The organism is Christiangramia sp., assembly GCF_029937855.1.
Lineage (GTDB): Bacteria > Bacteroidota > Bacteroidia > Flavobacteriales > Flavobacteriaceae > Christiangramia.
On sequence record NZ_JAPYPC010000007.1, the window covers coordinates 12346 to 70016 of the forward strand.

The 57671-nt window shown below is 37.8% G+C and carries 56 protein-coding genes and 3 tRNA genes; 31 read left to right on the top strand and 28 right to left on the bottom strand.

Annotation, left to right across the window (positions count from 1 at the left end):
- The coding region (locus Q1K34_RS05515; RefSeq protein WP_300435590.1) for a T9SS type A sorting domain-containing protein at window positions 1-1795 on the top strand (1795 nt) is incomplete at its 5' end.
- A 71-nt stretch (window positions 1796-1866) separates the two neighbouring features.
- Here Q1K34_RS05515 and Q1K34_RS05520 read toward each other — a convergent pair.
- Window positions 1867-3009, bottom strand: a complete 1143-nt coding sequence (locus tag Q1K34_RS05520; RefSeq protein WP_300435593.1) for an acyl-CoA dehydrogenase — start codon at window positions 3007-3009, stop codon at window positions 1867-1869.
- Window positions 3010-3101: 92 nt separating this feature from the next.
- Here Q1K34_RS05520 and Q1K34_RS05525 point away from each other — a divergent pair, with 92 nt between their 5' ends.
- From Q1K34_RS05525 to Q1K34_RS05560, 8 genes are all read left to right on the top strand, one after another.
- Entirely contained in the window at window positions 3102-4166 is a 1065-nt protein-coding gene (locus tag Q1K34_RS05525) for an anhydro-N-acetylmuramic acid kinase (protein ID WP_300435595.1), read from the top strand.
- A gap of 65 nt (window positions 4167-4231) precedes the next feature.
- Entirely contained in the window at window positions 4232-5458 is a 1227-nt protein-coding gene (locus tag Q1K34_RS05530) for a Glu/Leu/Phe/Val dehydrogenase dimerization domain-containing protein (RefSeq protein ID WP_300435597.1), read from the top strand.
- Between the two features lie 113 nt (window positions 5459-5571).
- Entirely contained in the window at window positions 5572-6273 is a 702-nt protein-coding gene (locus Q1K34_RS05535) for a MotA/TolQ/ExbB proton channel family protein (RefSeq protein WP_300435599.1), read from the top strand.
- Window position 6274: 1 nt separating this feature from the next.
- Window positions 6275-6667: a biopolymer transporter ExbD gene (locus tag Q1K34_RS05540; protein ID WP_011710754.1), complete on the top strand. Its 393-nt coding sequence runs from the start codon at window positions 6275-6277 to the stop codon at window positions 6665-6667.
- A 1-nt stretch (window position 6668) separates the two neighbouring features.
- Window positions 6669-7493 (top strand): energy transducer TonB, encoded by an 825-nt coding sequence (locus Q1K34_RS05545; protein WP_300435605.1) that lies wholly within the window; start codon window positions 6669-6671, stop codon window positions 7491-7493.
- A 30-nt stretch (window positions 7494-7523) separates the two neighbouring features.
- On the top strand, window positions 7524-8714 hold the full coding sequence (locus Q1K34_RS05550; RefSeq protein ID WP_300435864.1) for a folylpolyglutamate synthase/dihydrofolate synthase family protein: 1191 nt from the start codon (window positions 7524-7526) through the stop codon (window positions 8712-8714).
- Between the two features lie 153 nt (window positions 8715-8867).
- Window positions 8868-8942: transfer RNA gene (locus tag Q1K34_RS05555), tRNA-Val, on the top strand.
- A gap of 93 nt (window positions 8943-9035) precedes the next feature.
- A tRNA-Val gene (locus Q1K34_RS05560) sits at window positions 9036-9110 on the top strand.
- Window positions 9111-9188: 78 nt separating this feature from the next.
- Here the strand turns inward: Q1K34_RS05560 and Q1K34_RS05565 are convergent.
- The 10 genes from Q1K34_RS05565 to ruvC all read right to left on the bottom strand — a co-directional run bounded on the left by Q1K34_RS05565 (window position 9189) and on the right by ruvC (window position 18857).
- A complete protein-coding gene (locus Q1K34_RS05565) occupies window positions 9189-9425 on the bottom strand; it encodes a VF530 family protein (RefSeq protein WP_300435608.1) in 237 nt (78 codons plus the stop codon).
- A gap of 234 nt (window positions 9426-9659) precedes the next feature.
- On the bottom strand, window positions 9660-11369 hold the full coding sequence (locus tag Q1K34_RS05570; RefSeq protein ID WP_300435611.1) for a DUF885 domain-containing protein: 1710 nt from the start codon (window positions 11367-11369) through the stop codon (window positions 9660-9662).
- Between the two features lie 195 nt (window positions 11370-11564).
- On the bottom strand, window positions 11565-12569 hold the full coding sequence (locus tag Q1K34_RS05575; RefSeq protein ID WP_300435613.1) for a metal-dependent hydrolase: 1005 nt from the start codon (window positions 12567-12569) through the stop codon (window positions 11565-11567).
- 249 nt (window positions 12570-12818) lie between these two features.
- Complete coding sequence (locus tag Q1K34_RS05580; RefSeq protein WP_300435615.1) at window positions 12819-14597, bottom strand: DNA mismatch repair protein MutS; 1779 nt, start codon at window positions 14595-14597, stop codon at window positions 12819-12821.
- Window positions 14597-14956: an MmcQ/YjbR family DNA-binding protein gene (locus Q1K34_RS05585; RefSeq protein WP_300435617.1), complete on the bottom strand. Its 360-nt coding sequence runs from the start codon at window positions 14954-14956 to the stop codon at window positions 14597-14599. Before Q1K34_RS05585 ends, Q1K34_RS05580 begins: the two co-directional genes overlap by 1 nt.
- Window positions 14957-15049: 93 nt before the next feature.
- Window positions 15050-15667: a DUF4230 domain-containing protein gene (locus Q1K34_RS05590; RefSeq protein ID WP_300435620.1), complete on the bottom strand. Its 618-nt coding sequence runs from the start codon at window positions 15665-15667 to the stop codon at window positions 15050-15052.
- Between the two features lies 1 nt (window position 15668).
- On the bottom strand, window positions 15669-16019 hold the full coding sequence (locus tag Q1K34_RS05595) for a DUF4260 domain-containing protein (protein WP_300435623.1): 351 nt from the start codon (window positions 16017-16019) through the stop codon (window positions 15669-15671).
- 1 nt (window position 16020) lies between these two features.
- On the bottom strand, window positions 16021-16767 hold the full coding sequence (locus tag Q1K34_RS05600; protein WP_300435625.1) for a cyclase family protein: 747 nt from the start codon (window positions 16765-16767) through the stop codon (window positions 16021-16023).
- 285 nt (window positions 16768-17052) lie between these two features.
- Window positions 17053-18240, bottom strand: a complete 1188-nt coding sequence (hemW, locus tag Q1K34_RS05605) for a radical SAM family heme chaperone HemW (RefSeq protein ID WP_300435627.1) — start codon at window positions 18238-18240, stop codon at window positions 17053-17055.
- Between the two features lie 38 nt (window positions 18241-18278).
- Complete coding sequence (gene ruvC / locus Q1K34_RS05610; protein WP_300435628.1) at window positions 18279-18857, bottom strand: crossover junction endodeoxyribonuclease RuvC; 579 nt, start codon at window positions 18855-18857, stop codon at window positions 18279-18281.
- Between the two features lie 70 nt (window positions 18858-18927).
- Here ruvC and Q1K34_RS05615 point away from each other — a divergent pair, with 70 nt between their 5' ends.
- On the top strand, window positions 18928-20070 hold the full coding sequence (locus tag Q1K34_RS05615; protein ID WP_300435631.1) for a glycosyltransferase: 1143 nt from the start codon (window positions 18928-18930) through the stop codon (window positions 20068-20070).
- A gap of 266 nt (window positions 20071-20336) precedes the next feature.
- Here the strand turns inward: Q1K34_RS05615 and Q1K34_RS05620 are convergent, their stop codons facing one another.
- The 5 genes from Q1K34_RS05620 to Q1K34_RS05640 all read right to left on the bottom strand — a co-directional run bounded on the left by Q1K34_RS05620 (window position 20337) and on the right by Q1K34_RS05640 (window position 24382).
- Entirely contained in the window at window positions 20337-20810 is a 474-nt protein-coding gene (locus Q1K34_RS05620) for a hypothetical protein (RefSeq protein ID WP_300435634.1), read from the bottom strand.
- Window positions 20811-20933: 123 nt separating this feature from the next.
- Complete coding sequence (locus Q1K34_RS05625) at window positions 20934-22079, bottom strand: tetratricopeptide repeat protein (RefSeq protein ID WP_300435637.1); 1146 nt, start codon at window positions 22077-22079, stop codon at window positions 20934-20936.
- Window positions 22080-22097: 18 nt separating this feature from the next.
- On the bottom strand, window positions 22098-22577 hold the full coding sequence (locus tag Q1K34_RS05630) for an energy transducer TonB (protein WP_300435640.1): 480 nt from the start codon (window positions 22575-22577) through the stop codon (window positions 22098-22100).
- Between the two features lie 12 nt (window positions 22578-22589).
- Complete coding sequence (locus Q1K34_RS05635) at window positions 22590-24023, bottom strand: M56 family metallopeptidase (RefSeq protein WP_300435643.1); 1434 nt, start codon at window positions 24021-24023, stop codon at window positions 22590-22592.
- On the bottom strand, window positions 24020-24382 hold the full coding sequence (locus tag Q1K34_RS05640) for a BlaI/MecI/CopY family transcriptional regulator (protein ID WP_300435646.1): 363 nt from the start codon (window positions 24380-24382) through the stop codon (window positions 24020-24022). Before Q1K34_RS05640 ends, Q1K34_RS05635 begins: the two co-directional genes overlap by 4 nt.
- Window positions 24383-24612: 230 nt before the next feature.
- On the opposite strand from Q1K34_RS05640, the gene Q1K34_RS05645 reads away from it, so the two are divergent.
- The 14 genes from Q1K34_RS05645 (at window position 24613) to Q1K34_RS05710 (ending at window position 34920) form a co-directional block, all read left to right on the top strand.
- Window positions 24613-25110 (top strand): DUF456 domain-containing protein, encoded by a 498-nt coding sequence (locus tag Q1K34_RS05645; RefSeq protein WP_300435649.1) that lies wholly within the window; start codon window positions 24613-24615, stop codon window positions 25108-25110.
- Between the two features lie 56 nt (window positions 25111-25166).
- Window positions 25167-26207: an NAD(P)/FAD-dependent oxidoreductase gene (locus tag Q1K34_RS05650; RefSeq protein WP_300435867.1), complete on the top strand. Its 1041-nt coding sequence runs from the start codon at window positions 25167-25169 to the stop codon at window positions 26205-26207.
- 112 nt (window positions 26208-26319) lie between these two features.
- Window positions 26320-26877 (top strand): YceI family protein, encoded by a 558-nt coding sequence (locus Q1K34_RS05655; protein ID WP_300435652.1) that lies wholly within the window; start codon window positions 26320-26322, stop codon window positions 26875-26877.
- Window positions 26874-27779 (top strand): DUF5777 family beta-barrel protein, encoded by a 906-nt coding sequence (locus tag Q1K34_RS05660; protein WP_300435655.1) that lies wholly within the window; start codon window positions 26874-26876, stop codon window positions 27777-27779. The genes Q1K34_RS05655 and Q1K34_RS05660 overlap by 4 nt, the downstream gene beginning before the upstream one ends.
- A gap of 22 nt (window positions 27780-27801) precedes the next feature.
- Entirely contained in the window at window positions 27802-28245 is a 444-nt protein-coding gene (locus Q1K34_RS05665; RefSeq protein WP_300435657.1) for a Rieske (2Fe-2S) protein, read from the top strand.
- 297 nt (window positions 28246-28542) lie between these two features.
- A complete protein-coding gene (locus Q1K34_RS05670; protein ID WP_300435659.1) occupies window positions 28543-29310 on the top strand; it encodes a TatD family hydrolase in 768 nt (255 codons plus the stop codon).
- 50 nt (window positions 29311-29360) lie between these two features.
- Window positions 29361-30497, top strand: a complete 1137-nt coding sequence (locus Q1K34_RS05675) for a 1-acyl-sn-glycerol-3-phosphate acyltransferase (RefSeq protein WP_300435661.1) — start codon at window positions 29361-29363, stop codon at window positions 30495-30497.
- Window positions 30487-31515 (top strand): asparaginase, encoded by a 1029-nt coding sequence (locus Q1K34_RS05680; protein WP_300435664.1) that lies wholly within the window; start codon window positions 30487-30489, stop codon window positions 31513-31515. The genes Q1K34_RS05675 and Q1K34_RS05680 overlap by 11 nt, the downstream gene beginning before the upstream one ends.
- Window positions 31516-31581: 66 nt before the next feature.
- Window positions 31582-31669 (top strand) — tRNA-Ser (locus Q1K34_RS05685).
- A 67-nt stretch (window positions 31670-31736) separates the two neighbouring features.
- The gene (locus Q1K34_RS05690) at window positions 31737-32540 is read left to right on the top strand and encodes a MotA/TolQ/ExbB proton channel family protein (RefSeq protein WP_300435666.1); all 804 of its coding nucleotides are present in this window, start codon (window positions 31737-31739) and stop codon (window positions 32538-32540) included.
- 13 nt (window positions 32541-32553) lie between these two features.
- Window positions 32554-32991, top strand: a complete 438-nt coding sequence (locus Q1K34_RS05695; RefSeq protein ID WP_300435669.1) for a hypothetical protein — start codon at window positions 32554-32556, stop codon at window positions 32989-32991.
- 1 nt (window position 32992) lies between these two features.
- Entirely contained in the window at window positions 32993-33601 is a 609-nt protein-coding gene (locus Q1K34_RS05700; RefSeq protein ID WP_300435672.1) for a biopolymer transporter ExbD, read from the top strand.
- Window positions 33602-33631: 30 nt separating this feature from the next.
- On the top strand, window positions 33632-34114 hold the full coding sequence (locus Q1K34_RS05705) for a biopolymer transporter ExbD (protein ID WP_300435674.1): 483 nt from the start codon (window positions 33632-33634) through the stop codon (window positions 34112-34114).
- An 89-nt stretch (window positions 34115-34203) separates the two neighbouring features.
- A complete protein-coding gene (locus Q1K34_RS05710) occupies window positions 34204-34920 on the top strand; it encodes a porin family protein (RefSeq protein ID WP_300435677.1) in 717 nt (238 codons plus the stop codon).
- A 600-nt stretch (window positions 34921-35520) separates the two neighbouring features.
- Here the strand turns inward: Q1K34_RS05710 and rpoN are convergent.
- The 7 genes from rpoN to pyrH all read right to left on the bottom strand — a co-directional run bounded on the left by rpoN (window position 35521) and on the right by pyrH (window position 45777).
- Window positions 35521-36978, bottom strand: coding sequence for an RNA polymerase factor sigma-54 (rpoN, locus tag Q1K34_RS05715; RefSeq protein WP_300435679.1), 1458 nt, complete (start codon window positions 36976-36978; stop codon window positions 35521-35523).
- Between the two features lie 82 nt (window positions 36979-37060).
- Entirely contained in the window at window positions 37061-37930 is an 870-nt protein-coding gene (locus Q1K34_RS05720) for an RluA family pseudouridine synthase (protein ID WP_300435681.1), read from the bottom strand.
- Between the two features lie 4 nt (window positions 37931-37934).
- A complete protein-coding gene (gene asnS / locus Q1K34_RS05725) occupies window positions 37935-39377 on the bottom strand; it encodes an asparagine--tRNA ligase (protein WP_300435684.1) in 1443 nt (480 codons plus the stop codon).
- Window positions 39378-39452: 75 nt separating this feature from the next.
- Entirely contained in the window at window positions 39453-41867 is a 2415-nt protein-coding gene (locus Q1K34_RS05730; protein WP_300435687.1) for an efflux RND transporter permease subunit, read from the bottom strand.
- Window positions 41868-41943: 76 nt separating this feature from the next.
- Window positions 41944-44400, bottom strand: a complete 2457-nt coding sequence (locus Q1K34_RS05735; protein WP_300435689.1) for a DUF5686 family protein — start codon at window positions 44398-44400, stop codon at window positions 41944-41946.
- Between the two features lie 92 nt (window positions 44401-44492).
- Entirely contained in the window at window positions 44493-45044 is a 552-nt protein-coding gene (frr, locus tag Q1K34_RS05740) for a ribosome recycling factor (RefSeq protein WP_300435692.1), read from the bottom strand.
- A 25-nt stretch (window positions 45045-45069) separates the two neighbouring features.
- The gene (gene pyrH, locus Q1K34_RS05745) at window positions 45070-45777 is read right to left on the bottom strand and encodes a UMP kinase (protein ID WP_300435694.1); all 708 of its coding nucleotides are present in this window, start codon (window positions 45775-45777) and stop codon (window positions 45070-45072) included.
- Window positions 45778-45972: 195 nt separating this feature from the next.
- On the opposite strand from pyrH, the gene Q1K34_RS05750 reads away from it, so the two are divergent.
- Window positions 45973-46665 (top strand): zinc metallopeptidase, encoded by a 693-nt coding sequence (locus Q1K34_RS05750; RefSeq protein WP_300435697.1) that lies wholly within the window; start codon window positions 45973-45975, stop codon window positions 46663-46665.
- Between the two features lie 165 nt (window positions 46666-46830).
- Here the strand turns inward: Q1K34_RS05750 and Q1K34_RS05755 are convergent, their stop codons facing one another.
- Both Q1K34_RS05755 and Q1K34_RS05760 read right to left on the bottom strand, forming a co-directional pair.
- Window positions 46831-47301 carry an Lrp/AsnC ligand binding domain-containing protein gene (locus Q1K34_RS05755; protein WP_300435700.1) on the bottom strand — a complete coding sequence of 157 codons (471 nt, stop codon included), beginning with the start codon at window positions 47299-47301 and terminating at the stop codon, window positions 46831-46833.
- 49 nt (window positions 47302-47350) lie between these two features.
- Window positions 47351-48724, bottom strand: coding sequence for a saccharopine dehydrogenase NADP-binding domain-containing protein (locus Q1K34_RS05760; protein ID WP_300435702.1), 1374 nt, complete (start codon window positions 48722-48724; stop codon window positions 47351-47353).
- Window positions 48725-48790: 66 nt separating this feature from the next.
- Here Q1K34_RS05760 and Q1K34_RS05765 point away from each other — a divergent pair, with 66 nt between their 5' ends.
- Window positions 48791-49180, top strand: coding sequence for a DUF423 domain-containing protein (locus Q1K34_RS05765; RefSeq protein WP_300435705.1), 390 nt, complete (start codon window positions 48791-48793; stop codon window positions 49178-49180).
- A 78-nt stretch (window positions 49181-49258) separates the two neighbouring features.
- Complete coding sequence (pckA, locus tag Q1K34_RS05770) at window positions 49259-50857, top strand: phosphoenolpyruvate carboxykinase (ATP) (protein ID WP_300435708.1); 1599 nt, start codon at window positions 49259-49261, stop codon at window positions 50855-50857.
- 80 nt (window positions 50858-50937) lie between these two features.
- On the opposite strand, the gene Q1K34_RS05775 is transcribed toward pckA, so the two are convergent.
- Window positions 50938-51684: a uroporphyrinogen-III synthase gene (locus Q1K34_RS05775; protein ID WP_300435711.1), complete on the bottom strand. Its 747-nt coding sequence runs from the start codon at window positions 51682-51684 to the stop codon at window positions 50938-50940.
- 23 nt (window positions 51685-51707) lie between these two features.
- On the bottom strand, window positions 51708-52361 hold the full coding sequence (locus Q1K34_RS05780; protein ID WP_300435713.1) for a DUF4271 domain-containing protein: 654 nt from the start codon (window positions 52359-52361) through the stop codon (window positions 51708-51710).
- 104 nt (window positions 52362-52465) lie between these two features.
- Here Q1K34_RS05780 and Q1K34_RS05785 point away from each other — a divergent pair, with 104 nt between their 5' ends.
- From Q1K34_RS05785 to Q1K34_RS05795, 3 genes are read left to right on the top strand one after another with little or no spacing between them, the layout of a single operon-like run.
- A complete protein-coding gene (locus Q1K34_RS05785; RefSeq protein ID WP_300435715.1) occupies window positions 52466-53197 on the top strand; it encodes a polyprenol monophosphomannose synthase in 732 nt (243 codons plus the stop codon).
- Complete coding sequence (locus Q1K34_RS05790) at window positions 53197-54540, top strand: dihydroorotase (RefSeq protein ID WP_300435717.1); 1344 nt, start codon at window positions 53197-53199, stop codon at window positions 54538-54540. The genes Q1K34_RS05785 and Q1K34_RS05790 overlap by 1 nt, the downstream gene beginning before the upstream one ends.
- Window positions 54530-55084, top strand: a complete 555-nt coding sequence (locus Q1K34_RS05795; RefSeq protein WP_300435720.1) for a DUF4296 domain-containing protein — start codon at window positions 54530-54532, stop codon at window positions 55082-55084. The genes Q1K34_RS05790 and Q1K34_RS05795 overlap by 11 nt, the downstream gene beginning before the upstream one ends.
- Here Q1K34_RS05795 and Q1K34_RS05800 read toward each other — a convergent pair.
- Window positions 55081-56094 (bottom strand): NAD-dependent epimerase/dehydratase family protein, encoded by a 1014-nt coding sequence (locus Q1K34_RS05800; protein WP_300435722.1) that lies wholly within the window; start codon window positions 56092-56094, stop codon window positions 55081-55083. The genes Q1K34_RS05795 and Q1K34_RS05800 overlap by 4 nt on opposite strands.
- A gap of 81 nt (window positions 56095-56175) precedes the next feature.
- Between Q1K34_RS05800 and tyrS the strand changes: the two genes are divergently transcribed.
- Window positions 56176-57471: a tyrosine--tRNA ligase gene (gene tyrS, locus Q1K34_RS05805; RefSeq protein ID WP_300435724.1), complete on the top strand. Its 1296-nt coding sequence runs from the start codon at window positions 56176-56178 to the stop codon at window positions 57469-57471.
- Window positions 57472-57671: the final 200 nt, after the last annotated feature.

Sequence of the window (57671 nt, forward strand, 5' to 3'; positions counted from 1 at the left end):
ATATGCCGGAGTAGATGGTAGCGATCGTTTCTGTGAAGGAGACCAGACCAAAAACTCAGTGACCTTATTTTCTTTGTTGACGGATTCTCCTGATGCTGGAGGAAGTTGGACGGAGACCAGTGCGGTGAGCAGTGGCCTGACAGTAGGAACCGGGGAGAATCTTGATTTTACCGGAGTCAGTGTAGGAGTTTATACCTTTAAGTATACGATAAGTCCCGCTGATTCGAATTCGACCTGTCCTGATGATGATGCTACTGTAACCATTACCATAGATAATGATGCGTACGCCGGAGTAGATGGTAGCGATCGTTTCTGTGAAGGAGACCAGACCAAAAACTCAGTGACCTTATTTTCTTTGTTGACGGATTCTCCTGATGCTGGAGGAAGTTGGGCGGAGACCAGTGCGGTGAGCAGTGGTCTGACAGTAGGAACCGGGGAGAACCTTGATTTTACCGGTGTTAGTTCTGGAGTTTATACTTTCAAATATACAGTAGGTCCTGGAGATGATTCATCTACTTGTCCAAGTGATGATTCTATGGTTACCATCACCATTGATACTGTGCCAGCAAAACCAGAAATTGAATTGAAACAAGCAGATTGTTTTGCAGAAACCGGATCCATAAAAATTACTTCTTCAACAGAAGGCCTGGATTTTCTCTTAATTAGGATTGAAGGAGATGCACTTATTATCATAGAAGACTATGAGAATTTGGAGGAAGGTGATTACGAATTAACTGCCGAAAATGAGGCTGGTTGTGTATCTGATGCACTTCAATTCTCAATTGCCGGTCCAAGGGATGTTCCATTGACTCCAATTGCAGATAAAATAGATCCTGATTGTGAAACTTTGCAAGGAACGATTATCATCACTTCAAGAATAATAGGTTTAAGATTTGCTGTGATACCTAGTTCAGAATTTCCAAGTGATATAAGTTTAGTTCCAGATTCAAATTTTATGGAATATGTTGACGGTGGATTTACTGGTTACGGTCCAGGTGATTATACGGTTGCGGCAAAAAGTTTAGATGGTTGCCTTTCCGGAATTACTACCGTCAATTTAATAGAACCAATCTGTGAAGAATTCGAAGGCTGTACTTTAGGTTACTGGAAAAATCATACAGATAGATGGGCTTGTTATTCTACGTGTACCTTATATTCTGATGTTTTTGGAATTGGAGAAGATCATTATGTGCCTGAAGAATTACAAGGGAAAACCTTATTGGAAGTACTCAATTTAGGTGGCGGAGGAGTTTATAATTTAGGTAGACAATCTGTGGCAGCGCTACTAAATATTTGTAACGGGGGAGTTGATTATGAGATTCCAAGTGAAGCAGGTTTAGTATTATACGTACAGGATAATTTTGACAACGCTGGTTCTGCTGGAAGCTACTTAGACGAGCTAAACAATGCCGGTTGTAACTTGAATGGATCTAAAGCCACGTCAGAACCATTCCCTGTTGAAGAATGTGGTGCACCAGTGGAAGCAGATTCAGGGAAAGGAAAGCCAGATAAAACCAGTACAACTGCCGGTAGTTTTAATGCGTCTCCCGTACCATTCAATGATAGGATAACTATCCAATATGACTTTGAGTACAATTCGAACAAAATAGAAATTCAGGTGTATGATTTCAATGGCAGACTCCTTAGAACTTATCACGATAAAAAAGTGGCTAAAGGAGATACTAAAGAGCTGAATATTGATTTCGCTATGAAAGCAAATCAGGTCTATATATTAAGGATTGTTACAGATAGGGAAGTGATTTCCAAAACTGTAATCTCATCTTCCAGGAAATAAGTTTATATTTTAATTTAAAAGAAAGAGCAGCCGTTTGGCTGCTCTTTTACTTTATACAAATTCTAAAAAAATTAATCTTTAAGGATACTTCTTGAAATAACGATTTTCTGAATTTCCGAAGTCCCTTCATAAATTTGAGTGATCTTGGCATCACGCATCAGTCTTTCCACATGGTATTCCTTTACATATCCATTACCTCCATGCACCTGAACGGCTTCAACTGTCACATCCATGGCAGTTTTAGAAGCATATAGCTTCGCCATAGCCCCGGAAAGATCATAATTTTGCCCCTGATCTTTGTCCCAGGCAGCTTTCATAACCATATGTCTCGAAGCTTCAATAGAGGTACGCATATCTGCCAGTTTAAAGGCGATCGCCTGATGATTGCAAATTTCTGTGCCAAAAGCCTTTCGTTGTTTAGAGTAATCTTTAGCAAGTTCGTACGCCCCGGAAGCAATTCCTAAAGCTTGTGCAGCAATTCCAATTCTTCCCCCGGAAAGGGTTTTCATAGCAAATTTGAAACCGAAGCCATCTTCCCCAATTCTATTCTCCTTAGGTACTTTTACATCATTAAAATTCAACGAATGTGTATCGCTTCCTCTAATTCCTAATTTTTGTTCCTTAGGGCCTATTTCAAAACCTTCCCAGTCTTTTTCAATAATAAATGCATTAATTCCTTTATGTTTTTTCTCCTTATCGGTTTGAGCAATAACTAAATAATAGTCAGCAGAGCTACCATTGGTGATCCAGTTTTTAGTTCCGTTAAGTATATAATGGTCTCCTTTGTCTATTGCTGTAGTTCTTTGGGAAGTGGCATCACTTCCGGCCTCTGGTTCAGAAAGACAAAAAGCGCCCAGTTTTTCACCGGTAGTTAGTTTAGAAAGATATTTCTTCTTCTGTTCTTCGTTACCGAAAGTATCCAGACCCCAACATACCAGAGAATTATTCACTGAAACCATTACTGAAGCTGAAGCATCTATTTTGGAAAGTTCCTCCATCGCCAACACATATGAAATCGTATCCATTCCGCCGCCGCCGTATTCAGGTGAAGCCATCATTCCTAAAAACCCGAGTTCCCCCATTTTCTTAACAAGTTCTCTAGGGAATTCCTGCTTTTCATCTCTTTCGATTACGCCCGGTAATAATTCTGTTTTTGCAAAATCACGAGCGGCATCGCGAATCATTATATGTTCTTCGGTAAGTTTAAAATCCATATGAAAAAAAATTTGTAAAAAACTGATTTTTGCAGGCCAAAGATAGCTTTTTGATATCGCTTTTTCAATTGATATTAAGTATTTTTACGAATATGGAAAAAACAGAATATAGATTGATTGGACTAATGTCTGGAACTTCTCTTGACGGAATTGATCTGGTTTTTACTGAGATAAGTTTTAACTCGAAACCTGAATTTTCTATAATCGCTTCTGAAACATTTCCCTATTCCTTAGATTGGAAAAACAGGTTATCTACTGCGGTAAATTTAGATCCCGCACAACTAAATAAACTCGATGAAGAATATACGGCTTACCTGACCAAAGTAATAAACAGGTTTATTCAGAAGAATGAAATAGATCTTCTCGATGCTGTTTGTAGTCATGGTCATACCGTGAAACACAGGCCAAAGCAGGGCGTGACTTTTCAAATTGGGAATATGCCGCAATTGGCTAAATTGATAAATGTTCCTGTAGTTTGTGATTTTCGGGTGCAGGATGTGGAATTAGGCGGCCAGGGAGCACCTCTGGTCCCTATTGGAGATCGCTTGTTTTTTAATAAGTTTAAATACTGCATCAATCTTGGTGGATTTGCAAATATTTCCACGGAAAAGGATTCCCGCCGTATCGCCTACGATATTTGTCCTGTAAATACTGTTCTGAATTATTTTATGCGAAAACTGCATCAGGATTATGACGAAGACGGTAAACTTTCCAAAACCGGAAATCTGGATGCTACTTTATTAGAAAAACTTAATTCGCTGCATTATTATAAAAAGCATCCGCCGAAATCTTTAGGTATAGAATGGGTAAATTCAGAAGTAATTCCCTTAATCGAAAAAAACCAAAAAAATATTCCTTCCATTCTTAAAACTTTCACTGTTCATGCCGCAACTCAAATTGCAAATTCTCTGGATAACGATCCAAACACGAAGGTTTTAATGACGGGAGGAGGAACCTTTAATAAATTTTTGATTGACGAAATTAAATCAAAATCGAAATGTGATTTTGAAATTCCTGATAAGCAATTAATCGACTTTAAAGAAGCTTTGATTTTTGCACTCCTTGGTGTATTAAAATTAAGGGGCGAAGTAAATGTACTGAGTTCCGTAACCGGCGCTAAAATAGATCATTCTTCCGGTCGTATTTATGAACCCTGAAAATTTTGCCAATTTCGGAAGGGAGCCTGCTTTGTTTTTTATATTTGCTGCAAAATATTTCAAAAATGAAAGAATTACTCAAAGTATACGAAAATAAAGAGCCTGAAATTGTTTTTAACTGGAAAGATTCTGAAACCGAAGCCGAAGGCTGGACCGTGATCAATTCACTTCGTGGTGGAGCTGCCGGTGGTGGTACCAGGATGAGAAAAGGACTGGATCAAAACGAAGTTCTTTCCCTCGCAAAGACAATGGAAGTGAAATTTACGGTTTCGGGGCCTCCCATTGGCGGCGCAAAATCTGGAATAAATTTTGACCCAGCAGATCCTCGGAAAAAAGGGGTTTTAGAACGTTGGTATAAAGCAGTTTCACCTCTTTTAAAAAGTTACTACGGGACAGGTGGCGATTTAAATGTTGATGAGATAAACGAGGTGATTCCAATTACTGAAGATTGTGGGGTATGGCATCCGCAGGAAGGTGTTTTTAACGGGCATTTTCAACCCACTGAGGCTGATAAGATCAATAGAATTGGCCAGCTAAGACAGGGCGTTATAAAAGTGTTGGAAAACACTAATTTCTCTCCGGATGTAAGTAGAAAATATACCGTAGCAGATATGATCACCGGGTATGGTGTGGCTGAAGCGGTACACCATTATTATACGATTTATGGAGGAGATATAAAAGGTAAAAGGGCCATTGTGCAGGGATTTGGAAATGTAGGCTCCGCTGCCGCATATTATCTATCCCAAATGGGTGCTAAAATAGTTGGGATCATAGATCGTGCCGGCGGACTTATAAATGAAGAAGGTTTCAGTTTTGAAGAGATCAATCAAATGTTCCTGGATAAAGATGGAAATGCTTTAAAACATAAAGATGTGGTGCCGTTTGAGGAAATCAACGAGAAAGTATGGAAGCTGGATGCTGAAATATTTGCTCCATGTGCCGCATCCCGCTTAATTTCTAAAGATCAAATTACAAATCTTATAGACCGTAAACTGGAAGTGATCTCTTGCGGAGCCAATGTTCCTTTTGCAGATAAGGAAATTTTCTTCGGACCTATTATGGAATATACCGATGAAAGAGTAAGCCTTATTCCAGATTTCATCTCAAATTGCGGGATGGCGCGTGTTTTTGCCTATTTTATGGAAAGAAGAGTTCAAATGACTGATGAAGCCATTTTTAATGATACCTCTATGACCATCAAAAATGCTATTCAGAATACCTTTGATAATAATAGTAGCAAAACCAATATTAGCAAAACCGCTTTTGAAGTTGCTCTAAAACAACTTGTTTAAAAGTTTGTGTAAATATTTTAAAGCTTTGAGTAAATACGCATTGCTGATTAATTAAATTTGGTTTACAATTAAAATCATATTAGCACGTTACATTAAAAAACCCATTTATACATATGCTTAATTTCATTCAGCAGGACGAGGTGGTAGATGCAGCTCAGGCAGCAGACCCGGTCGTAGAAGAGAAGACCTTATCCTTATTCGACCTCATGTTCAGCGGTGGTCTTGGCGGCCAGATCATTATTATTATTCTTTTCGTTTTATTATTTGCAGCGGTTTATATTTATTTTGAGAGGCTTTTTGCTGTAAAAGCAGCCAGTAGGGTAGATAAAAACTTTATGCTCCAGATTAAGGATAGTGTTCAAACAGGGAATATCGAGTCGGCCAAGATAAGATGTGCTCAAAGCGATTCTCCTGTGGCAAGATTAACCGAAAAAGGAATTTCCAGAATTGGTAGTCCTTTGGAAGATATAAATACCGCCATTGAAAATGCAGGTAGGCTTGAAGTTTATAAGCTGGAAAAAAATGTGAGTATCCTTGCAACTATTGCTGGGGCAGCTCCAATGATTGGATTCCTGGGCACTGTAATTGGTATGGTGCTTGCTTTTCATGAACTGGCCACAAGTAGCGGGCAGGCGCAAATGGGAGCTCTGGCTGAAGGTATTTATACCGCGATGACCACTACTGTTGCTGGTTTAATTGTTGGTATTATCGCCTATATAGGTTATAATCACCTGGTGGTTAAAACAGATAAAGTAGTTCACCAGATGGAAGCTACTGCGGTAGATTTCCTAGACCTTTTAAACGAACCTGCTTAATATGAATTTAAGAGGAAGAAATAAAATAAGTCCGGAGTTTAGCATGAGCTCGATGACAGATGTAGTTTTTCTACTGCTCATCTTCTTCATGCTAACCTCTCCGGTAATTACTCCTGAAGCGCTGGATCTAATCCTTCCGAAGGCCAAAGGTAAAACTACTAATAAGCAAACGCTTTCGGTTAGCATAACCAAAGATCTTCAGGTATATATTAACAGTGAAAGGATTAGTAATAGTGCGTTGGAATCTACCTTGAAGAGTAAATTGGCAGGAGAGGAGAATCCAACCATTATCTTAAGAGCCGAGGAAGGAGTGCCTATTGAAAAAGCGGTAAACGTGATGGATATCGCCAATAGGAATAGTTATAAAATAGTTTTAGCGGTAAAACCTGAATAGAATGTCGATGCTGGAAACCAAACATGAGAAGAAATCATTTACCATTACTGTAGTATTACATGTATTGCTAATTCTTCTTTTGATATTTTTCGGCCTTACCTATTTAGATCCACCGCCAGAAAACGGAATAGCAATTAATTTTGGAACTTCTGAAGTAGGTTCAGGAAACGACCAACCTACAGAACCTGTAAAATCAGCACCAAAGCAATCCACAGCACAACCTGTTAAATCTGAACCGGTAATAGAAAAAGAGGTGGTGACCCAAGATATTGAAGAAGCTCCGGTAATAGAAAAAAAGAAAAAAGAGCCCACTCCTGTAAAAAGTAAACAACCGGAACCTCCAAAAGAGGATCCTAAACCTGTAAAAAAACCGGAACCAAAGCCAGATAAATCTACCAATGATGCTTTGAGCAGTATATTAAACGGACCGGAAAGAGACGGTAAGGCCACCGGTGGAGAAGGGAATGATAATGTTGCCGGAGACAAAGGAAGCCCAGATGGGGATCCTAATGCCAGTTCTTATTACGGACAGGGCGCCGGTCTGGATGGAGATGGGAATTACCGACTGGGAGGAAGAAAGGCTTTAAATAAAGAGAAGTTTGTGCAGGATTGTAATGAATCCGGTATCGTGGTGGTAAAAATAGTGGTAGATCAATCAGGCCGGGTAGTGAGTGCGCAGCCTGGAATGAAGGGAACTACGAATAGTGCGACCTGTTTAACCGCTCCTGCGAAAAGAGCTGCATTGGCTACAAGGTTCAACAGTGATTCCAATGCACCCTCCCAACAGGTTGGAACCATTATTTACAATTTTAAACTTACCGAATAGTTGAAAACCTATCATGACACTGTTGAGTGGATGTTTCAGCAGTTACCTATGTTTCAAAGAATAGGAAAACAGGCATTTAAAAAAGATCTTACTAACACACTTAAACTGGCGAAACATCTCGATCATCCGGAAAATAAATTCAGAAGTATTCATGTAGCAGGGACTAATGGAAAGGGTTCGGTAAGCCATATGCTGGCATCGGTTTTTCAATCTGCGGGTTATAAGACGGGTTTATATACTTCGCCGCATTTAAAAGATTTTCGGGAACGTATTCGTATAAACGGAAAGCTGATTTCACAGAAGGCAGTGATTCAGTTTATTGAAGAAAATCAAGAATTCCTGGAGGGAAATAAGCTTAGTTTTTTTGAAATGACGGTAGGTATGGCCTTCGATTATTTCGCTGAACAAAAAGTTGATATTGCCATTATTGAGACCGGAATGGGAGGAAGGCTTGATTCTACAAATATTATCACACCAGAATTAGCAGTGATTACTAATATAGGTTTGGATCACACAGCATTTCTGGGAAATAGTCTGGCTGAAATTGCAGGAGAAAAAGCGGGTATCATAAAAGAAAAGACTCCGGTGGTTATTGGTGAAAAGCATAACGAAACTGAGTCGGTATTTAGAAAAACTGCAGAAAATCTCAGTTCCGGTATTTTCTTTGCTGAAGATTATAAATTTCCGAAATACTACACAGATCTTAAAGGTGACTATCAAAAGAAGAATTTAAAAACCCTATTGACATCCATTAGTATATTAAAGGACAACGGATGGAAAGTTTCAGAAGAAGCTATTACGAATGGCTTAAGTAATGTAAAACTCCATACGGGCCTCCAGGGACGCTGGGATGTGATTGGGGAAAAACCAAGAGTGATCTGTGATACCGCTCATAATGCCGAAGGTCTAAAGCTGGTAATGAAACAACTCCAGAAGGAAAAATTCCAGCAATTGCACTTTGTTCTGGGAGTTGTAAACGATAAAGATCTTACCAAAATATTGCCTTTATTCCCACAGCAGGCTTCCTATTATTTTGCGAAGCCCGAGGTTCCTCGAGGTCTTGATGCCAAAACCCTTAAAGATGAAGCTTTTAAATTTGATTTGGAAGGCCATGTATTTGAATCTGTTTATTTAGCGTTCCTGGCGGCAAAAGAAGCAGCTTTAGATGAAGATATTATCTTTGTTGGTGGCAGTAATTTTACAGTGGCTGAGGTTATTTAGAAGTTCTCATTTTTCACAGGTTTAGAGTAAAAAATTGATCTTTAATAATTTAGTGGTAAGGACAAAAGTCAGCAGAAAAATAATTATATTTTTTTATAAAATTGTTTTGTGTAATTGAAAATGTAGTCTATATTTGCATCCGCAATCACGCAAGGGCGCGTAGCTCAGTTGGTTCAGAGCACTTGGTTTACACCCAAGGGGTCAGGGGTTCGAATCCCTTCGCGCCCACATCACTTGAAAAGGCTTCCAGAAATGGAAGCCTTTTTGTTTATTAGCTATAGATATTATAAAAACTCTTTTTGATATATTAGCAGCCAATTAGGGTGATTAGCTCAGTTGGTTCAGAGCACTACCTTGACAGGGTAGGGGTCACTGGTTCGAATCCAGTATCACTCACTAGAAAAATTACTTTGGTGATTTTTTAAAAAAGCCTTCTAAATCGCTATATGTCAGAAATGACTTTGTGAGATATGATTATTCAAAATCAGTCTTTATATAAAGCTGTTCTACCTTTTCTCTAGCCCAGGGAGTTCTGCGTAAGAATTTAAGACTGGATTTTATAGTTGGATTATTTTTAAAACAATTGATGTTAATCCTTTCGGCCAGACCATCCCAGCCATAATAGGAATGCAGTTTTTCTACTATGGTTGCCAATTTTACTCCGTGTAAAGGATTGTTTGGTTGTTGATTGGAATTATTTTGTTCACTCATTTTATTCGTCTTGTCATCCAAACATAGTGAAGGGATCGCAGTTTTGGATACAATTTGTAAAATTTCAATTTTCTTTGTTACGGAAATTCTTAAAATTATAAGGCTATCCTTTATAATTTACAGGCAGCATTTTAAATATCTTCTAAATTTATTCTATGTTACTGAAAGCTGAATTTGGCGCAAAGATAGTTGAAGGTCTAAGTTGATTCAGCCGGAATCATTAGGAATATTTTTCTAAGATGTTGAATGTATGTAATTCATCACCCTTTGCTCTAGAATCGGCAAAGTGACCACACCTTCTTCTAAAATCACCTCATGGAATTTCCTGATATCGAAATCTGGTCCAAGCGCTTCTTCAGCTTTTTTTCTAAGCTCCCTTATTTTTAATTCCCCGATTTTATAGGAAACTGCCTGTCCCGGCCAGGAAATATATCGGTCTACCTCGGTATTGATCTCATGTATGGAGAGTGCCGTGTTTTTTTTCATAAAATCTACGGCCTGATCTCTGGTCCATCCTTTAGCATGAATTCCGGTATCTACCACCAATCGGCAGGCACGCCATTGCTCATAAGTCAGTTTTCCAAAAATTTCGTAGGGATTGCGATAAATGCCCATTTCTTCTGCTAAAAATTCTGAATATAATCCCCAGCCTTCACCAAATGCAGAGATGTAGAAATTTCTTCTGAATCTTGGAAAATCCTCACCAAGTTCATTGTTTAAAGAAATCTGTAAATGGTGTCCCGGAACTGCTTCGTGTGCAGTAAGGGATGGTAAGACGTATTTAGGCCTGCTTGGCAGGTCATAGGTATTTACCCAGTAATATCCCGGCTGAGTTTCATTAGAGGCGCCAATATATCTTCCGGTGGTATATTTTGGTGCAATAGCGGCAGGAACTTCAGCCACTCCGTAAGGTTTTCTCGGAAGTTTTGTAAAGTAGGCCGGTAACTTAGCGTCGATCCTTTTGGCAATATCCCTGGCGAACATTAATAGTTCTTCCGGTGTTTCTGCATAAAATTGTTCATCTGTTCTAAGAAATTTAAAGAATTCTGAAAATGTACCTTCATAGCCGGTTTGGGCCATTACCTTTTTCATTTCTTTATTGATGCGCTCAACTTCAGATAAACCAATGTTGTGAACTTCATCAGCGCTGAGGTCCAAAGTGGTATAATATTCCAGCAAATAATCATAATGTTCCCTGCCTTTCGGAGTTTCCGAAACTCCCAGGTTTTTTCTGGTCTTTGGAAAATATTCTGTTTCAAAGAATGTCTTGATCCGCTTGAATTCAGGAATTACATTCCGGGTAATTGCATTTTCCGCAGCATTTAAAACCGAATCTTTTTGTTTTTGAGATAAGGTGGAAGGAAGATTTTCAAAGGGTTTATAGAAATAACTTTCCTTGTAATTAGTTACGATCTGACTGTCATAGGTATTTTCATAACCTTCAAAAATAACTAAAGGCTGAGTGATTCCTTTTTTCAGTCCTTTTCTCAATAATTTAAAATGCTGGTCTACATACGCTGGCACGGCATTCAATTTATTGAGATAGGCCTTTACCTGATCATAATCGTTAAGATCTCTTATGTGATAATTCAGACTTAAATGAAAGCCGGCATCAGAAAGCAACGGATTCAAATATTCCTTGAATTCATAGGTTTTCACCGTGTTTCTAAGGTCGTATTTCAGTAATTCTGCTGATATTTTTTGAGTTTCTGAAAGTTTGTTCAGTTCAAGATCCTCTAAATCTTCCAGCAGGTATTTAGCAAAATCAGCCTGCTTTTTATAATGCTCTTCAGAATAAAGTCCAAGGGGATAATCGGAGCGTTTATAAGGTTCATATTCCTGAAATTTCGTGATGATCTTTTCAAGCGCAATAGAGTCTTTTTGGGAATAGACAGTACCAGAAAGAAGTATAAATATTAGAAGAAGGGGCGGGAATAATCTCATACATATAATTTTTGCTAAATATAATAAATGTAAATACCTTGAATCGTGAAAATTGTAAATTCGTCATCCTGAATTTACCTGAACTCCGTCGAATTTTGGATTTAGGATCTCCATTTTAATCGAAAAAAATAGAAAGAAATTCTGAATCAAGTTCAGAATGAAGGGTTTCCTGTTCAATATTATAGAACTGAGTTACTAATTACCGAGAATGCGTGCCCAAAGTCTGGGGAGAAGATTTTTGGCATCGGTCATCTCTTTTTCGGTTTCCGTAGCGGTTAACTCACCATGTTCTTTTGCTAATTTATAGCTGAAAATAAATTCGGAATCCGGATCTTCAATATCCAGATTTCCAAACCTGAGATCATTGAAATACAGCTGATCATTTTCTCCGGAAAAAGTATACCAGCCTTCACTTATCTGAATAAGCCGATTAAGATTAGGATTATTTTTCAAGTCTGCGGCCAGATCATAATTCTTAGGAACTCTATAAAATTCGATTGGCTGGGTATCAAAAATTGAATAGTTGCCAATTAAAAAAGCATCTTCGGTTTCGATATTTGCCGTCCATAAGATGGAATTCAATGGAGTTGGTCTGGTGTCCATTCGTTCATAGGAAATATTTTGCTTCTCTAAGGCATTTTTAAATTCCTGAAAAGTATAGAATTTCAAGCCTGATGTAATGAGCAGTAAATAAACGCTGCTAACAATGAGACCGATGGTATTGTATTTTTTACGTTTAGGATCGGTTCTTTTTCTCCTCATTGCCAGGATAAGAAAGACTAGAAACGGCAACGTGTACAGGGGATCTATGACAAAAATGTTTTTGTAAGCGAGCCTTAAATCAAATGGCCAGAATAACTGTGTTCCCCAAGTGGTATGGGCATCAAGTAGGGGATGCGTAAAGAGCCCCCAGAACATCAGCCAGGACCAGTTTTTCCAGGTGGCTTCCGATTTTGACTCGATTTTTGAAATTATCCAGCCAAAAATAGGTGCGAAGGCAACCGCGAAAACAATGGAATGCGAAAAGCCCCTATGAATTTCTATGGCGGTGATAGTATCGAAAAAGTTGCCAACGAAAGTATCCAAATCTGGAATGGTGCCCGCAATAGCGCCGTAAAGCATGGCTTTGTTACCGACTTTCTTTCCTAAAACGGCTTCGCCTACGGCTGCTCCTAATACGATTTGGGTTAATGAATCCATAAGGCAAATATAGGGGGCTAATATTTATTTTGAGAGAGACCCTGAATCAAGTTCAGGGTGACGTCTTGGGTATGAGAAAATATAAAACAACTCGTCATGCTGAACTTGATTCAGCATCTCATAATCTGGCATTGTGATGCATTGTCATGCTGAGCGAAGTCGAAGCATACCTATTGAATATCACATTTCGACTTCGCTCCATGTGACAGGTTTGTCGCCATACTGAACTCGTTTCAGCATCTCCCCAATTTATTCCTCCACAATTTTCATCTTCCGAAGTAAAAAGGAAGCGTTCATATTCTGGCAGATACCATCTTTCAAATGATAGTCGAAATGAAGTTCATCGTTCACGATCTCCGCATCAAAATAGAAGTTTTTAACCTCATCCAGTTCTTTACTAATCTCACATAAACTGAGGTCGTGCGTGGCAATAATCCCGGTAGAATTGGTGCCAACCAGACGTTGAACAAATTTTCTGGAGCCGATAGCTTTGTCTGTGCTATTCGTGCCTTTTAATATTTCATCCAGAATGATAAAGTAATTTTCGTTCTGAATTTTATCAACTATAAATTTTAATCTTTTCAATTCTGAAAAGAAGTATGATTCATCATCACCCAAAGAATCATTGGTGCGCATACTGCTGATAAGCTTCGTGGGCGAATAACTACAGGAATCCGCACAAACCGGAAGTCCGATATTGGCCATTACTATCTGCAAAGCAACCGTACGCAGAAAAGTGCTTTTTCCCGCCATATTTGCACCGGTAATGATAAAGAACTGCTCCCCGTCGATCTTAAAATCATTATTGATACGCTTGTTTGGATCCAGCAATGGGTGTCCCAGATTCTTAGCAGTAATTCCTTTCCCTTTTTCTAATATTTCTGGAAATTGATAATGAGAATGGTTAAAAGCGAAATTTCCAAGACTGTTGTAAGCATCGGTTCTTTCAACTGCTTCGAACCAGTTTTCAACAGCAGCGTGGTGCTTCTCGATCCATTTCTCAAGTCGGTAACTTTGTCTTAGGTCCCACAGCAGAAATCCATTACCAAAAATTCCAAATAATAAGTTGTTTCGCTGGTCTAATGCATCAATCGCTTTAGAAAATTCTTTTAGAATTTCTGAAGCTTTTTTAGATTCGGAAATAATTGAATTCTTTACTTCTTTCATTAATTCCGATTCAAATTCTTCGGCTTCCAGAAATGACAATAATTGGTGATATTGCTGAAAGGTATCCTGTACTTTACTCACCGTACCTGACAGTTCATTGATCTTTTTCAGGAAAACTCCTGTAATTAATACTCCAATTATTAACCACAATAATACCTGGAAACCTCCAATAATGTCGAAATAGTATAGCGTGAGAACAGCTATTGATAAGACGGAAAAAACTGCCGGCAGCCATTTTATATAGTTGGGCACGAAACTTTTATAATTTCGTATCCAGTTAAGGATGAATTTAGAGTTCGTTTCTGTCTTCACCAATGTTGCCGTTGCAGAATAATTTTGCCTCCAGTCGGCTTTCGAGGCAAGTTCTTTTACCGCTTCCTGTTTTTTGAGGATGTTTACCGTAGTATTTGCCAAAAGGATCTTTGCCAACCTGGCTTTACCTTCCTTGAGCGCAGTTCTGTTTAGAAACTGGAAAAAAGATTTTCGGCCGAACAGGTCAATATCTCTGCTGAATTCATGATCTGCAGGTTCAAATTTTACCCCATCAGCCAGATCAGAAAAATCTCTGGTCTTCAGGATTCTTAATTCAAGTTTATTGATTTTTATCAGGGCTTCTAACTTATCCTTCTCTTTTTTAAGATCACTGTGTCTCGAAACCAGAAATAAGAAAATACCTATTAATACCATGGCAACCGGCAGAATGATATTGATGTTCCCGTAGAAAAAATATACGGTGGCGCAAATGGCAAAAAAGACACTTAATCTCAAACTGCTTGAGAGCACTAACTTTTTTGAGATCTGGTTCTTTGATTCATTGTATTTCGCTTGTCGCGAGGTGTAAAATTCTTCCGCTTTTGTCATTATAAATCTTCAAGTTCCTTTTTCAGCTTTGCTGTAAGTTTTTTTGCTACGAGTTCGTAAGAATGGTCGACCAATTTAAAAACCAGTTTTGGATCCAGGCGACCATCTAAAACAAGGGTGTTCCAATGTTGTTTATTCATGTGATAGCCCGGCAAAATATTTTCTTCATATTCTTCTCTAAGCTCAATTGCTCTTTCGGGATCGCATTTCAGATTCGCTCTTAATGGAACTTCGTCCAGGGAAATGATGGAAAACATTTTACCCATTACTTTCAGCACAAGATTATCAGGGCCAAAGGGAAGTCCTTCCGTAACGCCTTTTTTCTTTAGGCAATAATTTCTGAAAGTGTCGATGTTCATAAGTCCTTGCTTCAAAGAGATTTCTCACTTTGTTCGAAATGACATTATTTTTGTCATTCCGATTCCCATGAAATCGGGAGAGGAATCTCTTTCTTATTGTTTTTCAATTTTCTTATTTTCAGCATCTTCAATAGTAAGTGCAGTATAATCAAGTTTCCAGCCAATGGTTTCCACGATCTTTTCCATTAAAACAATAGTGTCTAATGCTTCTTTTCTCGCCTGATCCATTAATCCACTTTGTGGAATTTTATCTACGATCGCCTTTTTTGCGTCACGGTTGATATCGGTAAGATCTGAAGTAGTGAACGGATTCGCCCAACCTTCCCGTTTATCGTAATATTTAAAATCTGTTTCAATCGTTAACAATTCGGGTTGCGGAAAGTTTGTAAGGATGATTTTTTTCTGCTCGTTATCGCTTTGCATCTGTATTTTACTTAAATCAAAACCAATATGGGCCTTGGCAGTTACCAGTACAATGGCTTTTTTCTTCCCCAGAACAAGACTCAGGTACTTTTCTTTCATATTCTCGTAATGGTAGATTTCTGAAAAATCCCCTTCAATGCTAATGAACTTACAAACGCTTTTGATCTTATCCATCAAAACCACAGACTGTTCACTGGTTTTCAGTTTTGAGCAATCTTTATTAAAAGCGGCAAATATAAAGTAAGCAATGACGGCACCTACCGCCAATCCTATAAAAAGTAATTCCATATTAAGTCCCTATTTCTCCCAGATGCGTAAATTTAAAGCCTTTTTCGTACTTCAATCCGTATCCAAGTACGCGGTCAAAACTGGAATGTGCAAACAGAATGATAGCTGCAACTTCCAGTTCCTGCAATTTAAGATAATATCCAAATAAGCCAATGACAATCGCCAGGCCTTTATGATGAAAGATATTGTAGAAAAATGCGCCTATTTTAGTATTAATGAGGTAACCCAACATTCCAATATCTGGCATGAGGAATAATCCTATAAACCACCACCAACTAAGATCCTGCAAGCTAAAGCACCAAATCCCGAGGAGGAGCATAGCAAATTCTTCAAGTTTTAAAACAAGTTTCATATTACTGAATTTTATAAAGTACCGGCTTGCATGGAGCCGCATCATTTTCAAAAGATGCCGGCTGAAGGTTTAAAAAGTATTCTCCATCTTCAATTTTATTCGGAACATAGATTAATTCCGTGATTGTAGCGTCAAATCGGGTATTTTTAGGGTAATCCCAAAAAGCTTTATGCGCCAGTAATTTACCATCGTCCTTTTCTTTATCTACGGAAGGCTGATCGATCAGGAAATGTTTAATTCCTGCTTCTCGAATTAAGATCATGGCATCTTCTTCAATATATGGCCAGTTGGTATGCGAATGATTTTTGGAGATCTTGCCAATATAATTAGGGATTGAACGAAGCACTAATGCTTCAGTATCTATACCCTGTAATTTCTTTGCAATCTGCTCTTTGGTAAAAACAAGGTCACCTCCTTTTTTCTGAGGTTCAATAGAAATAAGGCTGGCCTTGAAAAAGAAAGTTTTTAAATGTTGCTGAATGGTATTGAGCTCAGAACTGATGTGACCTACACATTCAGTATGTGTCGCATGTGCGTGCGGATTAAACCATATATTATTAAAATTCACTGATGAGCCTTTACTGACTTTGCCAATAAAATCACCATCTATAACCGGTTCAATTTCCGGATGATTTAAATACCAGGCCATTGGATTCCTATTGTCCCCGCGCAGGCTTATGGAAATATCCAGGGGTTTAGAGAAATCTATAGTATAAGAATTGCCTTTATGGCTTATGGTCGCTAACATGTTCGATCAATAGGTCTTAACAAATGTAAGATTGTTAGTTGATAAATTGATAATGGGTATGAAAATAAGATTTCAAAAGTCACTGCGAGTGAAACGACGCAGTCTTTTGATGAGATTCCATCGCTACGCTCGGAATGACTTAACGATTGTCATTTCGACCATAGGGAGAAATCTAAAAAGCGTTTTTTCAATCAGAACAGAGAAAGCACTCGGTTGAAGTCACTGCGAGTGAAACGAAGCAGTCTCAGGATTCATTAGATGCTGAATCAAGTTCAGCATGACGTGCTAATCTATAAAGAATAGATCTGCCGCGATCCCGTCGCTCAAAAATTTTCCTTTGGTGGTGATATGAAAAGTTTCTTCTGATTTTTTCATAAGTCCATCCCGGAGAAATTTATCTGATTCTTTTAAAAAGTGAAGCCTGTATTTTTCTCCGAATCTCTCCTTAATATCTTCTTCGGAAACCCCAAATTTAGTTCGGAGCCTGGTCATTACATATTCATTATAAGAATCTGTCGTAGAAAGCTTTTCGGTTTGTTGAGGTAAGTTTCCTTCTTCAATAGAATTAATATAAAGAGAATTATTGCTGATGTTCCATTTTCGGGAACTGCCATCAAAAGAATGTGCTGATGGGCCAATTCCCAGGTAGGGTTTCCCTAACCAATACGCCATGTTATTTTGCGAATGATACCCCGGTTTTCCATAATTGGAAAACTCATAATGCTCAAATCCGTTAGTAGTAAGTGTGTCTACAAGTATATCGAATTGCTCCCGATATTGTTCGTCTTCTACCGGTTTAACCTTGCCTTTTTCAATAAACTTTTCCAATGCCGTTTTCGGCTCAACGGTAAGTGCATAGCTGGAGATATGCGGAATATCGAGATCTAAAGCAGTTTGAAGGTTCTGTTTCCACTGTTCGTTAGATAGACCAGGAATACCGTAAATAAGATCAATACTGATATTATCGAAATACTGCTTCGCCAATTGCAATGATTTCAAAGCCTCATCAGAATTATGTGCCCTATTCATCAATTTCAGATCCTCCTCAAAAAAAGATTGTACTCCAATACTTAAGCGATTTACCGGAGAAGCATCCAGCATTTTGATCACATCTTCAGAAAGATCGTCGGGATTCGCTTCAAGGGTGATTTCCGCATTTTTAGAAACTTCAAAATTCTCGAAAATTGTTTTAAAGATCAGGTTTAATTCTTCTGAATTGAGAAGGGAAGGAGTTCCGCCGCCAAAATAGATGGTTTGAATATTTTGGCCAATTTCATTTTTTCTCCGTTCTAACTCCCGGCAGAGCATATCCACAAGTTGAGATTTTTTTTTCGTGGAAGTTGAAAAATGAAAATCGCAATAATGACAGGCCTGCTTGCAAAACGGGATATGGATGTAGATCGCCCCTCCCTGCCTCCCCAATGGGGAGGAGTTAGATTCATTACCTGATATATGTACGATTTCAGAATTCATTATCTGATAAATTTAAGCCCCCTTCGGGGGTTTGGGGGCTATCTAATTTTTTTAGGATTTTGTTTCACAAAAGCATCCCAGCCGGTGTAACTTTTACCGATCTCCGTTTTGCCGGAATTATAAAAATGGCAAACGGCTGCGGCCAGTCCATCGGTGGCATCCAGGTTTTTAGGTAATTTCCCAATCTTTAATTGACTCTGCAGCATTTTTGCAACCTGTTCCTTACTGGCATTTCCGTTGCCGGTGATAGCCATTTTGATCTTTTTCGGCAGGTATTCAGTAATGGGAATTTCCCGGGAAAGTCCGGCGGCCATGGCCACACCCTGTGCCCGTCCCAATTTCAACATAGATTGAACATTCTTTCCGAAAAAAGGAGCTTCAATAGCGATCTCATCAGGATGATAGTTATCAATTAATTCAATAGTTCTTTCAAAGATCAGTTTCAGTTTTTTATAATGGTCACTATATTTCGTCAACTGGAGTTCATTCATTTGGATAAAACTCATCTTTTTATTTTCCACTTTTATGAGTCCGAAACCCATAATTGTGGTTCCGGGATCAATACCGAGAATGATCTTTTCGTCTTTTAAAACCGATTTTTCCGAAGATTTGCTCACAAAAATTACCTAATTTGGGACTTTCACAAAGCTAAACAATTCTGCCTTGGCAGCATCAAACTTATTAGATATGCTTTTGCTGATCTTTCTTGGAACGATCGCTGCCGTTTATCTAGGACTTATTATAGCTTTTATAATAGGATTCCGTAGAGTTCCTGAATTTAAGCTGAAAGCACTGGCTCCAAATAACTCTTTTTCTATCATCATTCCATATAGAAATGAAGCTAAAAACCTGCCCCGACTATTTAAATCCTTGACCGGATTGGATTACCCTAAAGATAAATTTGAAATTATTCTGGTGAACGACGAGTCTACAGATAATTCAAAATCACTTGCTGAAAAATATAAATCAGATTTTCCTGAACTGAATATTCACCTGCACGAAAATAAAAGGAAAACGAATTCGCCCAAAAAAGATGCAGTGCAAACCGCGGTGGATATTTCAATTTTTAACTATATCGCTACCACTGATGCCGATTGTATTTTACCGGGAAAATGGTTAAGATATTTTGATGAAAAAATACAGAATTCAGCTTCAAATATGATCGCCGCACCGGTTAGTTTCATTCAAAAAATAGGTGAAAAGAAGGCTTATTTTCAGAATTTTGAGGAGATGGATTTTATAAGCCTGCAGGCATCTACTATTGGCTCCTTCGGAATAGAAAAAGCCTTTATGTGCAATGCCGCGAATATGTGTTATGAGAAAGAGGTTTTTCTCAGGGAAGCTGGATTTGATGAAAATAGGGATGTTGCCAGTGGGGATGATGTTTTCTTCTTGCAGAAATTAAGAAAAAAAGGCTATGAGGTAGATTTTATAAAATCTGCTTCTGCGGTTGTTTTAACCGGTTATCAAAAAAACCTAAAATATTTGTTGAACCAGCGAATTCGCTGGGCTGCAAAAACAACTTCGTATTCCAGTATTTTTGCAAAATTTACGGGAGGTGTCGTTTTCCTAATGAATTTATCATTAATCGTTTTTATGGGATTGGCTTTTTTTGAACTCTTCCCTTACCAATTCCTAATGCTGGTTTTTCTTCTAAAATTCAATGCAGATTTTGTCCTTATATATGAGTCGGCTAAATTTATGAATCGAAAAAGCCTTATGCGACATTATTTATGGAGTAGTATTGTTCATCCTTTTTTCACGGTTTATGTAGCAGGGATTTCTTTTTTTAAAGAATATGAATGGAAGGGGAGAAAATTTCAGAAATAATTGAAATCTCTTTGCCTTACATAGAGAGCCGTCACCCTGAACTTGATTCAGGGTCTCTTGAGATGCTGAATCAAGTTCAGCATGACGACAAAGTAAAAATTACAGCCCCCGAAACGAAGGAGTATCAGGATTTAATTGAGACTGGATACTAGAGAATTGGCAATGAGGTTTATCGACTGCGTTCAGCATGAGGAGATGAAATAAAGTCACTGGGAGTGAAACGAAGCAGTCTCTAAAATATCTAGCTTCCTCATTCTAACATCCATTTATTCCGCCTTTACTACCACCGGCATTTTAAATACCGTGGAAACAGGAATTCCGCGTTTACTGGCCGGGTAGATCTTTGGCAATGAATCTATGCTTTGTTTCAGCCACTGTTCAATTTTTGGTAATTGATTAGTTACCGTGGTATCTACTTTTATAGAATCTATCTGCGGTTTACCTTCTTTTGTGATTTCAAGATAAATGAAAAGGGTGTCATTAATACTTTCAGTAACCACGGGCTGTTGACTTGCCAAAAAAGAATAAATAGTGGTGGCAACCTGATTTTCGAAGCAATTCTTTGCTTCCGCAAGATCTGTCTTATCCTGACAGTCTTCAAAAGCCGGGTATTCATCAACTTCTTTCCAGTTGAGGGAGCGCGATTCCTGCTCCAAAACCTCTTCAGAAGAGATTTTTTTAGTCTCAAAGTTGCAGGAAGTCAATATTAAAGTAAGTACAAAAAGTAAAACTTTTTTCATGGGCAATCCGCTTTCGGATTCCAAAAATAGTGAAATATAGCAGGTTAGGAAAAATTGCCAGAATTAAAATAATTATTATGCAAATTTCGCAAGAAGGTGAGCCTGTTTCCGGTACATAAATTATTATTTCGACTGGTGAATTTCGCTTTTAAGCTCACTGATTCTATATTTCGCAACTGAAAGCATATCGTTTCTGCCAGATTCCCCGTATTTATTTATATAAGTTTCATATAGATTTAAAACAGCCTCTTTATCTTCAAAATAAGCATCAGCAGCTATGGCGCGTTCCAGTAAGGCACGTTCGTTTTCAGGATTTTCTTCCAGAGATTTTTCGAAATTATCAAAGGCACTTTGAAAATTTTCCTGCCTCTTAAACGTTAGTCCGATATTTAGATATTCCCGGTCTACAGGTTGTTTTTTGATAAGCAAAGCCATGGTAAAATGCTGTTGGGCCTTTTTAACTTCATTTGTTTTAAGGTAAAGCGCGCCGAGGTTGGAATGAACCGCGCTATTCATATCGCTGATGTCTAATATCATTTTATAGGCTTCTATAGCTTTTTCGGGCTGGGAAGTGACGCGATAAGCTTTTGCCAGTTTTTCAAGAATAAATTCTGAACCTTCTCCAAGTTCCACTAGTTTTTCATAGGGTGCGATAGCTTTTTCAAATTGGAGGGACCTAGAATATGCCTGCCCTAAAATTGACAATAAAGAAACATTCTCTGGCCGTACTTTTAAACCGGTATTGGCTGAAACGATCGCATTATAAGATTTGCCGTTTTTGAGGTAGTATTTCGCTGTTTTGTAAAGTGCTCCCTGATGAGTAGTATCCCAGCTTACGGTTTTAAAGAAGTACCTCATGGCGGTGCTATCCTTTTTCTTCTCTTTAGCCAGTCCAATTCTATATATAAAACCGGCATTCTCGGGGTATTTTTTGCTTAGATCAGTGAATAAACTATCTGCCAACTCCAGTTTCCCCGATTCTAAGAGCAATTCACCATAATCTACAGCAGTTAGAATTTTTTCCGGATTTTTTTCCAGTACGATTTTATAATTCTGAAGTGCTTCTTCTTCCTGACCATTAGCCTGCTGAATTTTAGCTAATTTTAAATAAATAGTTTCAGTTTTGGGTTGCAGACTTTCTAGAAGCTTGATAGCTTCTGTTTTTTCACCAACAGCTGAAAGGCTGTCAGCTGTCTTGATAGTTTCTTCCTGAGAAAAACCAGACAGCCAACAGCTTATTAATAAAAATGAGGTTATTCTAATGTGCACTACGAAGTTTTATAAATTCTAACCTTTTTTATCGTTATTTTCTTTCTCAGGCACAGCAAATGCGATGGGTAAAGAGTACATGATCGTTACATCTTTTCCGTCTTTTTGGCCTGGCTGCATCCTGGGTAGACTGCTTACCACACGATTGGCTTCAGTTTGTAAAGCTTCTCTAACTTCGGCTTTATCTGCTAAAGAGCGGGAACGAACATCGGTGATATCTCCGTTTGCATCAATTTTAAACTGAACGACTATTCGGGTTTGTCCCTGAATATTCAGCTTTTTACCTAAAGCGGTGTTGAAATTCGTATTTACATGATTAGAAATTTTCTGAACGGTGCAATCTTTTAAATTCTCCCCATCCAGTTGTTCACATCCGGGATATGCCGGCACCTGATCTACCACCGCAAAAGGGATTGCTTCATCTTCCTGACTAAATCCGCAAAGGGAAATCAAGGTTAATAGGAAGGTAAGTGTGTAATAATTAATTAGTGTTTTCATAATTTTAAATTTTTATCCTGAAACTTTAAAGGCGATAGGTAACGAATACATCACGCTTATATCCCTGCCTTTTTGCTTCCCGGGTTTCATTTGAGGTAAACTGTTTATTACCCTTTTAGCTTCTTCTTCCAGTTCTGGTTTTGCAGCTCTGGTACGTACATCCTGGATAGTTCCATTCTCATCAATCCTGAATTGAACAATCACCCGATTTATTCCCGTAAGTCCGAGTTTTTTTCCAAGAGAGGTATCAAAATTCTTACTGACAAAATGGGAAATTTTATCACTCATACATTTCTTTTGTTCATCATTGGAACTTAAATTTTCACAGCCAGGAAAGACCGGAACCTGTTCTACCACTGCAAAGGGATATTTGTCCAGGTCATCCTGAGATGTGTTTTCCACTACTTCGATGACTTCAATCTTTTTTGAGTAATCTTTTTCGAGACTTTTTAGAAGCTCTAGTTCTTCCTGAGTAAGCCTCTCTTTATTTTCAATAGTAGCTCGCAAATTATAGATTTGATCTTCCAAAGTTGTTTGTTGTTCTTCCAGCTTCATATTGTTGTCTTCTGAACAAGCTACATAGGTCAGCATTGCTAACATTAAAGGAATTACCAGTAAAAATTTGAACTTTGACAGTTTTGATGAATTGTTTTTCTGTAACATAAGAATTCGTTTTTTGATTAATGAATGATTAAAAAATTGATTGATAAATGAAATATTCTGTGTACTGAAAGCAGTATTGAGCAATTGATGATAATATTCTTTTTTGCCTGAAATCTTTACCGCAGTTTGATCGGCAATATATTCATGTACCGTGGCGAGCTGATTCTGAAATATGTAAACCAGCGGATTGAACCAAAACACTACTTTCAATATTTCAAAAAAGAGAAGATCCAGGCTGTGTTTTTCACGAATATGAACCAGCTCATGTGCCATGATCTGCTGCTTTTCTTTAGCTGAAATCTGATCACCGATAAATATTTTATCAAAAAATGTACAGGCGATATCGGAATTAGGAACGCTATGAATTCTTGATCCCTGTTCTAATTTAATTTCCGCTTTTGCAGAAAGTTGTCCCAGTTTTCTAAATTTTAAGAGAAGAAGGCTCAGGCTTATTAATACTCCACATGCATAAAGGATCAATAACCAGTTTAAAGAACCTGAAGTTTCTGAAAGCGGAGCGATATTTTCTGAAGATATGCTTTTCCCTCCACCAATTACCACTTCGGGTAACCAGGTACTTCCTAAGGATCTAAAATTTTCAGCCGGTAGAACCTCGCTTAAAAAATCGAGTTTTAGCAATGGGAGTAAAAAAGCTAATATAGGCGCCAGGAGCAAGTACCAGCGATTATAATTAAAAAAGGTCTCTTTTTTAAGCCATATTTCATAAACCAGCAAAAATGCTAGCTGAAATAAAAATACCTGTAGTAAATAAGTCATCATCATTTCTCGTCTTTATCAATTTCTTTTAAAATACTTTCCAATTCCCGGGTGCTGAGGTCATTCTTTCGCATAAAAAAAGAAAGCATACTTTTGAAGGAACCATTAAAGTAGTTGTTCATCAATTGGTTCATACTCTGGTTGCTATAAGTCTCTTTCTCTACAATAGGGAAGTAGATATAGCCTTTACCTTCCTGTCTATGATCAACAAATTCTTTATTCTCCAGAATTCTAACAATCGTTGAAACTGTATTATAAGCCGGTTTTGGTTCTGGCATTCTTTCGATAACGCTGGCAACATTCGCCTCTTTTAAATCCCAAAGAATTTGCATGATCTCTTCTTCGGCTTTCGTTAATTGCTTCATATTTAGATGAATTTGTTTTTGCTAATATAAACTAAGTTTTTAGTTTAAACTAATATTTTAGTTAAAAAATGATCTTAAGTTGATTATCTTCGTCGGAAGATTTTTAAATTTATCGTCATGCTGAACTCGTTTCAGCATCTCTTAAGAAATAGAAGTTACTTAAATATAGGAGACTCTGAAATAAATTTAGAGCAACGCTGAACAGGTTGAATTATAATTATAAAAATTAAATGGAAATCATTTTATTAGTATTGGCCGGCTTATTTATGGTGCTTGGGGTATTAGGAAGTTTTCTTCCGGTTTTGCCCGGTGTGCCGCTTAGTTGGATAGGTTTGCTCCTGTTTTACCTCATACCCTCCGTTGGGATGAACTATTTGTTTTTAGGCATCACACTGCTTATCGCTATTCTTTTTTACGTGCTTAATCTCATAATTCCTGCCATGGGAACCAAAAAATTCGGCGGAAGTAGGAAGGGAATGATTGGAGCTACAGTAGGATTAATTGTTGGAATCTTTGCACCCTTTCCGTTTGCGATTTTAATCTGTCCGTTTATAGGTGCTTTTATAGGTGAAATTCTAAATAAAAGTAGTTCTAAAGCTGCAGGGAAAGCTGCTTTTGGTTCCTTTCTCGGACTATTGGCTTCCAGTTTTATGGAATTCATCGTTACTTTCGCATTTCTCATCCTCTTTCTTTATCAATTCTGGAGCTATAAGGAGTTTTTGTTCTAAAATAGCTTCATTTTCAGAACCTATTAAAAACCTTACTTTTGCGGAAAATTGGAGGAATGCTGGATTTTGTTGTTGTAGGAGCTGCCCAGGCGGGTTTGGCCATGGCTTATTATCTCAAAAAGCAGAACAAGGATTTTCTCGTAGTAGATAAGGAGTCAGAAATTGGTGCTTCCTGGCTTAGCCGGTGGGATTCCCTTACTTTATTTACCCCTTCAGAATTTAATAATATGCCGGGAATGGAATTTCCTGCGGAAAAAGGGCATTATCCTTCGAAAACAGAAGTAGCCCAATATTTTAAAGAGTATGTTGAAAAATTCAAATTTCCCATCCAGCTAAATACTTTTGTGGAAAACATTTCCCATCATGATGATCATTTTATTCTAAAAAGCCCTCAGGGTGAAATCGTCACTAAAAATGTGGTAATCGCTACAGGACCTTTTCATATTCCATATACCCCTCCTTTTTCAAAAAAGATTGCTGAAGATATTTTCCAGATCCATAGTAACTATTATAAGAATTCAGGCCAGCTTCAGGAAGGAAATGCGATGGTGGTAGGAGCAGGGGATAGTGGATTCCAAATTCTGGATGAGGTTTCCCGGGATGACCGAAAAGTTTATTTTTCAGGAGCTACCAATGTAAAAGTGCTTCCGCAGGAAATTTTAGGGAAAACTTTATGGTGGTGGTTTACAAAATCTGGATTTTTAAGCTTTAGTCGGGATACCTGGCTAGGGAAAAAGATCTCGAAATCACGCCAGCCCGTAATAGGAACTCCGGTTAAAAAAATTCTGGAAAGAGAAAATGTAATACCGGTTGGAAAAACTAAAAATGCTGAAGGAGAACTTATTATCACCGACAAGAAAAAGATCAAAGATCTTAAAAATATAATCTGGGCGACGGGTTATCGTCCAAATTTCAGTTGGATTGAAGGCCTTGAGCTCGCAAAAAACGGCTATCCAAAACATTATCGCGGAGTAAGCAATATAAAAGGCTTATACTTTATAGGGCTCCCCTGGTTACATACTCGTGGTTCTGCTACTTTGGGCGGAATTAAAAAAGATGCGAAATATCTTTCAGATTATATTTCAAACTTAACATAACCACCAGAAGCGCTTTTTTAAGAAGCCTTAAAATAATTTCAATAATATTAACTAAATTTATAAGAGCATAATTGAAAACTATAGCTCTATTTTTTTCGTAGATACTAATGAAATGTATAAGGTCTTACTTCTCATTCTTGCAATTTTTATCTGTAGTTCTACTGCGGCAAAAGCTCAGTTCTATCAAACAACATCAGCTAAAGTCAGTTTTTTTTCATCGGCACCCGTAGAAGATATAAAAGCTGTGTCAAATGAAGGGGTTGCTGTTTTGAACTCTGCGAACGGCAGCATTTCTTTTAAAGTAAAAATGAGATCTTTTGGTTTTGAAAAAGCTTTGATGCAGGAACATTTCAATGAAAATTATGTGGAAAGCGAAAAATTCCCAGAGGCAACCTTTAAAGGTGAAAGTACTAAGGAAATTGATCTTGATTCCAATTCTCCGCAGCAGCATATCTTAAAAGGAATTTTTACTGTTCACGGTGTTTCAAAAGAACGGATTCTTCCAGTCACAGTTACCGTACTCAATAATGGTAAAAAGCTCCAATTGGAATCTAAGTTCAACGTTGCCTGTAAAGATCATAATATCAAAATACCAAAGATACTTTGGGAGAATATTGCAGAAGTGATTGAGGTAAATATTAATGCAGATTTTCAAATTATACCACGATGACAAAAATTTTAATAGTTCCCATGTTCTTAATCTGTTCGTTTTTAAAAGCGCAGAATGTAGATAGTATCATGGCTGATATTTCTCAGGAAAATGATTATAAGGTACAGGCAACTTTTAAAAGTCCGCGATTGGTTCTTCTCCAAACCAACGAAACTCAAAAAGCGAAAGATCTGGCATTTTGGGTAGGCCACAGATTTGGTGATATTGGAGGGGAGTTTGGAGGATCAAATACTTTATATGGCTTAGATGTGGCTACCGATCTTTACCTGGGATTTGATTATGGAATAACAGATAAGTTAACAATTGGCATCGGTAGAAGTAAATTTAACGAATCCTACAGCGCCTTAATCAAGTACAGGCTATTATGGCAGGATGACGCTATGCCTGTGTCTATAACCTTCTTTGAGCAAAGTAGCTGGATTACAAGAAAACCTTTTTCAAATAATGAATTTGGAAGTGAAGGGGATAGAATTTCCCATTTTTTTCAGGCGATTATTGCGCGAAAATTTAGTCCTGGAATTTCGATTATGGTCAATCCGGGATTTTTAGTGAGACCGGAAGCCCAGGTCCAGGATTTTCAGGATTCTGCTAATCTTTTTGCCCTTGGCCTGGGAGGTAGGTTTAAAATTCTGAAGCGCATATCAATAATAGCAGATTATACTTTCGTAAACGGTTTAAGCAGGCCGGAAGACCTTCAAAGTGACTTTTATAATCCTTTCGGGGTGGGTGTGGAAATAGAAACCGGCGGCCATGTTTTTGCGCTTAATTTTCAGAATTCTCAAGCAATTATTGCAAATAATTTTATTCCAAATACCACCAAAAGCTGGTCTGATGGTGGGGTAAGATTTGGTTTTATGATCTCAAGAAATTTTAGCATTGGATCTAAGAAACCAGATAATTAATAATCACAACTAAATTAAAATTATGAAAAGAGGTGAATTCTTAGTAAAAGGAGTTTTATTAGCCTGCTCCGGTGCCTGTGCACTATCTGCCTGCAGTTCTGGTGACGATGGAGGGGGAGGAACTACAGCTCCACCAGGAAATGGTGCGCAAACAGTTACGGTTAGCCTGTCAAATCTTGCTGATGTTGGAGACCAGGTTACCAGTAATGGTGTTTTGTTTTTTAGGATAGGTTCGGGTAATACTTCATCAGATTTTGTGGCTACAGAATCTGTTTGTCCTCACCAGGGTGGGCAATTGGTTTGGGTTGAAGATGCCGGTTATATTGAATGTCAGTTGCATTTTGCGCGCTATGAAGATGATGGGGATGTTATAAGAGGCCCTCAAAATTCCGCTGGAAATACAAGGGATTTGGAAGTTTATTCCACTTCTATCAGCAACGGAAATATCACCGCAACTAAGAATTAAAATTTATTTTGCTTTGGAAATTGTCCTGATGCTTTTTCAGTAAAGGTCAGTGGTGTCCGATTAAAAATTTTAAAGTGCAATCCTGAAACCAGTATTTGCGATAGATCAAAGCTTTCATTACTATCTATACCCTGTTTTTTCATTTTAAACTTAAGCTGTTTATCAGGTAGTTGATTTCAGGTCTAACATTTAATATCTAAAAGCGAAGCGGTCTTGTTTCATTAACGCCACATGAGTAATTAATTAATACTAATTTCAGTTTTTATCTTTTAGCCAGCTTCTATTACTTTTGCAGCTATGATAATTACTGATACACATACCCATTTATATAGTGATTCTTTTGATGAAGACCGAAGGGAGGTCATTCAGGAGGCCATAGATAATAATGTAAAACGTTTTTTTATTCCGGCGATAGATTCTGAAACCACCCGGAGCATGTACGATTTGGAAAAAGCTTTTCCCGAAAATGTCTTTTTAATGATGGGGCTTCATCCCACGCACGTTAAGGAGAATTTTGAGCAGGAACTAAAGCATGTGGAAGAGGAACTCAGTCGCAGAGAATTTTATGCGGTGGGGGAAATAGGGATCGATCTGTACTGGGATAAATCTACGCTTGAAATCCAACAAAAAGCCTTCAGAAGACAAATCAAGCTTGCCAAAGAGAGGGGTTTACCCATCGTGATCCATTGCAGAGAAGCTTTTAAGGAGATTTTTGAGGTTTTAGAATCTGAAAAGGACGATAAACTTTTTGGCATCTTTCATTGCTTTACGGGAAACCTGGAGCAGGCAAAAAAAGCACTTTCCTATAATATGAAATTGGGAATTGGAGGAGTGGTGACCTTTAAAAATGGAGGGATCGATAAATTTTTGAATCAGATTCCGCTGGAGGAAATCGTTCTCGAAACAGACGCTCCCTATTTAGCACCAAAACCATTCCGCGGTAAACGTAACGATCCGGTTTATATACTTAAGGTAGCTGAAAAATTAGCTGAACTTTATGATATTCCCGTTGAAAAAGTTGCAGAAATAACTACAAAAAATTCTAAGGAAGTTTTCGGAATTTAAAGCTGTTAAACAGAAATTTTGTTCATTTGTTGAAATAATTTTAGATATAGGTGCAAAATTTTGACGATATAAGATTTTTTAAGGATGAAGAGGTGAATCCTGCGTTGCAGGAATTCATGAAGCATCCCATGATAAAGGCGTTGCTTCAATTTACGTTTCCAGAATTAGAATCGAAGGAGATCGAATCGATAATGAAGGATTGTCATTCGATTTCAGATTTTCAAACGAAGGTAATTTATCTGAGTGTGGAAAAAGTTCTGGAAAAGTCCAGTAAAGGTTTAACCGATGCTGGTTTTGAGAAATTAAAGCCTTCTGAATCCTATTTTTATGTCTCGAATCACCGGGATATTATTCTGGATACCTGCCTTATAAATTATACTTTACATGATCACGATCTTGTGATGACTGCTTCAGCCATTGGTGATAATTTAGTTCAGAAACCTTTCTTGATGGCTCTCTCTAAGCTTAATCGTAATTTTTTAGTATTACGAAATCAGAGTCCGCGAGAAATGCTGAAAAGTTCTTTAAAACTTTCAGAATATATAAAACAGCTGCTGTTCAGAGAAAACAGGTCGGTGTGGATGGCGCAACGAGAAGGAAGAACAAAGGACGGTAACGATTTTACCCAGCAGGGTGTTCTTAAAATGGTGGGAATGGCCAAAGGTGAACTGGATATTTTGGATTATTTCGCAAAACTGAAAATTGTGCCGGTAGCCATGTCTTATGAATTTGATCCTACAGACATGCTTAAAATGCCGGAAGTCCTGGCAAAACGAATGAAGGAGGAGTATAAGAAAAGCGCTAACGAAGATTTTAACAGTATTATGCAGGGAGCGATGGGGCAAAAAGGCCGTATTCAGATTGATGCGGGCGAGGTTCTTACGGAAGATGATTTTGCTGAGATCAGAAAAAAAGACCTTTCTATAAACGATCAGTTAAAGGAAGTAGCGACACTCATAGATCGAGCCATTTATCGAAATTATAAATTATGGCCTTCTAATTATATCGCGTATGATCTTCTAAAGAATGAAGAGAGATTTGCTGATGAATACACCGAAAAGGAAAAAAGACAGTTTGATAGGCGCATAAGCCGAAGGGTGGACGTTAAAAATCCGCTAGCCCTGAATAGTTATTTATTGATGTATGCAAATCCTGTGATCAATAAAATATCTTTGAATGAAGACTAAATCGAGGATATTGCTGATTTATACCGGTGGTACCATTGGTATGATTAAAGATTATGATTCCGGTGCGTTAAAGGCTTTTAATTTTGATGAGCTTTTGCAAAATATTCCTGAGTTAAAGATCCTGGAGCATGACATTGAGACTTTGAGCTTTGAAGAGCCCATAGATTCTTCTAATATGAATCCAGCATATTGGGAAATAATCGCGAAGACTATAGATGACCATTATTACCAATATGATGGATTTGTGGTGCTGCATGGGAGTGATACCATGTCTTATACGGCATCTGCCTTAAGTTTTATGTTCGAGAATCTTACAAAACCAATTATTTTTACCGGTTCGCAGTTACCCATTGGAGATCTTCGTACAGATGCCAAAGAAAATTTGATCACCAGTATTCAAATCGCCGGTTTACAAAAGAATGGAAAACCCGTAATCTCTGAAGTAGGATTATATTTTGAATACAAATTGTACCGGGCAAACAGAACTACAAAGATCAATGCGGAACAATTTCATGCATTTTCTTCGATGAATCATCCTGCTTTGGCTGAGTCTGGAGTGTATCTTTCTGTAAATTATAAAGCGCTTTGGAAGCCAAATAGGAAACAAAAAACTAAATTGCATACCGGATTTGATAATGAAATCCTTGTTTTGAAAATTTTTCCGGGGATTAATGAAAGTACAGTAAGTTACATATTATCCAAGCCAGATTTAAAAGGGGTGGTGCTGGAAACTTATGGCAGTGGAAATGCTCCAAATGATTCCTGGTTCCTGGATATTTTGAGTGAAAAAATAAAAAACGGACTTAGAGTGGTGAACGTAACCCAGTGTGTTGCAGGTAGTGTGACCATGGGGCAGTACGAAACAAGTGTTGGTCTTAAGAAGATAGGCGTGGTCTCCGGAAAGGACATAACTACAGAGGCTGCAGTGTCTAAATTAATGTATTTATTGGGGAAAGAATTATCTCCAAAAGTGTTCAAAACCATTTTTGAAACATCGTTAAGAGGCGAAATGTCCTAAAATTAACGTTGTCTTTCTTGACGGGAACAATTTTTTTTTGTTATTTGCCGCCCCGAAACAAGAAACAGAGAGGTGGCCGAGTGGTCGAAGGCGCACGCCTGGAAAGTGTGTATACGTCACAAGCGTATCGAGGGTTCGAATCCCTTCCTCTCTGCTAAGTGTTTTATTAAAAATAATTTATATCTTTAACCCTTTAACTAATTAAATTAAGACAAACAGTAATGAAAAGATTATTTTCTATTTTGGTAATCGCCGCGATTACGGTTCTTGGGGCCTACAATCTAAAGGCGGCTAACAGCGCGAATATTTTGCCAGGAACGATTGTGACCTTTGTACAGGATGACGAGGAAGCAATGGCCGGCGATGATTTGGAAGAAGAAGAACTTGGTTTTCACCAGGAGCTTAAAAAACGTTTCATCGAAGGTGGTCCTGCCTTTATGGGGATCGTTCTATTGTGTTTAATTCTTGGTTTGGCTATTGCCATTGAGAGAATTATCTTTTTAAACCTTTCCACTACAAACACAAGAAAGCTTGCTCAGGATGTTGAGGACGCTCTTAATAGTGGTGGTGTAGAGGCAGCTAAGGAGGTTTGTAGAAATACAAAAGGACCTGTTGCTTCTATCTATTATCAAGGTTTGGACAGGGCCGACGAAAGTATAGAAGCTGCTGAAAAAGCGGTTGTTGCTTACGGAGGTGTTCAAATGGGACAACTTGAAAAGAATGTGTCCTGGGTTTCTTTATTTATCGCCCTAGCTCCTATGCTTGGTTTCATGGGTACTGTAATCGGGATGATTCAGGCTTTTGACCGTATTGAAGCAGCAGGGGATATGCAACCGTCACTTGTGGCAGGAGGTATTAAAGTAGCACTTCTTACTACGGTATTTGGTTTGATCGTTGCAATTATTCTTCAGATTTTCTACAATTATATTATCGCTAAGATAGACAGTATCGTGAACGATATGGAAGATGCGTCTATCATCCTTATCGATATGTTGGTAGCTTACAAGAATAAAAAAAGAATCTAAGACAAAGTAAATTATGACCTTACATAAAATATTAAAATATCTGGCACTTGTTATTGGTGTGATAGGGATGATCTTTCTGGGAAGGATTATCGCTACCGGTGACGATGCCATTAAAGCCTCGGCAGACCTTCAGGGTAGTCATTTAGACCCTTATATGTGGATTGCTTATTTGGTGCTAGCAGCAGTTATTTTGTTAGTGGGAATATTTGTGATCGTAGGTTTATTCAGAGGTAATATTAAGAACACAATTATTGCTATAGGATCATTTTTGGTGGTCGTAGTCGTGGCTTATGTATTAAGTGACGGCACAGCAAGGGAACTTAAAGACGGTAGCATGCTTTCAGCATCTGGAGATCATTGGGTTGGAGCTGGTTTAATTACCTTCTACATCCTTGCCGGTATTGCTATCGCTGCGATGGTATTCTCTGGAATTAAAAAATTGGCTAAATAATATGGCAAAGAGATCAGCACCGGAAGTTAACGCAGGTTCCATGGCGGATATCGCTTTCTTGCTCCTTATCTTTTTCCTGGTAACTACTACCATTGAAACAGATAGCGGAATTAGCAGGAAGCTACCGCAATGGCAACCCGAAGACGTTGAGCCTCCGATTATCAAACAACGAAATATTTTTACAGTAGAGGTTAACAGTAATAACCAACTGCTGGTAGAAGAAGAGGAGATGGAGCTTTCTGAACTTCAGGAAGCAGCTGTTGAATTCTTGGATAACGGTGCGGGTACTGGTGATGAAGCTTGTAGTTTCTGCCAGGGTGCTAAAGATCCTTCATCATCTGTGAATCCTCAAAAAGCTATTATTTCATTGATGAATAATAGGGGAACCGAGTATGGTACTTATATCGCTGTTCAGAACGAACTTGTGGCTGCTTATAATCAGCTTAGGGATCGTGAAGCTCAGAGAATGTATGGGATGACTTTTACTCAGATGGAAAAGAATTATAATGATCCTTCTTATAATGGCGATAAAGAAGCCCTGAAAGAAAAGATCGATGTGATTCAGGATATGATTCCACAGAAATTATCTGAAGCCGAACCAAGAAGCTAGAGCTTTTAACAAACGAAAACGACTTTAATTATGTCTAAATTTAAAAAGAAAAAGTCTGGAGATCTGCCCGCAATTAGCACGGCATCTTTACCCGATATTGTTTTCATGCTCTTATTTTTCTTTATGGTTGCTACGGTAATGCGTCAGAATACTTTAATGGTTCAGAACAAATTACCTTTTGCAGATCAGGTTGAGAAGCTTGATAAGAAAGATTTGATCATGTATATCTATGCCGGGAAGCCGAGCCAGAGGTACCAGGCTAAATATGGAACGGAAGCCCGTATCCAGCTGAATGATAAATTTGCCAGTGTTGAAGAAGTACAGCAATTTATCTACGCTGAAAGAGAGTCTAAAAGAGAAGAATTGATTCCTTACCTTACTACTGCTTTAAAAGTGGATGAGGAGACCAATATGGGACTTGTTTCAGATATTAAACAGGAATTGAGAAAAGCTGAAGCATTAAAGATCAATTACACCACTGTAGTTGGGGATGCGATGCAAAATGTAAATTAATCTTTTCAATTTAATTATATAAAGCATCCTGTTTGGGTAAACCAGACAGGATGTTTTTTTATATTTAAACCTCAGATTAGAAAACCTAAATGACTGTCCAAAAGCTATACTTAATTCTTATTTTATTAGCTCCCTGCCTCACTAAAGCACAGGTAGATGACCCTGATAAAATACCAGATACGGTTCCATTTTCTATTGATAGTCTATACCGGGAAGATCAGTTTTATGTTGGCTTCCATTTTAACCTGGTAACTAACAGGCCTTCTAATATTTCGCAGGAAAGCTTTTCAGGAGGTGTGAATCTGGGCTTTATTCGCGATATTCCTTTGAATGAAAGGCGCAATGTGGCACTAGGATTTGGATTTGGTTGGTCTATTAATACCTACGGGCAGAATTTATTCGTCGGAAAGCATGCAGATGGATCAACTAATTTTCGAAGTCTGGAAGATGAAGACGACTACTCGAGAAACAGGTTTACCACTCAGCTTATAGAAGCCCCTATAGAATTTAGATGGAGGACTTCTACTGCCGAAACCTATAAGTTCTGGAGAATATATACCGGGCTTAGATTGGGGTATATGTATAATTTCAGAAGCAGGTATGTAGATCCAAGTGATGAAATTATAATAAATGATCTACCTGAATTGAATAGATTTAGATTGGGTGCCACTTTCACCTTTGGTTACAACACTTTTAATTTCCAGTTCTATTATGCGTTAAATCCCTTCTTTAAGGACGCCAGAGTAAATGGTGAAAAAATAGATCTGTCTACACTGAAAATAGGTCTGACATTCTATATTCTCTAAACCACAAATTAAAGACTATTATTTGTGGAATAGCGCCTATTAGAAACCCAAGAATGAGTTCTGAAGAATTATGCGCTTTACTGTAAAGCCTTGACGAAGCCGTAAGGCCTGTCGCAATAATTAAAAAGCTTATCGTGTAGATAAAGTACAGGTGAAAATAAATACAAAAGCCTGTTACAAAAATTAATAAACCAGACATTCCCACCATATGGAGACTTGCTTTTAAATTAACCCATGTTAGCAGATAGCTGATTATGGAAGAGATTAAAATTCCCACAAAATAATAATACAGTCCGGGATAATTATAAAAATTAAGAATCTGGTTTAATACCATAAAACTTAACAAGCTAAAGAAGAATAGTGGCCATCGCCGTTCATTCACCTTATCCAGAAAAATACTCTGAGCTTTTCCTAAATTTTTCAAAAGAAAATAAAAAACGATGGGAATGAAAATAGTAATTATCGAGATCGCCAGTAATTTAGCTTTTACGATTTCCTCGGGAAAATATCTCGGAATAAACAGGAAATAAAAGAGACTTCCTAAGAAAGGCATCCATAAGGGATGGAAAATATAGGAAGCAAACTTAAACAGGATTTTCATTAAATCTCTTTACGTAATCTTGCGACTGGAATATCTAACTGTTCCCGGTATTTGGCAACTGTTCTCCTTGCGATGGGATAACCTTTATCTTTTAAAACCTTTGCAAGCTTTTCATCGGTTAAAGGCTTACGTTTATTTTCCTCTTCAATAGACATTTCCAGGATCTTTTTGATCTCCCTTGTAGAAACTTCTTCTCCCTGATCATTCGTCATAGATTCAGAAAAGAATTCTTTGATTAGTTTTGTGCCGTAAGGAGTATCTACATATTTTGAATTTGCCACCCGGGAAACTGTAGAAACGTCCATCTCTATCTCATCAGCAATATCTTTTAAGATCATAGGGCGCAGATTACGTTCATCTCCGGTTAGAAAGTATTCTTTCTGATAATTCATAATAGAACTCATCGTGACCATTAAAGTTTGCTGGCGCTGCTTAATAGCTTCAATAAACCATTTCGCGGCATCAAGTTTTTGTTTAATGAACATCACGGCATCTTTTTGAGCCTTTGTCTTTTCCTTAGACTCTTTATAGCCTTTAAGCATATTATTATAATCCCTTGAAATATGCATTTCAGGAGCATTTCGGCCATTCAGGGTCAATTGCAATTCCCCATCTTCGATCTTGATGGTAAAATCTGGAATAACATGCTCCACCATTCGGGTGTTTCCTGAATATGCACCACCGGGTTTTGGGTTTAGATGTTCAATCACCTCAATAGCGCCCCTTAGTTCATCTTCAGAAATTTCATGACGCGATAAAAGCTTCTTGTAATGTTTTTTACTGAAATGGTCGAAAGAACGTTCCATAATATCGATGGCAAGCTCTACCTGTTTGGTCGGTTCTTTTCGATGAAGCTGAATAAGAAGACATTCCTCTAAGCTTCTTGCCCCAACACCTGCTGGATCCAGCTTTTGTACTTTTTTAAGCACTTTCTCCACTGTTTCCTCGTCTGTATAAATATTTTGGGTAAAGGCCAGGTCATCTACAATATCCTGAACACTTCTTCTTATATAGCCACTTTCGTCCACGCTGCCCACCAGGAATTCTGCAATTTCCTGTTCAATATCATTAAATCTGAAGGTGCTTAATTGCGTTTTTAAATGTTGGGTGAAAGAAGTTCCGGCGGCATAAGGCACTTGTTTGTCATCATCATCCGGACTGTAATTATTTGCATTTAATCTGTAACTGGGAATCTCATCGTCACTCAAATATTCATCAACATCGATCTCAGTTTCTATAGTTTCATTATCGTAATCGTCTTCAGAATTTTCATTTCCCAGATCGTCATATTCATCAATTCGCTCCTCCTTACCATCTTCCAGGGCAGGATTTTCTTCCAGTTCCTCTTTGATTCTCTGTTCAAATGCCTGAGTGGGCAATTGGATGAGTTTCATCAACTGGATCTGCTGAGGAGACAGCTTCTGGGATAATTTAAAATTTAATTGTTGTTTTAGCATAAATTATTGCTTCTCTAACAAAAATAAGGAAAATACGAGCCAACTCAACTTTGGCATAGCTGATGTTTGTGGTAAAATTTTGTTAACGCAGCCTGTAATAGCCCAGATTCCGGAATCTCTTAGGAAGTTTAAGTTCAAAATTCAATGCCTCCCTTGTCACGGGATGGATAAAGGATATTTTTCCTGCGAATAAATATAGATTTTTGCCCTTAAAAAAGTTTATTTCTTCGTGTCCGTATATTTTATCCCCTACTATTGGTGTGCTATTTCTGCTAAGATGAATTCTCAATTGATGAGTTCTACCGGTTAGCGGATTCAATTCTACTAAAGTATATAATTTAGTGTCGATTTGGTAGGAAGCTACAGGTTCTACCAGGGTTTCTGATTCTTTTTTATCTATCGGAAAATCTAATATAAGCTTGTCCTTAATTTCTCCTTGAACGATTGCGAAATACGTCTTTTGGATATTTTTTCGAGCAAAAGCTTCCTGAAGCTGAATAAGTGAATTTCTTGTTTTTGCACATACTAAGATTCCTGAGGTAGGATTATCTAATCTATGGCAGGGAAGGGGATAAGGAAGTGCATCTATTTCGGGTGACTTTTCTAAATTATGAGGTAAAGCATTTTCTATCGTTTTAAAATAATTTCCGCTGGTAGGAAATCCGGCAGGTTTATGAACAACCGCAATATGCTCATCCTGAAACAGTACCTCAATATCTAATTTAAAAATTTTCTTTTCAGATTTGTTTGATTTTAGGAGGTCAATTTTTTGTCCTTCTGTAATCCAATCACCAGTTTGTGCTCGTTCATTGTTAATTAGGATTAAACCCTTTTTGATAGCTTTTTTTATTCCGCTACGGGTTGAGATAGAAGTGAAGATAGCAACCGCATATTCCTGCAACCGGATCTTTTCATCGATTGCAGGAACTATATGCGATTCTAGTATTCTCAAGTAATTAAAATTCTGCGTTTTGCGGCGTACGAGGGAATGGGATTACATCTCTAATATTCCCCATACCCGTTGTAAACTGAACAAGCCTTTCAAAACCAAGTCCAAACCCACTATGAACACAAGTTCCAAATTTACGGGTATCAAGATACCACCATAATTCTTCTTCTGGGATATCAAGCTCAGCCATCTTTTCTTTGAGAACGTCTAAACGTTCTTCACGCTGACTTCCGCCAACGATCTCTCCAATCCCAGGGAAAAGAATATCCATTGCTCTAACCGTTTTTCCGTCCTCATTCATTCTCATGTAGAAGGCCTTAATATTGGCAGGATAATCAAAAAGAATCACCGGGCATTTAAAATGTTTTTCCACAAGAAATCTTTCATGCTCACTTTGTAGATCTGCACCCCATTCTTCAATGATATAATTGAATTTCTTCTTTTTGTTAGGTTTTGAATTCTTCAGGATCTCTATTGCTTCGGTATAGCTTACTCTCTTGAAATTATTATCCAGTACAAAATTGAGCTTTTCCAGGAGGTTCATGTCGCTGCGTTCTGCTTTCGGCTTAAGCTTATCTTCATTTTCCTGTCTTTCAGCAAGGAATTCCAGGTCATCTTTTGCATTTTCCAGGATATATCGCAGCACATACTTAATAAAATCTTCAGCCAAATCCATATTTTGGTCCAGATCACAAAAGGCAACCTCAGGTTCTATCATCCAGAATTCAGCAAGATGACGCGAAGTATTGGAATTTTCAGCTCTAAAAGTAGGGCCAAAGGTATATACCTGCCCAAGCCCAAGGGCAAAAGTTTCTGCTTCCAGCTGTCCCGAAACCGTTAAATTGGTTTCTTTTCCGAAGAAATCTTCTTTATAATTGATGCTGCCATCTTCGTTTTTTGGAGGGTTTTTCATATCCAGGACAGAAACCCTGAACATTTCTCCGGCGCCTTCAGCATCACTACCTGTAATTATCGGTGTGTTCACATAATAGAAATTTCTATCCTGAAAATATTTATGTACCGCAAAAGACAATTTACTCCTTACCCTCATCACTGCACCAAAAGTATTGGTGCGCACTCTTAAATGTGCCTGCTCACGAAGTTTTTCCAGGCTGTGTTTCTTTGGAGAAAGGATGGTGTATTTCACTTCTTCCGGGTTTGCATCACCCAGAATTTTAAGTTCAGTCACTTCTATTTCCACACGTTGCTGACTTCCAAGGCTTTCTTTTAGAGTTCCCTTTACAGAAATTGCCGCACCTACGTTTATTCTTTTGATAAGGTCTTCATCGGTATTTTCAAAATCGATAACACACTGAAGGTTTTTTAAGGTTGAACCATCATTAAGTGCAATAAACCTGTTGCTCCTGAAAGAGCGCACCCAACCTTTAACATGGTGTTCCTGTAAAAACTGATCGCTTTCCAGTATTTCAGCGATTTTTGCTTGTATCATTTAGTTGAAATTTAGAAAAAACAAAGATAGTTTTTCGCCTGAAGCTTAGCAAGCAGGCTGTTTTTATTAATAATTTTAATTCTTTTGTTCTTCAGATTTATAATTGTTCTCATCCTCTTCGGTTTCAATGATCTTTATCGCCGGCTCTTTAAGTACTTTCTTGTTGGCGATACTTTTTTCCAGAGATAAAAGTAAGGAAGGTAATAACAATAAATTGGCGAGCATTGCGAACAGCAGAGTAGCTGAAACAAGTCCACCCAACGCCACAGTACCTCCAAAACTACTGATCATAAATACTGAAAATCCAAAGAACAGCACTATGGAAGTGTAGAACATACTCACACCGGTTTCTCTTAAAGCCGCATATACAGATCGCTTTATTTTCCAGCTATTTGCTTTGAGTTCCTGCCGGTACTTTGCCAGAAAATGTATGGTATCGTCTACCGAAATTCCAAAGGCAATACTGAATACCAGGATCGTAGAAGGTTTAATTGGGACTCCCAGGAATCCCATAACACCTGCAGTTACCAGTAAAGGAAGTAAATTCGGTACCAGTGATATCAGGATCATTTTAAAACTTCTGAACATCCATGCCATTAGAATTGCAATAAGAAGAATGGCCAGACCCAATGAAATTATAAGGTTTCTAACCAGGTAATTGGTCCCTTTCTGAAACAATAAGGCTTTCCCGGTAAGGGAAACATTATATCGCTCCTCCGGAAAGATCTTTCGAATTTGTGGCAGAAGATCATTTTCAATTTCTTCCATTTTCTCCGTGCCAACATCTTTCATAAAAGTGGTGATCCGGGCGTATTGACCGGTAGAATCTACATAAGATTGCATGATACCTTCGCTGGAGGATAAGCTCTTGGCGTATGGCATAATGAAGTTACGCTCCTGTGAAGTTGGTAACTGGTAATATTTTGGATTGCTATTATAGTACGCCTGTTTGGAGTATTTAACAAGTCGGTTAACTGAAAGTGGCTTGGAAAGTTCAGGAATATTCTGAATAAAATTTTCCAGTTCTTCCATTCGTTTAAGTGTGGAAAGTTTTAAAACCCCCTTGGGTCGTTTAGTATCAATTAAAATTTCCAGGGGCATTACACCGTCAAACTCTCTTTCAAAGAATTTTACATCCTGATAAAACTGGGTGTTCTGGGGCATATCTTCCAGTATACTTCCAGAAACTTTTATGGTGTATATCCCAACAATACTCAGTGCAAGCAGTACTACGGAAGAAATATAAATCGCTATTCTATGATGGCGCACCATGTTTTCCATCCAGTTCACAAAGCCTCCGACCCATTTTTTGGTTAAATGTTTTAAATGCCTGTCTTTTGGCGGATTTAAATAACTGTAGATCACCGGGATTATCAACAAGCTTAAAATGAAAATCGCCAGAATATTGATAGAAGCTACCACCCCGAATTCCCGTAGTAACTGACTATCGGTTAAAATAAAAGTGGCAAATCCAGACGCAGTGGTAACATTGGTCATTAAAGTGGCATTTCCAACTTTGGTGATTACCCGCTGAAGCGATTTTGCCTGGTTTCCATGTTTTTTTATTTCCTGCTGATATTTATTGATAAGAAAAATACAGTTAGGAATTCCGATCACGATGATTAGCGGGGGAATTAGAGCCGTTAGAATCGTAATTTCATAATGTAGAAGCCCTATGACTCCAAAGGCCCACATCACACCAATACAAACGGTGACCATAGAAATGATCGTAGCACGGATGGAGCGGAAGAAGAAAAAGAAAATCAGCGAGGTGACTATAAGGGCGGCAACTATAAAAAGGCCAATTTCATCAACGATGTTTTGTGCGTTCAGTGTTCGTATATAAGGCATTCCCGATACCCGGACATCTATATTATTTTGCTCTTCAAATTCCTCAATGAGAGGTTCAAGTTCTTCAAGAACAAATATTTTTCTTGCTTTGGTATTTACAAGTTCTTTGTTTAGATAAAGTGCAGACTGGATGGTATTGGAATGAGAACTGTAAACTAAATTTTCATAGAAAGGAAGTTCAGTAAAAAGTTTGTTTTCAAATTGCTTTAGTTCAGCTTTATCCGGTGAATCATCCTCCAGGATAGGCACCATTTCAAATCGCTTGGGATCTTCAAATTTCTTCAATTCCTGAAGACTTGCCGGGGAAATTATATGATCTACTTCCGGATATTCAGTAAGCTTAGCAGTAAGCTCATTCCATGCTTTAAATTTTTCAGGAGTAAAAAGGGCAGAGTCCTGCACCCCTAAAAGAATGAGGTTTCCTTCTTCTCCAAATTTATCAAGAAAATCATTGTAACTGATGTTAACCGGATGATCATCTGGCATCAGGTTGGCCTCGGTATACGAAAAACGCATGTTTTTCCATTGGGTAGAAAGCAGGAAAGTAGTTATCCCGATAAGGAGAATTATAACAATTCTGTTTCTTAAAATAAGGCTTGCAATGGAGTTCCAAAATCCAAAGCTAAAGATCTTCTGCATGGCTTCTTTTTAGCGGTGCAAAGGTAAAAAAAGCTATGTTAATTAGTTTGTTATTAATCGATTAATCTCTGGGCTGTTAAAGTTGAAGCTGCAACGTGAACTTAAAGGAAAAATTTTCTTTGAAGCTGGGGAGGTGATAGGCGCCATATCGATACGCTGTACTTAATCCGAAACCTGCAAAAAGTTTATTTAATTCCAGGCCGGCTTCAGAATAACCGTGCTCCAGGGTATTGAAAGATACATTCTGATGTTTTTCCGGATCTTCAAAATCACCAATGGCATGCCGCGAAATAAAAACAAGCTCAGGCTGGAATTTTTCGGAAATTTGAAAGGGCCTCAATTGATGGCGAACATGTAACATAGCCTGGCTGGTGCTGTAAAACTCGTTGAAATACATGGTTTCAAAACTGTTTCTCCCCGCTACCGAAAATCTTCGGAAGATACTTTCCTTATTGGGATTATTGGGATAAGAATGAAAAGCGTGGGTCAAGGGAATATCGCCAAAAGCATAATTCCCTTCCAGGATGAATTCAGTTCTGGAATTATCCAATCGCTTAATCTCATGTTCCGTCTTTAAACCAATTCTTGTAAAACTAAAATCCCCGCCTAAACTTGAAAAAGATTGTTCTATCTGTCCGGTAAACTGAGGGAAATCTTTTTTAAGGATAATATTCCCATCCGGGGTATTCAGGAATCTAGAAAATGGCCTCCATAGAAAAGAAAAAGTAGCTGTAGTAAAATCGTAATCCTGAAACTCCTCAGAGTTTTCTATAAAAATATAATCCCTGATCTGCCAGATATCTTCTTTAGATAATCTCACTTGAGCATCAAATTTTGGAAATATCTGGTGTTCTATTCCTACAGAGTAACGGCGATAATTGTAAAAGAAATTAATGTTTACAAACCTGGGTTCCAGGATAGAGAAGGTATTTTTTCCCTTTAAGTATTTAAAGGAAGCGGTTTCCTGAATATCCCTGGAAAAATTAAAATTAAGCTTTGTGCCATTTTTTTTATTCAGATAAAGCTGGGTGCCAATACCATATTTTAGAACTTCGTCTTTAAAACCATAGGTGGTATATCCATTAATATTGAATTTATCTGAAAGCCGGTCATTGGTTCTACCTCCAAATCCCAGGCGAATCCCCTCATAATTGTTGAATTTAAAGATTTTACTTAGATCTAAATCCCAATACTTTATAGGGTAAGAGCCAGAGGCAGTCGCCTGTTTTACTTCAATCTTTCGCTCTACATTACCCACCTTTATAAGACTGTCTACTTTTTCTTTTGTGGCTTCATCCCGGGAGGAAAATTCCATTTTCCTGTTTCTCTGCCAAAAGCCAGGATCTCTCTGTATAGCATTGCTGGAGACATTAATTTCAGCATCGGTAATTTTTACATTTGGATGAAATTCCAGGTCTATATCATAGTTTTTGGTGGTAGAATTTAGATAGATATCATTAGAAGTTGTTTCAGAACCAAAAATATTACCCAGTAAGCCCCCTCCTTTTTGAACGGCCCCGACAGAAATTGTACCGCCAAAAACAGCAATTTCTTTCCCTCCGGAACCAGGCCTAATCCTGGTGGTTTGTTCTGAAGGAAACCAAAGTTCTTTTTCTGGATAATATTTGTAAGTATGGGTGACTTCTAATTTTATAGCGCCTAAAAGTTGTGCCGTCGCTTTCTGAATAGCAAGACTTTCAGCATCCAGGTAGAGAATACCTTCCAGGCCCGCTACGATCTTTTCCCGTTTAGGCTTAAAATAAACCATATAAGACGGCCTTTCCGAAGCTATGGTATCCAGGATTTGATATTCATAATTTTTAAGGGCATTATTTGCAAGGGGACCGGCATATTCAGTTTTGTACAATTCATAATCGTTTTGATACAGTGAAAAAGGATTCACTTCCATGGCGATTACATTATAGATCGGTTTGCTGAAACCGGCGGTTTCTATCCCAATAACATCTTCCCTTCTTCCGTTTTTTGAAGAATAGCTATGCTCTGAAATTTTTTCTGAAAGATAAGCTCTGCCTTCATTAATGATGGTTTGCATCGCATTAGAGGTAGAATCTGCCTGTAAGGAAATTCCTCTGAATTCATTATCTATGATGAATTTGGTGTAGGAAGTATATTTATAAGCATCCAGTACTTTTTCGGGGTCATTGGTGTCCCGGCGCTCAATGGCTCTTTTTATAAGCTCTTCCGCTGGGTTTTTGCCGTCGGAGATCGTGACCGTTTCTAGTTGCTCATATTTAGGGGTCATACTAACCTGAAGATATTTCGTGGCGTTGGTTAAATGAATATTGATCGTTTCAAAACCTACATAAGAGATTTGAATATCTTCGGTTTCTTCGGAAAGTTCTATTTGGAAACTACCATCTATATTTGTGAGAATTTGTTCTTCTTCTAATTTGATTTTGGCATAGGCTAAGGGCTCCCGTGTGTCTTTATTTATAACTTTTCCGTGGATCACCTTTTGCCCGAAGGTGCAGAGGCTGCAAAAGAAAAACACAAATAAAAAGGAGTTACGCATGGGGTTGCTCTGGCTAAAAAATTATAAAAAAAGCCGGTTTAAATCTGATTTTTTCAGATCTAAACCGGCAAAAGTATGTGGTTTGGAGAACATTAAACAGTCATGATCTCTGTTTCTTTTACAGTAAGAATCTTATCAATTCTTTCAATATAGGTATTGGTTAATTCCTGCACATCCTCTTCAGAACTCTTTAAAAGGTCTTCAGAAATATCAAGCTTTTTAAGTTCCTGCATTGCCTGCTTCCTATCATTTCTAACGCCAACCTTCGCGTCTTCAGCCTCTGCTTTGGCTTGCTTGGAAAGCTGTTTTCTTCTTTCTTCAGTAAGAGGAGGAACATTTATGATCACACTTTCGCCATTATTCATTGGATTAAAACCAAGGTTCGCCTGCATGATACCCTTAGATATTTCTGCAATCATACTTTTTTCAAAAGGTTGAATAGAAAGTGTTCTTGCATCGGGGGTATTTACGTTTGCCACCTGCTGAAGCGGAGTTTGAGATCCGTAATATTCTACCATAACACTACCAAGCATGCTTGGACTTGCTTTTCCGGCACGTATATTTGAAAGTTGTTTTTTAAGATGCGAAATGGCTTTTTCCATTCCTTCTTTTGCCTCCTCTAAAATAAATTCAACTTCATCCATTTTAATATGATTTACAATTTGAGATTTATAAGTTTACTTTGGTTCCCACACGTTCTCCGGTAGCTACTTTAAGCAGGTTTCCGGGTTTATTCATGTCGAAAACTATTATTGGTAATTCGTTTTCCTGGCTAAGGGTGAAGGCTGTTGTGTCCATTACTTTCAAGCCTTTTTTAATTACGTCTTCAAATGTAATAAAATCGAATTTAGTGGCGCCTTTGTCTTTTTCGGGATCTGAAGTATAGATTCCATCTACACGTGTACCTTTCAGGATTACATCAGCTTTAATTTCAATGGCTCTCAAAACTGCTGCGGAATCTGTAGTGAAATAAGGATTTCCTGTTCCGCCACCAAAGATAACCACTCTCCCTTTTTCCAGGTGCCTTATCGCTTTACGGCGTATAAAAGGTTCTGCTACTTCATTAATTTTAATGGCCGATTGTAATCTTGTTTGAATATCTGCATCCTCCAAAGCACTTTGCAACGCGAGTCCGTTGATCACCGTGGCGAGCATTCCCATATGGTCACCCTGCACGCGATCCATCCCACGGCTGGCTCCTGCAACACCTCTAAAAATATTACCTCCTCCAATAACGATTGCTAACTCAACACCTTTATCAACTACCGTTTTAATTTCTGCGGCATATTCTGCCAAACGCTCGGGGTCAATGCCATATTGACGGTTTCCCATTAACGCTTCTCCTGATAGTTTTAAAAGTATTCTTTTGTATTGCATAGCGGCTTTTTAATAATCGTTGCAAATATAGCTAATATCTGAATTTGTGAAATATAAAGCGACTATTTTGAAAATCATTGAGAGTCTTTTAATAATTATTAACGCGAACAGCCATTTATGAAGGCTGACATTTAATTGTAATGGCCGGATTTTTGATATATTTAGAACTCATTAAACCAACAAATTTTAAAAAACATGTTAGGATATTATATAATCGCAGGACTTATTTTTATAGTAAGTATGTACGTGAGCAATAGGCTCAAAAGTAAATTTAAGAAATATTCCAAGGTTCATCTTCAAAACGGGATGAGCGGTAAGGAAATCGCTGAAAAAATGCTTCGTGACAATGGTATTGGCGATGTAAAAGTAATTTCTACGCCAGGGATGCTTTCAGATCATTACAATCCATCTAAAAAAACCGTAAACTTAAGTGAAGGTGTTTATTCGCAGCGAAATGCAGCAGCGGCAGCAGTAGCGGCGCACGAATGTGGTCATGCCGTACAACATGCTAAAGCTTATAGCTGGTTGCAAATGAGAAGTAAGCTGGTGCCGGTAGTAAGTGTGGCTTCTAAATTATCGCAATGGGCTATTTTTGGAGGTTTAATCCTTATGACCATGGTAGGAGCAGGTGTAGGGCAAACTGTTTTACTTATTGGTATAATTATGTATGCCATGGGAACATTGTTTAGCTTTATTACTTTACCCGTGGAATATGACGCAAGTAACAGGGCGCTGGCATGGTTGGAAACTGAGAATATGTTGACTTCAGCAGAACATGATGCAGCCGAGGATTCATTGAAATGGGCTGCCAGAACATATGTAGTGGCAGCGGTTGGTTCATTGGCAACCCTACTTTATTTTATAGGAATATTTATGGGAAGAGACTAATTGAAAAATTTTCAATTATATAAAAAAGGCTGCTTAAATTAGCAGCCTTTTTTATTCAGATTGAACTTGATTCAGCTTCAAGTTTAACTTGATTTTCAATTAGTTAAGATCCTGAAATAAATTCAGGATGATGTTTTCTCGACTTTTTTATGACAGTCTCGTTCTTTAAATTTTGATCTGTCTATCTATCTGCTGATTTAGCGATATAAAAGTTTCCGTCCGCGAAACTCCCTCTATAGCCTGAATATTTTTATTCAGCACATGCATTAAATGTTCATTATCTGTACAAAGGATCTTTAAAAATATAGACCAATTACCTGTAGTATAGTGACATTCAATAACTTCCGGAATTTCATTTAATTGTTTAACAGCTTGCGGATTGCTCACTGCTTTATCCAGGTATACACCAACAAAGGCCATGGTTTTATAACCCAGCAGCCTGGCATCCAGCATCATTCTGGAACCTTCAATTAATCCCGATTTCTCCAGTTTTCTTAAGCGCTGGTGGACTGCAGCCCCGGTGATCCCTATGTTTTTGGCAATTTCGAGAATTGGCTTTTTTGCATCTTTCATTAGAAAATTGAGAATAGTTTTATCAATTCCATCCAGCTTAACATTATCATTCACTATTTTCATACAGTCTTTTTTGGTTGTTAAGCTAAAGTACAAAAAATGCTTTCCAAATCTAATTACCTACTTCTCCAAATGGGTTATATCCCAGGTACTTGGTCTCTTTTTCTTTAAATTTTATACCATGCTTTTCTAATTTACTAAGTATAGGCTCATACACCTCTTTTTGGATAGGAAGCTGAACTCCGGGCGTTTTGATTTCACCGTTTAAGATCATGATGGTGGCCATTGCAACCGGTAAACCTACCGTTTTGGCCATCGCGGTTTTAGACTGGTCTTCACCAATATGCACCATGGTAGAATCTATCTGCTTTCTCTCCCCATTCAATTCATATCCAAACTTATGATACATCACGATCATGTCTTTATCGTCTTCGGCTAAAGACCATTTTTCCATTAATATCTTTTGAAGAGCCTGGGCGGGAGTAGCATTTTTAATGCCTATTTTTTTATTTGGATTGAATAGATCCAGTTCTGTGAGTTTCTCCCACATGATATCGTCCTGGTCTATTTTTAGGTTATGCCTAACCTTCAATTCCACAGAATCACTTGGGGAATACGGAAGAAAGGAATTAATAAAATCTCTGTAACTCATTTCTTCAGAATCCTTCATCTGAAAACTATCATCTGTCATTCCCAACTGAACAAACATATTCCAGGCGCGACTAAATCCAACTTTTCTTATAGTTCCTCTATATAAGGTAAGTGCATCTTCAAGCCCGTAGATACTTTGGTATTTTAAAGAATTTCTATTGGCTAAACCTTCAAATTTTCCGTGGCCTTCAATTTCAAGAAATTCGGTTCTTCTAAATAACCTGTGGTAGGGAATATATTTATATTTCCCTTCCTGAATAAATTCAGCCACGCCACCCTGGCCGGCGACTACCACATTCCTTGGGTTCCAGGTAAATTTGTAATTCCATAGGTTATTGTCACTTTCAGGAGCTACAAGCCCTCCTGTAAAAGATTCAAATAATAAAATTTTACCGTTTTTTTCCCTAATTCGGTCTATAACCTGCATGGCACTCATATGATCTATTCCCGGATCCACACCTATTTCATTCATAAAAACCAAACCTTTAGCCTTTACTTCTTCATCAAGCGCTTTCATTTCTTCGCTTATATAAGAAGCGGTGACCATATTTTTACCGAGTTTTAGGCAATCTTTAGCCACTTCAATATGAAATCGTGCGGGGAGCATGGAGATAACGATATCGGCTTTTTTTATAGCCGGTTCTCTGCTTTCCGCTTTAAAAACATCCAGCTCAAAAGCTTCACATTTTGAATGATTATTACAGGCTTTTTTAGCGTTTTCAATATCAATGTCTCCAATTCTTAAGAAAAGATCTTCGCTGTCTGCCTGCTCTAGCAGGTAATTTATGAGAACAGAGGTAGATTTTCCTGCTCCCACAATTAAAATTTCTCGCATAAATTAAGTTAGTTTTGTGTAGTTGGACGAATGTATTAAAACTTTAAGTGAAATAAAATTGAAAGTATGAACAGGAAATTTCTAATAGCGGGTGCAGCTTTTGGTTTGTTTGCGGTAATCTTTGGAGCATTCGCAGCTCACGGACTCAAAGAGGCTATTTCCAGCGAATCTTTAGAATCTTTTGAAACCGGAGTGCGATTTCAAATGTATCACGCCTTTTTATTATTGATCATTGGAAGTTTTAAATCCTTTTCTGAAAAAACTTTGCGTTCGCTTTTTTATTTAATCCTTATTGGAATTATTCTTTTTTCGGGCTCTATCTACCTGCTCTCTACCGGAAGTATATTTGGGGTAGATTTCACCTCTATAGCATTACTCACCCCCATTGGGGGCAGTCTTTTAATTATTGGTTGGATTGTTTTGTTGCTGAATTTTATAAAGTTAAAAAAGAAATAAATTGAATTTGTTTAACGTTTTATCTTCATAAGATTTTTACTTTTGTACGCCTAAACAAACAACAGAATTGCTTTTTTTATGGTCGATAACACCCAAATTACGAAAACGATTTCGTTAGAGGATTACGGGATCAAAAATGCCACAGTACATTATCAGCTATCTCCGCAGGAATTACATCAGGAAACTTTAAGGCTCGGTCAGGGAGTTGAAAGCTCATTTGGAGCTTTGGCTGTCAATACCGGTCAGTTTACCGGAAGATCACCAAAAGACAGATTTATTGTAAAAGATGAGGTGACAAAAGATAAGGTATGGTGGGGAGATATCAATATACCTTTTGAATCAGATAAGTTTGATAAACTTTATAATAAAGTCACTGCTTATCTGGAAGGAAAGGAAGTTTATGCCCGGGATGCCTATGCATGTGCAGATGATAAATACCGTTTGAATATTAGAGTGGTGAATGAATATCCATGGTCTAATCTTTTTGCTTTTAATATGTTTTTGCGCGCAGAAGATAAAGAGCTGGATAACTTTCAGGAAGACTGGTTAGTAGTTAATGCACCTGGTTTTAAGGCAGATCCTGAAGTAGACGGTACGAGACAGGAAAATTTTGCCATTCTTAATTTTAGTAAAAAGATTGCTCTGATTGGCGGCACCGGCTATACCGGCGAAATTAAAAAAGGGATTTTTTCAGCACTTAATTTCATTCTTCCGGTTTATGAGGATACCCTTCCTATGCATTGTTCAGCAAATGTAGGAGAAGAGGGAGATACTGCCATTTTCTTCGGTCTATCGGGAACTGGAAAAACAACTCTTTCCGCAGATCCTGAAAGAAGATTAATCGGTGATGATGAGCATGGCTGGACTGCCGAAAATACGATCTTCAATTTTGAAGGTGGTTGTTACGCTAAAGTGATCAACTTATCTGAAGAGAATGAACCAGATATATACAGAGCTATAAAGCCCGGGGCAATTCTGGAAAATGTGGTACTCGATTCCAATGGTGAGGTAGACTTTGAAAACACCAGCATCACTCAAAATACAAGGGTAAGCTATCCTATTCACCATATTCAGAATATCCAGGAGCCATCCACCGGGAAAAATCCAAAAAATATATTTTTCCTTACGGCAGATGCTTTTGGGGTGTTGCCCCCTATAAGTAAACTTACCCCGGGACAGGCAGCATATCATTTTATTAGTGGGTATACTGCAAAAGTAGCTGGAACCGAAGCGGGAGTAGATGAGCCTGTACCGAGTTTTTCAGCTTGTTTCGGAGCTCCGTTCATGCCTCTTCATCCCACTGAATATGCAGAGATGCTAAGTAAGAAGATGAAAGATGCCCATGTGAATGTGTGGCTGGTAAATACAGGTTGGACTGGTGGCCCTTACGGAGTGGGGAGCAGAATGAAATTAAAATATACTCGTGAAATGATTAGTTCAGCCCTGGAAGGGAAACTGGATCACGTAGAGTATGAAAAGCATGACATTTTTGGACTGCAAATGCCAAAAACCTGTGAAGGTGTGCCTTCAGAAATATTAAATCCCGGGAATACCTGGAAAGATCAAAACGCTTATAAGCTTAAAGCAAAAGAGCTTTCAAATTTCTTCAAAAAGAACTTCAGTAAATTCGAGGAATACGCAAACGAAGAAATTATGGACGGAGCTCCTGTTGAATAGTGTTTAATTGTTAGATGTTGAAACAAAAAATCCGGTTTTTAAAAACCGGATTTTTTTATGCTTTATATGTTGTGAGCACCTTATTTCTTGTTCACTTCACTAATGTATTTATTAATAGCCATGGTCATGCTTGGAGTCTCCGGAGTTGGAGCTTTAATATTGCAAACTAAACCATGCTCTTTTGCTGCTTTGATGGTAGTATTACCAAAAACTGCAATTCTGGTTTCGTTTTGTTTGAAATCGGGGAAATTCTCAAAAAGTGATTTTATACCGCTGGGACTAAAAAACACAAGGATATCATAAGTTACATCCTTTAGATGCGAAAGGTCGCTAACTACCGTTCTATAAAAAACAGCTTTCTTCCAGTCAACACCTAATTTATTTAAAGTTTTAGGAACATCTGGCTTCAGCATATCTGAAGAAGGTAGAAGAAATTTCTCATTCTTATACTTCTTGATGAGCGGAGCCAATTCAGCAAAAGTCCTTTTCCCTACATAAATCTTACGCTTGCGATATACCACATACTTCTGTAAATAATAAGCCACTGCTTCGCTTAAACAAAAATATTTTAAGGTATCTGGCACTTTATACCTCATTTCTTCAGCAATTCTAAAGAAATGATCTACCGCATTCCGGCTGGTAAGAATGATAGCCGAATAGTTTGAAAGATCAACTTTTTGTTGCCTTACTTCTTTTGAAGGTACGCCTTCAACATGAATAAAAGGGATGAAATCAATTTTAACCTTTTGCTTTTCCTCAAGCTCAAAATAAGGTGAATTTTCTACCTTAGGTTCGGGCTGGGAAACCAAAATTGTTTTCACTTTCATATATAAACTTTATTAAATCCTATTTAAATTGTAATGAGCTTGTACAAAATAATATAAGGGGCGATTTCAAGTGCGCAAAGGTACAAAATAAAATAGAACCAATTAGCGCTAAGCACATTTTGATTTCTTCTATAAATACTAAGTAGTCCGATTAGATTAGCAATAATTGCCGAAACCACTATAAGGCCTATAATTAAGGTTGATGGATTGATTGTGTAGACTAAAAATAACGAGGCGATAAGTATAAATAGCGCGATGAAATTACGATACGTGAATTTTTGAAATAGGTAATAATCCATCTTTTCATCCAGCTCAAAAATATTTCCTATAATTTTTTCCACTCCGGCTTTAATAAAGACCAAACAAAAATATGCGGTGAGGATTCTTATAAAGATAATAAGGGCAGGTGTTGAAGGAGTGAAGAAGTAGTTGTAAGCAATATATATAAAGAGGGATACGGCTAAAGTATGTGTCGCCAATAATAAAATGTTAAAAGCATGAAAAGCTTTATTCTCTTTTCCCTTAAAGGCTATAAATTTGCCGGAGTTCAGGAGGGAGATAAATTCCTCGAAACGTTGTGGGAATAATAATTTAGCAAGCACAAGAAGAAGAAAGCAAATCAGGAATACGATAGTAATCCAATCCTGATATTCATAAATTCTTTCTATCGCCTGCATGAATTAAATTTTTTTACAAATGTAAAATTTTGGCCTTTATTCCTATGGCCTAACATAAAGTTTTGAAGTTTTAATTTGCATACATTTGTGCAAAATTTCTGGGAATGGTAAATGGGATAATTATTATACCCACTTTTAATGAAATTGAGAATATAGAACGTATTATTAGAAATGTATTCTCTCAAAGACGAAAGTTTCATATTCTGGTGGTGGATGATAACTCTCCAGATGGAACTGCCACCCGGGTAAGAACATTGCAGGCTGAATTTCCTGAAAGATTGTTCATTGAAGAGAGAGTTGGAAAGCAAGGTCTTGGAACCGCTTATATTCATGGTTTTAAGTGGGCCTTAAAAAGAGATTACGAATTTATTTTTGAAATGGATGCCGATTTCTCTCATAATCCTAACGATCTAACAAGGTTATACAATACGTGTAAAAGGGATGGTGCAGATGTGGCAATTGGCTCCCGTTATATTACTGGTGTTAATGTAATTAACTGGCCAATGAACAGGGTATTAATGTCCTGGCTTGCTTCCAGATATGTTAGATTTGTAACGGGAATGGGTATTCAGGATACCACGGCAGGTTTTGTATGTTATAAAAGAAAAGTACTGGAAACAATAGATCTAAACAAAATACAATTTGTAGGATACGCGTTCCAGATAGAGATGAAGTTCAAAGCTCATCTTCATAATTTTAAAATTTTAGAGGTGCCGGTAATTTTTACTGATAGAACTCGTGGAACTTCTAAAATGAGCGGCTCCATAATTTCTGAAGCCGTTTTTGGGGTAATTAAAATGAAGCTTAAAAGTCTGTTAAACAGGAGAAAAGTCTAATGAAGAAGGTTTTAATCAAGAACGCAAAAATTGTAAACGAAGGGAAAATATTTAATGGTGACGTGTTTATTGAAGACGGGATCATTTCTGAAATTTCTGAAAGTATAAGTGCCAAATCTCCAGATGTTAATATTTTTGATGCTGAAGGCACCCATTTATTGCCGGGACTTATCGACGATCAGGTTCATTTTAGAGAACCTGGATTAACTCACAAAGAATCGATTGAAACGGGTTCAAGGGCCGCTGTCGCTGGAGGGATAACCTCTTTTATAGAAATGCCTAATACCCTGCCTCAAACAACTACTGTAGAGAAGTTAGAGGAGAAGTTTAAAATAGCAGCTGAGACTTCTTATGCCAATTATTCTTTCATGTTTGGAGGAACCAACGACAACCTTAGTGAAATCGAGAAGATAGATCCTAAGAATGTAGCGGCTTTAAAATTATTCCTTGGTTCTTCTACCGGTAATATGCTGGTAGATGATGAAAAGGTACTGGAGCAGATTTTTAAAAAATCCCCTGTTCTTATTGCCGCACATTGTGAAGATGAAGGAACCATCCAAAAAAACCTGGAAGATTGTGTTAAAAGGTATGGTGATGATATCCCAATTGAGCTGCATCCAAAAATTAGAAGTGAAGAAGCCTGTTATAAATCTTCTTCCAGAGCTGTGGCACTTGCTAAAAAGACGGGGGCGAGATTACATGTTTTTCATATTTCTACAGCAAAAGAATTAAGTCTTTTCAATAACAAAAAAGATTTAAAAGATAAAAAGATCACTGCAGAAGTGTGTATTCACCACCTTTGGTTCAATGATTCAGATTACGCAAAAAAAGGAACTTTTATTAAATGGAATCCTGCTGTAAAAACAAAAAAGGATCAGGAAGCCTTATTAGCAGGACTTTTGGATAATCACCTGGATGTTCTGGCCACAGATCACGCACCACATACTAAAGAGGAGAAGAAAAACGCCTATACTAAAGCTCCCAGTGGTGGTCCATTAGTTCAGCACGCCTTACCAGCACTACTTCAAATGCATCATCAGGGGAAGATTTCCCTGGAAAAGATAGTGGAAAAAGCCTGTCATAATCCAGCCATCTTATTCCAGGTGGAGAAAAGAGGTTTTATAAGAGAAGGTTATAAGGCAGATCTGGTATTGGTAGATCTTAATTCACCATGGGCGGTGCAACCAGATAATATTTTCTCAAAATGCCAGTGGTCACCTTTTGAAGGAACCACATTTAAGTCTAGGGTCACCCATACTTTTGTTAATGGAAGACTGGTCTATAAAAACTTTAAGCATACACCATTCGCTAAAAATGCCGAAAGATTAAGCTTTGATCGTTAATCGAATTCATATCATTCTTGCATCATTTTTATTGATTTTTTCAGTTTCCTGCCAGGATCTGAAAAAATCAGAGAGACCGGAAGATCTTATTTCTGAATCAAAAATGATCGATGTGCTTACTGAAATTTCTTTGCTTCACGCCGCCCGGAATTATAATAAGCAAAAGCTTGAAAATACGGGCGTAAATATAGATAGCTATATTTATGAAAAATTTGATATAGACAGTCTTCAGTTAGAACGAAGCAATGATTGGTATGCAGAGCAATATACCCAGTACGAGCGCATTTATGACAGCGTGAAGGCGAGGGTACAGGTTATGAAGAATAGGCTGGATTCTATTAGGGAAATTGAGGTAAAAAAGGAAGATAGCATTAAGAAAGCAAAAAAAGATTCTTTGGCTATTCTTAACTCTTTGCAGGGAAACACTAAAAATATTGACTCCTTAAAACTAGAATCTTTAAAACAAACAGAGATTGAAGAGGTTCTGCGAGAAGGAAAGGACAGCCTTATTGAGTCTCCAGGAGTATTAAAGGTAGAATCTTAAGATTTATCTTTAGTATAGAGTTCAGAAGTGTTTTTTAGAACCTGGCTTATTGGAGTAAAATCAAAATTCAGTTTTTCTTTAATTTTCTGATTGCTATAAAAAGTTTCTTCGTGCAGGCCTTCAATAGCATCTTTGGTGATCTGCCTTTTTCGTCCGAAAATGCTTCCTGTTTTTTGAAAAACCCAGGCTAAGGCAATCATCCATTTTTTAAGTTTTCTTGTAGGTTCCGGCCTATCCATATAATTTGCCGTTTCCCTGAACACTTTTTCAAAGCTTATATTTTCAGAAATAATAATAAATTGTTCATTGGTTAAGGATGATTCCATTAGAGCGATCATGCTTCTAACCACATCTTTTACCCCAATAAAGCCAGTCACTTTTGGAAAATGATACTTCAAACCTTTATCTATTTTGCTGAAAATTTTACCGCTGCCCGAATTCCAAAACCCGGGGCCAATAATCACTCCAGGATTTACTATAACAGCAGTTATACCTTCCTGGGTGCCTCGCCACACTTCAATTTCAGCTCCGTATTTTGAAATAGCATAATCATTATGTTGCTCTTCAGGATTCCATTTTGAATTTTCATCTATAGTTTTACCATTTGTAGTTGATCCTAAAGCGGCAATACTACTTACGTAACAGAGTTTTTTTATTTTATTGGCTATACACTGATTGACAATATTCGCCGTACCTTCAATATTGATCTTTCTTAATTTTCTTTCATCTGCCGGGTCAAAAGATATAAGGGCTGCACAATGATAAACTTCGGTAATATTTTCAAAAGCAAGATTTAGCGCGGGTACATCAGTAATGTCTGCCGTAACCCACTCAATTCGATTAAACAACAAATCTGCTTCAGCTTTTTCAGAATAATAGCCGAAAATTTTCCGCACCTGATTTAGATCGCTAGTAGGACGGTAGAGGGCCCTCAGCTTTTCATTTTTTTGCGCCAGCTTAAACAATAGATGGGAACCTACTAAACCAGTTCCTCCGGTTACCAAAATCATGTGGTAAATATAGCTAAAGCACTTAGGAAAAATAAGAGTAAATGGTATCTTTACGGCTGCTTTTAAAAAGAACAAAATTTTATGGACAAGAACCTGGTAGAAGAACTTCGTTGGCGGGGAATGTTACACGATTCCATGCCCGGAACTGAAGAGCATCTGATGGAAGAAATGAGATCTGCTTATGTTGGTTTCGACCCAACAGCAGATTCTTTACATATAGGAAATCTTGTGCCCATTATGTTGCTGGCGCATTTACAACGAAGCGGGCATAAACCTGTCGCTTTAGTTGGAGGGGCAACTGGTATGATTGGGGATCCAAGCGGAAAATCCAGTGAGAGAAATTTTTTAGATGAGAAAATTTTGCGTCATAATCAGGAATGTGTGAAAAACCAACTTTCCCAGTTTTTAGATTTTAAAAGCGGGAAGGAGAATGATGCCGTTCTTGTAAATAATTACGACTGGATGAAGGAAATAAGTTTTCTGGAGTTTATTCGTGATGTGGGCAAGCATATCACTGTAAATTATATGATGGCCAAGGATTCTGTAAAAAACCGAATTTCAGGAGAAGGAACAGATGGAATGTCCTTTACTGAATTTACCTATCAGCTAGTACAGGGTTACGATTTTTATCATCTTTTTGATAAGATGGGTTGTACGCTGCAAATGGGAGGAAGCGATCAATGGGGAAACATTACAACCGGAACAGAATTGGTTCGAAGAAAAGGCGGAGGAAAAGCTTATGCACTTACCTGCCCTTTGATCACCAAAAGTGACGGAAGCAAGTTTGGAAAAAGTGAAGGAGGAAATATCTGGCTGGATGCTAAACGAACTTCTCCTTATAAATTCTACCAGTATTGGTTGAATACCAGTGATGAAGACGCTGAAAAATATATCAAAATTTTTACTTTTTTAGATCAGTCTGAAATTGAATCGATCATAGAAGAGCACAAGGAATCGCCTCATCTAAGAAAACTTCAAAAACGCCTGGCGAAGGAAGTGACAATTGCGGTTCATCATGAAGAAGAGTATGAAAATGCTCTGAAGGCTTCTGAAGTCTTGTTTGGTAAAAGTACCGCAGATGATTTTAGAAAACTCGATGAAGCCACTTTTTTAGATATTTTCGAAGGCGTTCCCCAGGCTGAGGTAGCTCCTAAAGAAATTGAAGACGGGCTGGATATGATTGCTGCGCTTTCGGCAAAGACTGGTTTTCTTAATTCTAATGGGGAAGCCCGGAGAGCTTTAAAGGAGAATTCTGTATCGGTAAATAAGGAGAAGGTAAAAGAAGATTATGTAATTACTTCGAAAGATCTTATTAATAATAAATATGTGATCCTGAACAAGGGAAAGAAGAATACTTATATTATTCGGGTTAATTAAAATTTTACAAACCACATCCATGAGAATTACGTAGGTTTGAGTAATATCGGGATATGGATAATTCAAAAACTGAAAATATTGTAAGTGTGATCATCTTTGCTATTTCTATGGCCATGATTCTTTATCTTACTTTTTTCCAGAAGTCATAAATACATTTATAATTTTTACTCATGTCCGGTTAAAGAAACTAGACCGCTTCG

Excerpts from the sequence above, each read along its gene's own strand:
- Q1K34_RS05520 (WP_300435593.1), bottom strand. The coding sequence starts at position 3,009 with ATGGATTTTAAACTTACCGAAGAACATATAATGATTCGCGATGCCGCT.
- Q1K34_RS05525 (WP_300435595.1), top strand. The coding sequence starts at position 3,102 with ATGGAAAAAACAGAATATAGATTGATTGGACTAATGTCTGGAACTTCT.
- Q1K34_RS05530 (WP_300435597.1), top strand. The coding sequence starts at position 4,232 with ATGAAAGAATTACTCAAAGTATACGAAAATAAAGAGCCTGAAATTGTT.
- Q1K34_RS05535 (WP_300435599.1), top strand. The coding sequence starts at position 5,572 with ATGCTTAATTTCATTCAGCAGGACGAGGTGGTAGATGCAGCTCAGGCA.
- Q1K34_RS05540 (WP_011710754.1), top strand. The coding sequence starts at position 6,275 with ATGAATTTAAGAGGAAGAAATAAAATAAGTCCGGAGTTTAGCATGAGC.
- Q1K34_RS05545 (WP_300435605.1), top strand. The coding sequence starts at position 6,669 with ATGTCGATGCTGGAAACCAAACATGAGAAGAAATCATTTACCATTACT.
- Q1K34_RS05550 (WP_300435864.1), top strand. The coding sequence starts at position 7,524 with ATGTTTCAGCAGTTACCTATGTTTCAAAGAATAGGAAAACAGGCATTT.
- Q1K34_RS05565 (WP_300435608.1), bottom strand. The coding sequence starts at position 9,425 with ATGAGTGAACAAAATAATTCCAATCAACAACCAAACAATCCTTTACAC.
- Q1K34_RS05570 (WP_300435611.1), bottom strand. The coding sequence starts at position 11,369 with ATGAGATTATTCCCGCCCCTTCTTCTAATATTTATACTTCTTTCTGGT.
- Q1K34_RS05575 (WP_300435613.1), bottom strand. The coding sequence starts at position 12,569 with ATGGATTCATTAACCCAAATCGTATTAGGAGCAGCCGTAGGCGAAGCC.
- Q1K34_RS05580 (WP_300435615.1), bottom strand. The coding sequence starts at position 14,597 with ATGACAAAAGCGGAAGAATTTTACACCTCGCGACAAGCGAAATACAAT.
- Q1K34_RS05585 (WP_300435617.1), bottom strand. The coding sequence starts at position 14,956 with ATGAACATCGACACTTTCAGAAATTATTGCCTAAAGAAAAAAGGCGTT.
- Q1K34_RS05590 (WP_300435620.1), bottom strand. The coding sequence starts at position 15,667 with ATGGAATTACTTTTTATAGGATTGGCGGTAGGTGCCGTCATTGCTTAC.
- Q1K34_RS05595 (WP_300435623.1), bottom strand. The coding sequence starts at position 16,019 with ATGAAACTTGTTTTAAAACTTGAAGAATTTGCTATGCTCCTCCTCGGG.
- Q1K34_RS05600 (WP_300435625.1), bottom strand. The coding sequence starts at position 16,767 with ATGTTAGCGACCATAAGCCATAAAGGCAATTCTTATACTATAGATTTC.
- hemW (WP_300435627.1), bottom strand. The coding sequence starts at position 18,240 with ATGAATTCTGAAATCGTACATATATCAGGTAATGAATCTAACTCCTCC.
- Q1K34_RS05615 (WP_300435631.1), top strand. The coding sequence starts at position 18,928 with ATGCTTTTGCTGATCTTTCTTGGAACGATCGCTGCCGTTTATCTAGGA.
- Q1K34_RS05620 (WP_300435634.1), bottom strand. The coding sequence starts at position 20,810 with ATGAAAAAAGTTTTACTTTTTGTACTTACTTTAATATTGACTTCCTGC.
- Q1K34_RS05630 (WP_300435640.1), bottom strand. The coding sequence starts at position 22,577 with ATGAAAACACTAATTAATTATTACACACTTACCTTCCTATTAACCTTG.
- Q1K34_RS05635 (WP_300435643.1), bottom strand. The coding sequence starts at position 24,023 with ATGATGATGACTTATTTACTACAGGTATTTTTATTTCAGCTAGCATTT.
- Q1K34_RS05640 (WP_300435646.1), bottom strand. The coding sequence starts at position 24,382 with ATGAAGCAATTAACGAAAGCCGAAGAAGAGATCATGCAAATTCTTTGG.
- Q1K34_RS05645 (WP_300435649.1), top strand. The coding sequence starts at position 24,613 with ATGGAAATCATTTTATTAGTATTGGCCGGCTTATTTATGGTGCTTGGG.
- Q1K34_RS05650 (WP_300435867.1), top strand. The coding sequence starts at position 25,167 with ATGCTGGATTTTGTTGTTGTAGGAGCTGCCCAGGCGGGTTTGGCCATG.
- Q1K34_RS05655 (WP_300435652.1), top strand. The coding sequence starts at position 26,320 with ATGTATAAGGTCTTACTTCTCATTCTTGCAATTTTTATCTGTAGTTCT.
- Q1K34_RS05660 (WP_300435655.1), top strand. The coding sequence starts at position 26,874 with ATGACAAAAATTTTAATAGTTCCCATGTTCTTAATCTGTTCGTTTTTA.
- Q1K34_RS05665 (WP_300435657.1), top strand. The coding sequence starts at position 27,802 with ATGAAAAGAGGTGAATTCTTAGTAAAAGGAGTTTTATTAGCCTGCTCC.
- Q1K34_RS05670 (WP_300435659.1), top strand. The coding sequence starts at position 28,543 with ATGATAATTACTGATACACATACCCATTTATATAGTGATTCTTTTGAT.
- Q1K34_RS05680 (WP_300435664.1), top strand. The coding sequence starts at position 30,487 with ATGAAGACTAAATCGAGGATATTGCTGATTTATACCGGTGGTACCATT.
- Q1K34_RS05690 (WP_300435666.1), top strand. The coding sequence starts at position 31,737 with ATGAAAAGATTATTTTCTATTTTGGTAATCGCCGCGATTACGGTTCTT.
- Q1K34_RS05695 (WP_300435669.1), top strand. The coding sequence starts at position 32,554 with ATGACCTTACATAAAATATTAAAATATCTGGCACTTGTTATTGGTGTG.
- Q1K34_RS05700 (WP_300435672.1), top strand. The coding sequence starts at position 32,993 with ATGGCAAAGAGATCAGCACCGGAAGTTAACGCAGGTTCCATGGCGGAT.
- Q1K34_RS05705 (WP_300435674.1), top strand. The coding sequence starts at position 33,632 with ATGTCTAAATTTAAAAAGAAAAAGTCTGGAGATCTGCCCGCAATTAGC.
- Q1K34_RS05710 (WP_300435677.1), top strand. The coding sequence starts at position 34,204 with ATGACTGTCCAAAAGCTATACTTAATTCTTATTTTATTAGCTCCCTGC.
- rpoN (WP_300435679.1), bottom strand. The coding sequence starts at position 36,978 with ATGCTAAAACAACAATTAAATTTTAAATTATCCCAGAAGCTGTCTCCT.
- asnS (WP_300435684.1), bottom strand. The coding sequence starts at position 39,377 with ATGATACAAGCAAAAATCGCTGAAATACTGGAAAGCGATCAGTTTTTA.
- Q1K34_RS05730 (WP_300435687.1), bottom strand. The coding sequence starts at position 41,867 with ATGCAGAAGATCTTTAGCTTTGGATTTTGGAACTCCATTGCAAGCCTT.
- Q1K34_RS05735 (WP_300435689.1), bottom strand. The coding sequence starts at position 44,400 with ATGCGTAACTCCTTTTTATTTGTGTTTTTCTTTTGCAGCCTCTGCACC.
- frr (WP_300435692.1), bottom strand. The coding sequence starts at position 45,044 with ATGGATGAAGTTGAATTTATTTTAGAGGAGGCAAAAGAAGGAATGGAA.
- pyrH (WP_300435694.1), bottom strand. The coding sequence starts at position 45,777 with ATGCAATACAAAAGAATACTTTTAAAACTATCAGGAGAAGCGTTAATG.
- Q1K34_RS05750 (WP_300435697.1), top strand. The coding sequence starts at position 45,973 with ATGTTAGGATATTATATAATCGCAGGACTTATTTTTATAGTAAGTATG.
- Q1K34_RS05755 (WP_300435700.1), bottom strand. The coding sequence starts at position 47,301 with ATGAAAATAGTGAATGATAATGTTAAGCTGGATGGAATTGATAAAACT.
- Q1K34_RS05760 (WP_300435702.1), bottom strand. The coding sequence starts at position 48,724 with ATGCGAGAAATTTTAATTGTGGGAGCAGGAAAATCTACCTCTGTTCTC.
- Q1K34_RS05765 (WP_300435705.1), top strand. The coding sequence starts at position 48,791 with ATGAACAGGAAATTTCTAATAGCGGGTGCAGCTTTTGGTTTGTTTGCG.
- pckA (WP_300435708.1), top strand. The coding sequence starts at position 49,259 with ATGGTCGATAACACCCAAATTACGAAAACGATTTCGTTAGAGGATTAC.
- Q1K34_RS05775 (WP_300435711.1), bottom strand. The coding sequence starts at position 51,684 with ATGAAAGTGAAAACAATTTTGGTTTCCCAGCCCGAACCTAAGGTAGAA.
- Q1K34_RS05780 (WP_300435713.1), bottom strand. The coding sequence starts at position 52,361 with ATGCAGGCGATAGAAAGAATTTATGAATATCAGGATTGGATTACTATC.
- Q1K34_RS05785 (WP_300435715.1), top strand. The coding sequence starts at position 52,466 with ATGGTAAATGGGATAATTATTATACCCACTTTTAATGAAATTGAGAAT.
- Q1K34_RS05790 (WP_300435717.1), top strand. The coding sequence starts at position 53,197 with ATGAAGAAGGTTTTAATCAAGAACGCAAAAATTGTAAACGAAGGGAAA.
- Q1K34_RS05800 (WP_300435722.1), bottom strand. The coding sequence starts at position 56,094 with ATGATTTTGGTAACCGGAGGAACTGGTTTAGTAGGTTCCCATCTATTG.
- tyrS (WP_300435724.1), top strand. The coding sequence starts at position 56,176 with ATGGACAAGAACCTGGTAGAAGAACTTCGTTGGCGGGGAATGTTACAC.